At 46.9% G+C, this 56,483-nt stretch carries 60 protein-coding genes, 4 tRNA genes, 1 rRNA gene and 1 riboswitch (1 of these 66 running past the window's edge); of the genes, 47 read left to right on the forward strand and 18 right to left on the reverse strand.

Annotation, left to right across the window (positions count from 1 at the left end; genetic code table 11):
• Window positions 1–5: 5 nt before the first annotated feature.
• The 9 genes from rrf to KJS69_RS23220 all read left to right on the forward strand — a co-directional run bounded on the left by rrf (window position 6) and on the right by KJS69_RS23220 (window position 8,261).
• Window positions 6–122: ribosomal RNA gene (rrf, locus tag KJS69_RS23180) — 5S ribosomal RNA — on the forward strand.
• Between the two features lie 785 nt (window positions 123–907).
• Window positions 908–2,368, forward strand: a complete 1,461-nt coding sequence (gene guaB, locus KJS69_RS23185) for an IMP dehydrogenase (RefSeq protein WP_213586182.1) — start codon at window positions 908–910, stop codon at window positions 2,366–2,368.
• Between the two features lie 289 nt (window positions 2,369–2,657).
• Complete coding sequence (locus tag KJS69_RS23190) at window positions 2,658–3,953, forward strand: D-alanyl-D-alanine carboxypeptidase family protein (RefSeq protein ID WP_249730680.1); 1,296 nt, start codon at window positions 2,658–2,660, stop codon at window positions 3,951–3,953.
• Window positions 3,954–4,055: 102 nt separating this feature from the next.
• On the forward strand, window positions 4,056–5,336 hold the full coding sequence (gene serS, locus KJS69_RS23195; RefSeq protein ID WP_213586183.1) for a serine--tRNA ligase: 1,281 nt from the start codon (window positions 4,056–4,058) through the stop codon (window positions 5,334–5,336).
• 81 nt (window positions 5,337–5,417) lie between these two features.
• Window positions 5,418–5,507 (forward strand) — tRNA-Ser (locus tag KJS69_RS23200).
• Window positions 5,508–5,645: 138 nt separating this feature from the next.
• Window positions 5,646–5,993 carry a hypothetical protein gene (locus KJS69_RS23205; RefSeq protein ID WP_213586184.1) on the forward strand — a complete coding sequence of 116 codons (348 nt, stop codon included), beginning with the start codon at window positions 5,646–5,648 and terminating at the stop codon, window positions 5,991–5,993.
• Window positions 5,994–6,006: 13 nt separating this feature from the next.
• Complete coding sequence (locus tag KJS69_RS23210; protein WP_213586185.1) at window positions 6,007–6,156, forward strand: hypothetical protein; 150 nt, start codon at window positions 6,007–6,009, stop codon at window positions 6,154–6,156.
• 12 nt (window positions 6,157–6,168) lie between these two features.
• Window positions 6,169–6,318 carry a small acid-soluble spore protein P gene (locus tag KJS69_RS23215; RefSeq protein WP_213586186.1) on the forward strand — a complete coding sequence of 50 codons (150 nt, stop codon included), beginning with the start codon at window positions 6,169–6,171 and terminating at the stop codon, window positions 6,316–6,318.
• A 464-nt stretch (window positions 6,319–6,782) separates the two neighbouring features.
• Window positions 6,783–8,261: a stalk domain-containing protein gene (locus KJS69_RS23220; RefSeq protein ID WP_213586187.1), complete on the forward strand. Its 1,479-nt coding sequence runs from the start codon at window positions 6,783–6,785 to the stop codon at window positions 8,259–8,261.
• Window positions 8,262–8,268: 7 nt separating this feature from the next.
• Here the strand turns inward: KJS69_RS23220 and KJS69_RS23225 are convergent, their stop codons facing one another.
• The 6 genes from KJS69_RS23225 to KJS69_RS23250 all read right to left on the reverse strand — a co-directional run bounded on the left by KJS69_RS23225 (window position 8,269) and on the right by KJS69_RS23250 (window position 14,588).
• Window positions 8,269–9,126, reverse strand: a complete 858-nt coding sequence (locus tag KJS69_RS23225) for an ATP-binding cassette domain-containing protein (RefSeq protein ID WP_213586188.1) — start codon at window positions 9,124–9,126, stop codon at window positions 8,269–8,271.
• A complete protein-coding gene (locus tag KJS69_RS23230) occupies window positions 9,123–9,938 on the reverse strand; it encodes a hypothetical protein (RefSeq protein WP_213586189.1) in 816 nt (271 codons plus the stop codon). The genes KJS69_RS23225 and KJS69_RS23230 overlap by 4 nt, the downstream gene beginning before the upstream one ends.
• Window positions 9,931–10,512 (reverse strand): RNA polymerase sigma factor, encoded by a 582-nt coding sequence (locus KJS69_RS23235; protein WP_213586190.1) that lies wholly within the window; start codon window positions 10,510–10,512, stop codon window positions 9,931–9,933. The genes KJS69_RS23230 and KJS69_RS23235 overlap by 8 nt, the downstream gene beginning before the upstream one ends.
• Before the next feature lie 12 nt (window positions 10,513–10,524).
• Window positions 10,525–12,690 (reverse strand): ABC transporter permease, encoded by a 2,166-nt coding sequence (locus KJS69_RS23240; protein WP_213586191.1) that lies wholly within the window; start codon window positions 12,688–12,690, stop codon window positions 10,525–10,527.
• Entirely contained in the window at window positions 12,687–13,565 is an 879-nt protein-coding gene (locus KJS69_RS23245; protein ID WP_213586192.1) for an ABC transporter ATP-binding protein, read from the reverse strand. Before KJS69_RS23245 ends, KJS69_RS23240 begins: the two co-directional genes overlap by 4 nt.
• Window positions 13,566–13,784: 219 nt before the next feature.
• Window positions 13,785–14,588, reverse strand: a complete 804-nt coding sequence (locus KJS69_RS23250) for an alpha/beta fold hydrolase (protein ID WP_213586193.1) — start codon at window positions 14,586–14,588, stop codon at window positions 13,785–13,787.
• 315 nt (window positions 14,589–14,903) lie between these two features.
• On the opposite strand from KJS69_RS23250, the gene KJS69_RS23255 reads away from it, so the two are divergent.
• A complete protein-coding gene (locus KJS69_RS23255; protein WP_213586194.1) occupies window positions 14,904–17,396 on the forward strand; it encodes a tetratricopeptide repeat protein in 2,493 nt (830 codons plus the stop codon).
• Between the two features lie 1,122 nt (window positions 17,397–18,518).
• Window positions 18,519–18,595 (forward strand) — tRNA-Asp (locus tag KJS69_RS23260).
• A gap of 76 nt (window positions 18,596–18,671) precedes the next feature.
• Here KJS69_RS23260 and KJS69_RS23265 read toward each other — a convergent pair.
• From KJS69_RS23265 to KJS69_RS23290, 6 genes are all read right to left on the reverse strand, one after another.
• Complete coding sequence (locus KJS69_RS23265; protein ID WP_213586195.1) at window positions 18,672–19,580, reverse strand: EamA family transporter; 909 nt, start codon at window positions 19,578–19,580, stop codon at window positions 18,672–18,674.
• Between the two features lie 104 nt (window positions 19,581–19,684).
• Window positions 19,685–19,761, reverse strand: a tRNA-Pro gene (locus KJS69_RS23270).
• A 17-nt stretch (window positions 19,762–19,778) separates the two neighbouring features.
• Window positions 19,779–19,855 (reverse strand) — tRNA-Arg (locus tag KJS69_RS23275).
• Between the two features lie 235 nt (window positions 19,856–20,090).
• Window positions 20,091–20,561, reverse strand: a complete 471-nt coding sequence (gene tadA / locus KJS69_RS23280) for a tRNA adenosine(34) deaminase TadA (protein WP_213586196.1) — start codon at window positions 20,559–20,561, stop codon at window positions 20,091–20,093.
• Window positions 20,562–20,829: 268 nt separating this feature from the next.
• A complete protein-coding gene (locus KJS69_RS23285) occupies window positions 20,830–21,360 on the reverse strand; it encodes an ImmA/IrrE family metallo-endopeptidase (protein WP_213586197.1) in 531 nt (176 codons plus the stop codon).
• 177 nt (window positions 21,361–21,537) lie between these two features.
• Window positions 21,538–21,903, reverse strand: coding sequence for a helix-turn-helix domain-containing protein (locus KJS69_RS23290; protein WP_213586198.1), 366 nt, complete (start codon window positions 21,901–21,903; stop codon window positions 21,538–21,540).
• A gap of 233 nt (window positions 21,904–22,136) precedes the next feature.
• Between KJS69_RS23290 and KJS69_RS23295 the strand changes: the two genes are divergently transcribed.
• The 24 genes from KJS69_RS23295 (at window position 22,137) to KJS69_RS23405 (ending at window position 39,629) form a co-directional block, all read left to right on the forward strand.
• Entirely contained in the window at window positions 22,137–22,697 is a 561-nt protein-coding gene (locus tag KJS69_RS23295) for a sigma-70 family RNA polymerase sigma factor (RefSeq protein WP_249730682.1), read from the forward strand.
• Between the two features lie 184 nt (window positions 22,698–22,881).
• Window positions 22,882–23,313, forward strand: coding sequence for a phage tail terminator family protein (locus tag KJS69_RS23300; RefSeq protein ID WP_213586199.1), 432 nt, complete (start codon window positions 22,882–22,884; stop codon window positions 23,311–23,313).
• The gene (locus KJS69_RS23305) at window positions 23,306–23,479 is read left to right on the forward strand and encodes a hypothetical protein (RefSeq protein ID WP_213586200.1); all 174 of its coding nucleotides are present in this window, start codon (window positions 23,306–23,308) and stop codon (window positions 23,477–23,479) included. Before KJS69_RS23300 ends, KJS69_RS23305 begins: the two co-directional genes overlap by 8 nt.
• Window positions 23,480–24,796, forward strand: a complete 1,317-nt coding sequence (locus tag KJS69_RS23310; protein WP_213586201.1) for a phage tail sheath family protein — start codon at window positions 23,480–23,482, stop codon at window positions 24,794–24,796.
• Window position 24,797: 1 nt separating this feature from the next.
• The gene (locus KJS69_RS23315) at window positions 24,798–25,259 is read left to right on the forward strand and encodes a phage tail tube protein (RefSeq protein ID WP_213586202.1); all 462 of its coding nucleotides are present in this window, start codon (window positions 24,798–24,800) and stop codon (window positions 25,257–25,259) included.
• 12 nt (window positions 25,260–25,271) lie between these two features.
• The gene (locus tag KJS69_RS23320; RefSeq protein WP_213586203.1) at window positions 25,272–25,694 is read left to right on the forward strand and encodes a phage tail assembly chaperone; all 423 of its coding nucleotides are present in this window, start codon (window positions 25,272–25,274) and stop codon (window positions 25,692–25,694) included.
• Between the two features lie 217 nt (window positions 25,695–25,911).
• Complete coding sequence (locus KJS69_RS23325; protein WP_213586204.1) at window positions 25,912–28,092, forward strand: hypothetical protein; 2,181 nt, start codon at window positions 25,912–25,914, stop codon at window positions 28,090–28,092.
• Window positions 28,092–28,799, forward strand: coding sequence for a LysM peptidoglycan-binding domain-containing protein (locus tag KJS69_RS23330; RefSeq protein WP_249730683.1), 708 nt, complete (start codon window positions 28,092–28,094; stop codon window positions 28,797–28,799). The genes KJS69_RS23325 and KJS69_RS23330 overlap by 1 nt, the downstream gene beginning before the upstream one ends.
• A 12-nt stretch (window positions 28,800–28,811) precedes the next feature.
• Window positions 28,812–29,780: an XkdQ/YqbQ family protein gene (locus tag KJS69_RS23335; RefSeq protein ID WP_213586205.1), complete on the forward strand. Its 969-nt coding sequence runs from the start codon at window positions 28,812–28,814 to the stop codon at window positions 29,778–29,780.
• Window positions 29,780–30,079 (forward strand): DUF2577 domain-containing protein, encoded by a 300-nt coding sequence (locus KJS69_RS23340; protein ID WP_306434428.1) that lies wholly within the window; start codon window positions 29,780–29,782, stop codon window positions 30,077–30,079. The genes KJS69_RS23335 and KJS69_RS23340 overlap by 1 nt, the downstream gene beginning before the upstream one ends.
• Window positions 30,076–30,486 carry a DUF2634 domain-containing protein gene (locus KJS69_RS23345; protein ID WP_213586206.1) on the forward strand — a complete coding sequence of 137 codons (411 nt, stop codon included), beginning with the start codon at window positions 30,076–30,078 and terminating at the stop codon, window positions 30,484–30,486. Before KJS69_RS23340 ends, KJS69_RS23345 begins: the two co-directional genes overlap by 4 nt.
• A complete protein-coding gene (locus KJS69_RS23350) occupies window positions 30,479–31,558 on the forward strand; it encodes a baseplate J/gp47 family protein (RefSeq protein ID WP_213586207.1) in 1,080 nt (359 codons plus the stop codon). Before KJS69_RS23345 ends, KJS69_RS23350 begins: the two co-directional genes overlap by 8 nt.
• Window positions 31,551–32,138, forward strand: a complete 588-nt coding sequence (locus tag KJS69_RS23355) for a putative phage tail protein (protein WP_213586208.1) — start codon at window positions 31,551–31,553, stop codon at window positions 32,136–32,138. Before KJS69_RS23350 ends, KJS69_RS23355 begins: the two co-directional genes overlap by 8 nt.
• Window positions 32,135–32,416: a ketopantoate hydroxymethyltransferase gene (locus KJS69_RS23360; RefSeq protein WP_213586209.1), complete on the forward strand. Its 282-nt coding sequence runs from the start codon at window positions 32,135–32,137 to the stop codon at window positions 32,414–32,416. Before KJS69_RS23355 ends, KJS69_RS23360 begins: the two co-directional genes overlap by 4 nt.
• A gap of 53 nt (window positions 32,417–32,469) precedes the next feature.
• Entirely contained in the window at window positions 32,470–32,595 is a 126-nt protein-coding gene (locus KJS69_RS30050; protein ID WP_283777483.1) for a hypothetical protein, read from the forward strand.
• Between the two features lie 86 nt (window positions 32,596–32,681).
• Complete coding sequence (locus KJS69_RS23365) at window positions 32,682–34,073, forward strand: gp53-like domain-containing protein (protein ID WP_213586210.1); 1,392 nt, start codon at window positions 32,682–32,684, stop codon at window positions 34,071–34,073.
• A gap of 12 nt (window positions 34,074–34,085) precedes the next feature.
• Window positions 34,086–34,490: a hypothetical protein gene (locus tag KJS69_RS23370; RefSeq protein ID WP_213586211.1), complete on the forward strand. Its 405-nt coding sequence runs from the start codon at window positions 34,086–34,088 to the stop codon at window positions 34,488–34,490.
• A 1-nt stretch (window position 34,491) separates the two neighbouring features.
• Complete coding sequence (locus KJS69_RS23375; RefSeq protein WP_213586212.1) at window positions 34,492–34,629, forward strand: hypothetical protein; 138 nt, start codon at window positions 34,492–34,494, stop codon at window positions 34,627–34,629.
• A gap of 191 nt (window positions 34,630–34,820) precedes the next feature.
• Window positions 34,821–37,427: a hypothetical protein gene (locus tag KJS69_RS23380; RefSeq protein ID WP_213586213.1), complete on the forward strand. Its 2,607-nt coding sequence runs from the start codon at window positions 34,821–34,823 to the stop codon at window positions 37,425–37,427.
• Between the two features lie 15 nt (window positions 37,428–37,442).
• Window positions 37,443–37,964, forward strand: coding sequence for a hypothetical protein (locus KJS69_RS23385; RefSeq protein ID WP_213586214.1), 522 nt, complete (start codon window positions 37,443–37,445; stop codon window positions 37,962–37,964).
• A gap of 30 nt (window positions 37,965–37,994) precedes the next feature.
• Window positions 37,995–38,192 (forward strand): XkdX family protein, encoded by a 198-nt coding sequence (locus tag KJS69_RS23390; RefSeq protein WP_213586215.1) that lies wholly within the window; start codon window positions 37,995–37,997, stop codon window positions 38,190–38,192.
• A 98-nt stretch (window positions 38,193–38,290) separates the two neighbouring features.
• The gene (locus KJS69_RS23395; protein ID WP_213586216.1) at window positions 38,291–38,539 is read left to right on the forward strand and encodes a BhlA/UviB family holin-like peptide; all 249 of its coding nucleotides are present in this window, start codon (window positions 38,291–38,293) and stop codon (window positions 38,537–38,539) included.
• A complete protein-coding gene (locus KJS69_RS23400) occupies window positions 38,536–39,423 on the forward strand; it encodes an N-acetylmuramoyl-L-alanine amidase (protein WP_213586217.1) in 888 nt (295 codons plus the stop codon). Before KJS69_RS23395 ends, KJS69_RS23400 begins: the two co-directional genes overlap by 4 nt.
• A 2-nt stretch (window positions 39,424–39,425) precedes the next feature.
• Complete coding sequence (locus KJS69_RS23405; RefSeq protein WP_213586218.1) at window positions 39,426–39,629, forward strand: phage holin family protein; 204 nt, start codon at window positions 39,426–39,428, stop codon at window positions 39,627–39,629.
• A gap of 197 nt (window positions 39,630–39,826) precedes the next feature.
• Here KJS69_RS23405 and KJS69_RS30335 read toward each other — a convergent pair whose 3' ends face one another.
• Window positions 39,827–39,916: a putative holin-like toxin gene (locus tag KJS69_RS30335; RefSeq protein WP_374706710.1), complete on the reverse strand. Its 90-nt coding sequence runs from the start codon at window positions 39,914–39,916 to the stop codon at window positions 39,827–39,829.
• A 170-nt stretch (window positions 39,917–40,086) separates the two neighbouring features.
• Here KJS69_RS30335 and KJS69_RS23410 point away from each other — a divergent pair, with 170 nt between their 5' ends.
• Together KJS69_RS23410 and KJS69_RS23415 are read left to right on the forward strand one after the other, a co-directional pair.
• Window positions 40,087–41,613 (forward strand): sensor histidine kinase, encoded by a 1,527-nt coding sequence (locus KJS69_RS23410; RefSeq protein WP_213586219.1) that lies wholly within the window; start codon window positions 40,087–40,089, stop codon window positions 41,611–41,613.
• Window positions 41,610–42,320: a response regulator transcription factor gene (locus KJS69_RS23415; protein ID WP_213586220.1), complete on the forward strand. Its 711-nt coding sequence runs from the start codon at window positions 41,610–41,612 to the stop codon at window positions 42,318–42,320. Before KJS69_RS23410 ends, KJS69_RS23415 begins: the two co-directional genes overlap by 4 nt.
• 87 nt (window positions 42,321–42,407) lie before the next feature.
• On the opposite strand, the gene KJS69_RS23420 is transcribed toward KJS69_RS23415, so the two are convergent.
• The 4 genes from KJS69_RS23420 to KJS69_RS23435 form a co-directional block, all read right to left on the reverse strand.
• On the reverse strand, window positions 42,408–43,457 hold the full coding sequence (locus KJS69_RS23420) for an ABC transporter substrate-binding protein (protein ID WP_213586221.1): 1,050 nt from the start codon (window positions 43,455–43,457) through the stop codon (window positions 42,408–42,410).
• A 58-nt stretch (window positions 43,458–43,515) separates the two neighbouring features.
• Complete coding sequence (locus KJS69_RS23425) at window positions 43,516–44,340, reverse strand: ABC transporter ATP-binding protein (protein ID WP_213586222.1); 825 nt, start codon at window positions 44,338–44,340, stop codon at window positions 43,516–43,518.
• On the reverse strand, window positions 44,316–45,077 hold the full coding sequence (locus KJS69_RS23430; protein WP_213586223.1) for an ABC transporter permease: 762 nt from the start codon (window positions 45,075–45,077) through the stop codon (window positions 44,316–44,318). The genes KJS69_RS23425 and KJS69_RS23430 overlap by 25 nt, the downstream gene beginning before the upstream one ends.
• 72 nt (window positions 45,078–45,149) lie before the next feature.
• Window positions 45,150–46,610, reverse strand: coding sequence for a sulfatase family protein (locus KJS69_RS23435; protein ID WP_213586224.1), 1,461 nt, complete (start codon window positions 46,608–46,610; stop codon window positions 45,150–45,152).
• Window positions 46,611–46,965: 355 nt separating this feature from the next.
• On the opposite strand from KJS69_RS23435, the gene KJS69_RS23440 reads away from it, so the two are divergent.
• Complete coding sequence (locus tag KJS69_RS23440) at window positions 46,966–47,454, forward strand: hypothetical protein (protein ID WP_213586225.1); 489 nt, start codon at window positions 46,966–46,968, stop codon at window positions 47,452–47,454.
• A 200-nt stretch (window positions 47,455–47,654) separates the two neighbouring features.
• Here KJS69_RS23440 and KJS69_RS30340 read toward each other — a convergent pair whose 3' ends face one another.
• Entirely contained in the window at window positions 47,655–47,744 is a 90-nt protein-coding gene (locus tag KJS69_RS30340; RefSeq protein WP_374706711.1) for a putative holin-like toxin, read from the reverse strand.
• Between the two features lie 159 nt (window positions 47,745–47,903).
• Between KJS69_RS30340 and ychF the strand changes: the two genes are divergently transcribed.
• From ychF to KJS69_RS23485, 9 genes are all read left to right on the forward strand, one after another.
• On the forward strand, window positions 47,904–49,004 hold the full coding sequence (gene ychF / locus KJS69_RS23445; RefSeq protein WP_213586226.1) for a redox-regulated ATPase YchF: 1,101 nt from the start codon (window positions 47,904–47,906) through the stop codon (window positions 49,002–49,004).
• A 135-nt stretch (window positions 49,005–49,139) separates the two neighbouring features.
• Window positions 49,140–50,207: a peptide chain release factor 1 gene (prfA, locus tag KJS69_RS23450; protein ID WP_213586227.1), complete on the forward strand. Its 1,068-nt coding sequence runs from the start codon at window positions 49,140–49,142 to the stop codon at window positions 50,205–50,207.
• Between the two features lie 5 nt (window positions 50,208–50,212).
• On the forward strand, window positions 50,213–51,091 hold the full coding sequence (prmC, locus tag KJS69_RS23455; protein WP_213586228.1) for a peptide chain release factor N(5)-glutamine methyltransferase: 879 nt from the start codon (window positions 50,213–50,215) through the stop codon (window positions 51,089–51,091).
• A gap of 154 nt (window positions 51,092–51,245) precedes the next feature.
• Window positions 51,246–51,989 (forward strand): stage II sporulation protein R, encoded by a 744-nt coding sequence (gene spoIIR / locus KJS69_RS23460; protein ID WP_213586229.1) that lies wholly within the window; start codon window positions 51,246–51,248, stop codon window positions 51,987–51,989.
• Between the two features lie 532 nt (window positions 51,990–52,521).
• A complete protein-coding gene (locus tag KJS69_RS23465) occupies window positions 52,522–53,637 on the forward strand; it encodes an L-threonylcarbamoyladenylate synthase (RefSeq protein WP_213586230.1) in 1,116 nt (371 codons plus the stop codon).
• Window positions 53,638–53,989: 352 nt separating this feature from the next.
• Entirely contained in the window at window positions 53,990–54,550 is a 561-nt protein-coding gene (locus tag KJS69_RS23470) for a manganese efflux pump MntP (protein ID WP_213586231.1), read from the forward strand.
• Window positions 54,551–54,738: 188 nt separating this feature from the next.
• Complete coding sequence (locus KJS69_RS23475) at window positions 54,739–55,323, forward strand: low molecular weight protein arginine phosphatase (RefSeq protein WP_213586232.1); 585 nt, start codon at window positions 54,739–54,741, stop codon at window positions 55,321–55,323.
• A gap of 168 nt (window positions 55,324–55,491) precedes the next feature.
• A riboswitch (ZMP/ZTP riboswitch) is annotated at window positions 55,492–55,572 on the forward strand.
• A 103-nt stretch (window positions 55,573–55,675) separates the two neighbouring features.
• Complete coding sequence (rpiB, locus tag KJS69_RS23480; RefSeq protein WP_213586233.1) at window positions 55,676–56,134, forward strand: ribose 5-phosphate isomerase B; 459 nt, start codon at window positions 55,676–55,678, stop codon at window positions 56,132–56,134.
• Window positions 56,135–56,175: 41 nt separating this feature from the next.
• Window positions 56,176–56,483, forward strand: the start of a protein-coding gene (locus tag KJS69_RS23485; protein ID WP_249730684.1) for a TIGR01440 family protein. 349 nt of this gene lie beyond the right edge of the window; the window shows 308 of its 657 coding nt (coding positions 1–308); the start codon lies at window positions 56,176–56,178; its stop codon lies off the right edge, out of view.

A 56,483-nucleotide genomic window follows, 5' to 3' on the forward strand; every position in this document is an offset into this window, starting at 1 on the left:
CGAAGTTTGGTGACGATGGCGGAGGGGCACCACGCGTACCCATCCCGAACACGACCGTTAAGCCCTCCAGCGCCGATGGTACTTGGACCGCAGGGTCCTGGGAGAGTAGGACGTTGCCAAGCGGATACCAAAGAAGACGTCATCTCTCCGATCGGAGAGTATGCGGAATCTTTGATCGATGAAATGTCAAGAGCTAGCTCGACCCATGCAGTGGATTCCGATGCCGAACCTCGAAATGATTCGAGAAGTGGCTCAACCGGTGCGGAAGGACGTGGCCAAGCGAATAAGCCTTGCCGGCTAGGATGCCGGTGGGGCTTTTTTCTTTATGTAATTTTTCGGCTCCAGCTTGCCATCAGTGCTTGACGCTCAATCGCCTTCTAAGTAAATGGAGGAGGATTGAAGTGCAAAAATGCCTCTTAAATCCCAAATTTTCCCGAAAATGGAGATTAAAACGCAAAAGTACCCTCTAAATGGGTGGAACCATCGTTTTTTTTAAAATCGTGGAATATAGAGCGCATTATTACACCTTAATCTCAGAAATGGCTAAATTGGCAGATTGGGGTGTACAATTGCACTTTATTTGGTTGAGCCAATTTTTCACTTGCTTATTTCCTTAGCATCCTAATCTTTAGATTGCAGAATTTGATTTGTTTAATCTGGTAATTCTTTTCCAAAGACCTATAACTTACCAATTAGCGAACGTGTAATAGGGTGTCCAAAGACACAGTATAGATGGCAGAGACATTTGATTATGGTGGAAAAAAGTAAAGCTTAGTTCAGCTTTTGGAAACTATTTACTATGAAAACCCTATCATTCAAACGATCCTTGACATTAAAAATAAGCATCTGATAATATTTCAATAATATACGCATAGCGTTCTATAAGAAGGGTAAGGGGGACAAGGGTGTGTGGGAAACCAAATTTGCTAAAGAGGGATTGACATTCGATGACGTGCTGCTCGTTCCGCGGCGCTCAGAAGTGTTCGGACCTAAACAGGTCGATGTGTCGACGCATTTGGGAGGACAGGTTAAACTGAATATTCCTTTGCTAAGCTCAGCGATGGATACCGTCACGGAAGCGGTATTAGCTATCGCTATAGCCCGAGAGGGGGGCATCGGAGTCATTCATAAGAACATGAGCATTGCTCAGCAAGCGGAAGAAGTCGATCGTGTTAAACGGTCCGAGAGCGGGGTCATCACCAATCCGTTCTCGTTAACACCGGAGCATCGTGTTTATAACGCTGAGGAATTGATGAGCAAGTATCGGATCTCCGGAGTACCGATTGTCGATGACCATAACAAGCTGGTCGGTATTTTAACGAATCGGGATCTTCGCTTTGTCCACGATTACTCCATTCTGATTAAAGACGTTATGACTAAAGATAACTTGGTTACCGCGCCTGTCGGGACTACTCTGCAGCAAGCGGAGCATATTCTGCAAAAGCATAAAATAGAGAAGCTGCCTTTAGTCGATGAGACGAACGAGCTTAAAGGGCTTATTACGATTAAAGACATTGAGAAGGCCATACAGTTCCCTAACGCTGCTAAAGACAGCCAAGGCCGTCTATTGGTTGGGGCAGCTATTGGAGCCTCCAAGGACGCCCTGGAGCGCGCTACGGCCCTTGTAAACGCTGGAGTCGATATGATTGTTGTTGACTCGGCTCATGGCCACCATATTAATATAAGCAACACCGTTCGTGAATTGAGAAAACATTTTCATGATCTGATTATTGTCGCGGGTAACGTTGCTACCGGGGACGGTACGAGAGATCTGATCGAGGCGGGCGCTTCTGTCATAAAAGTAGGGATTGGCCCCGGATCGATCTGTACGACCCGGGTTATTGCCGGAATCGGTGTCCCGCAAATTACAGCCATCTATGATTGTGCTACAGCGGCCAAGCCGTACAACGTTCCGATTATTGCAGACGGCGGCATTAAATACTCCGGAGATGTGACCAAAGCATTGGCAGCCGGGGCGGACGCCGTGATGATCGGCAGCTTGTTTGCGGGGACAGAGGAAAGTCCCGGTGAATCGGAAATATATCAAGGAAGACGGTTTAAGGTCTACCGCGGCATGGGTTCGATCGGGGCGATGAAGGAAGGAAGTAAAGATCGTTATTTCCAAGAGGACGAATCCAAGCTGGTTCCGGAAGGGATTGAAGGACGAGTTCCTTATAAAGGACCTTTGAAGGATTCCATTCACCAGATGATTGGCGGCTTGATTCAAGGAATGGGTTATTGTGGAACCCAGAACTTGGAGCAGCTTAAGAACGATACTCAATTTGTTCGTATCAGCGGAGCAGGGCTTCGGGAGAGCCATCCTCACGATGTCCAGATTACTAAAGAGGCTCCCAACTATTCCTTATAAAAAACTATCGGGACTTCGAGGATGAGCGAGCGCTTTAAGAGGAAGCTTTTATCGCCCAAATAGAATTTGAGTGGGATTCACGAAGCAAAAACATTAAAATTCTATATGTGGTATAGTGGAGACACGTGTCCATTCAGGCTAACATGAGAATCTGATGTGCTTGTTGGAATCGGGTCACTATAAATATTAAAGCGATTGGAACAGGGTGGGGAAACTGCCCTGTTTTTCCTTTTGTTTGCGCAAAGCTCTATGTTAAAATAAGAGGACTATAACCATGGGAGTGTGAAAGGTGAAGTACGGCTTATTGTTAAAAAAGAGATTATGTATGTTACTCGCCGCACTGGTCTGCATAGCGACGATTCTTTCGGGTGTTCCGGAACAAGCTTATGCCGATGAAAATTTTTTAAATTTAGAAGTGAAGTCAGCGATTTTAATGGATGCAGCAACTGGACAAGTTATTTTTGAATTTAATGCGGACGAGCATCTCCCTCCCGCGAGCATGGCCAAGATGATGACAGAATACATAGTGATGGAGAAAATTTCCAATGGTGAGCTTAGCTGGGATGAAATAGTAACAACTACCGAGTATGCCTCTAAAGTAATCGGATCGGGACAACTCCTTGCTTATCAGGAGAAATTACCGGTTAAAGATATGTTTGCTTCCATGTCTATTTATTCCGGCAATGATGCTTCCGTGGCACTGGCTGAACATATTGCTGGAAATGAAGAAGCTTTTGCTAACATGATGAATGAGAAAGCCAGAGAATTAGGACTCTCGGAGAAGGCGCATTTCATTAATTCTACTGGATTGGGCCGCGATGATATAGGAACGTTCGCCCCTAAGAATATCCCCGGAGAAACAATGATGAGTGCCAGAGATGCCGCGTTGCTGGCCTATAATATTATTAAGGATCACAAAGAAATACTCGAATATTCCAAAACAACCCGCAGAAAGCTAAGAGAGCGGGATACAACCGAAATGACCAACTGGAATTGGATGCTGGAAGGATGGAGCAAAGATTCCGTCAGCTTGAGCAAATACGCTTATGAAGGATTGGACGGGTTAAAAACAGGACATACGAATGAAGCGGGCTATTGCTTTACAGGTACAGCGGAAAGAGATGGCATGAGATTGATCAGTGTCGTTATGGGAGCGGAATCCGAGCCCAAGCGTTTTGAGGAAACCCGCAAGCTGCTCGATTATGGATTTAATAATTTCGAGAAAAAAACAGTCTATGAGTCAGGCAGCGCAGTGGAGGAACTCCAAGATGTGAAAATGAAAAAGGGAGTCAAAACGAAGGTTCCTGTCGTTACTGGATCCGACCTGACTATTCTGGTGAAAAAAGGAACCAAAGATGAAGAAATCGTTAAAGAAGCGACTCCGTTATCGGAAAAAGATTTGGTCGCTCCGATCAAACAAGGCGACAAAATGGGAACTCTAAAAGTACAATACGACAATCAGGAATTTTCCGTTGATCTCGTTGCCGCTCAAGATAATGATAAAGGCAGCTGGCTGCGCCTGTTTTTTAGAGCTATCAAAGACTTTTTCGTCAATTTGGGAATAAGCATTAAAAACTTGTTCTAACCAACTTTGGCTGATACAGTTGTATATTTAAAACCCATCCTGTAAAATGTTTGTTTAGTGGAATTAAAGGATAAAAAATATCCCTTACGGGAGGAATTACTTTTGTTTGATGCAAAATTGCTTAGACATGATTTTGAACGGGCTCAACAAGCGATGATTAACAGAGGGAACCCTCTGGATGAAATCAATCAATTTACCGGATTGGACAAGACCCGGCGTGAGCTTCTGCAAGAAGTGGAGCAGCTAAAAAATAGAAGAAACACCGTCTCTCAGGAAGTAGCTGCCAAGAAACGGGCTAAAGAGGATGCGGAATCCCTTATCATAGAGATGAGGGAAGTGTCGGACCGGATCAAGCAGATGGACGAGCAGCTTAGGGGAATCGAAGAAGAATTAAATGCGATTCTGCTAGCTCTTCCCAACGTACCGGATGATACGGTGCCTGTCGGTTCCTCGGAAGAGGATAATGTAGAAGTTCGCCTTTGGGGAGAGCCGCAGACGGTATCTTTTGAAGTTAAACCTCACTGGGAAATCGCGCAGGATTTGGGCATTCTCGATTTTGAGGCGGCTTCTAAAGTGACAGGTTCGCGATTTGTCTTTTACAAAGGGCTGGGGGCCCGGCTGGAGCGCGCTCTGGCTAACTTTATGATGGATTTACACAGCAGTGAGCATGGCTATGAGGAGATGCTTCCTCCGTTAATTGTAAACAAGGAAAGCTTGACGGGAACCGGCCAGCTTCCTAAGTTTGCCGAAGACGTGTACGAGATCTCGGGAACGGAGTATTATTTGATTCCGACGGCGGAAGTGCCAGTCACGAATTACCATCGGGACGAAATTTTATCTCTCGAGGATCTGCCCAAATATTTTGCTGCCTATAGTGCATGCTTCCGTTCGGAAGCCGGAGCGGCGGGAAGAGATACAAGGGGATTAATTCGTCAGCATCAGTTTAACAAGGTGGAATTAGTTAAGCTGGTTTCTCCGGAATCGTCTTACGAGGAGTTGGAGAAATTAACGCAGAACGCAGAAAAGGTGCTGCAGCTGTTGAAGCTGCCCTACAGGGTGATGACCTTGTGTACGGGTGATCTCGGATTCTCCGCTGCCAAAACATATGATTTGGAAGTATGGCTGCCTAACAGCCAGGCGTATCGCGAAATCTCATCGTGCAGCAATTTTGAAGATTTCCAGGCTCGACGGTCTAATATCCGTTTTCGCAGAGATGCCAAGGCCAAGCCGGAGTTTGTTCATACCTTGAACGGCTCGGGACTGGCTTTAGGGAGAACGGTAGCGGCTATTCTGGAGAATTATCAGCAGGAAGATGGAAGTGTAGTGATACCGGAGGTTCTCCGGCCCTACATGAATAATATTGACGTGATTAGAAAAAAGTAACGTTGAAAAAAGTCTGCTACTTGTGATACAATGGGTTTTGTCCCGTTGTGGGATGGGGATTCCATAAGGAATCGTCCGCTCGGAGAGGTGGTCGAGTGGTTTAAGGCTCTGGTCTTGAAAACCAGCGAAGGGGTGACTCTTCCGTGGGTTCGAATCCCACCCTCTCCGCCATCATATTAACCATTAACAATGAATATAGAAGCTGCAAGCCGTTCTTTCGGTTTGCAGCTTTATTTTTTCTCATGATAAGTTACGCCATTTGCATAAAAGATGGTTTGCCACGGCATTTTATAGATGGAGGTGTTCATCATGAGCAAAGTGGAAGTTCCAGCGGTGAATCAGGAGGATTTAGTTAAAGCTTGGCAGGACACTCTGCCTACGCTTTTAAATGAAGGAGATCGCTCTACCGTTGTAGGAGATGCGATTAATGGACAAGCTCTTCGAATTGAGATTGCAACGGCGGGTCGTACCGGTTATGTTTTTGATTTCCAATGTACTTATGTCGATTCCAGGGAAGTCAAGGTTGATCTCATCGATGTAGAGATCGATAATCGGACGATAGATGAACGGAACGAAACGATTCAGCAGCTGGTCGATGACTACGTTAGGCACATTCACGAATGTGCACAGGCTTTGCATGAGATGACTAACAGGTAAGGAGGTCATTGTGATGACGAAAGCTAAAAAAACAGACAAAAACCTGCAAAATACGGTTAAAAAGCTGGAAACCGATGCGGTCAATAGCCACCAACGGCAGCAGATTCAGCAGCAGACGAATGATCGCCGACACCAAGATGCTTTAAATCATGATGAAGAATAAAGGAGAATAGAAATGGCTAAGGAAAAAGCAATTCCCGTCCCTTCACCGAACGAGAACCAAGGCAGGCAGAAGGATGATAAAACTTTTAACGAGCCTTTATCCGGGTCAAAGAAAGTAAAGAACCGGAATCATTCCCGGCATAATCATGGAGAAGGCAGTTAAACGGTACGGCGGTCATCTGTGATTAGATAAAAGCTCCCGTATCAATAATAAAGTATGAATAATTATGTCTATCGTGCACACACTATTCTTGACGGTGGCGAGAGAGGTGTGGTTCCGTTGAACTTGTCAGCGAAACAACCGAGTGAACGATTGTTTTAAAGCCCGTTATAGAGACTGGAGGGGATGTGCCAAAGACACGTTAGCCGTGTCTCCAACACATCGCAACATTGTCGGAGACATGTTATCCAGAGGTCACTAGACGAGAAAGCTTAGAATAATCCCAAACGTTAACGTCACCGTCCCAATCAGAGATCTCCCGGAGATCTCTGATTTTGTGTTTTTTAAAGAGACTGTTCAAAAAAAATCCCGTTATGAACTTTCACTTAAAGGAGAATTTCTCTGGTTTGGAGAATTAAGTAGTCATGATATTATCCTGCACTAAGTCAGCGAAATGAGGCTCAAGGATGAAGCGGTATAACAAGCATCGGTTTTTATGGAGAATGATGGGATGGATGGTGTTCGGTTGTCTTTTTCTAACGTGCTCGGTTCAGGCTGCAGCGGATCATTCCGTCGTATATTCGGAAAAGAACATTAGCTATGGAGGAAAGGTATTTACAATCCAGTACATAGAAGTCGATATTAAGGACCCTGCTCTTAAAATCAAACCGGTTATTGCCCAAGGCGGGATTGGGCAGGTAGAGGATTTTCAAGCTATGATCGAACGCAACGGAGCAGTAGCTGCCGTTAATGGTACTTTTTTTAATGCCTATGAGAAAGACCCGGGAATTCGGTATCCTAATGGACTGCTGATCGCGGACGGACAAGTCATCCATTCCGGGAAAAACCAGTCGTTAGCAATCGACTTGAATAAAGAAGCCGTAATCGAGCAGTGGGACATGACTCTAAGAGCTCATGTTGTTCAGGGCGGAATCCAGGAAGATAACCAAGATTATACTTTTACTGTGTGGGGAGTCAATAAATATTTCGGAATCGAAGCCATCGATCAAGTCATCGTGTATACCTCTGATTTTGGCCATAAAAGTATAGCTTTCCCCAATGGCAGCAAGGTCGTAGTCAAGAATGGAATCATAACAGAAATTACGGAGAAGGAAGTACAGATTCCCGAAGACGGATTCGTTATCTTCGTCGGACGGGCAGAAGGGAATATCCGTTATTTATTGCCGAACCTTCATGTAGGGGACAAGGTTAAGCTCCAATCGACAATTCTGAATGTGGATACGCAGAAGCGATCAAATGCTGCCGAATGGTTGTCAGCTATTGGCGTCGGTCCCAAGCTGCTGACTGCTGGTCAAGTGGATGTAGATGGAGAGCGCGACGGATTCACGGATCCTAAAATAACGAAATCAGCCGCAGCCAGAAGCTTTGTTGGAATAAACCAAGAGGGCAAGCTGGTTATGGGTACGACATCGGCGGCAACGATGCCCCAACTGGCTGGCGTTCTGTTGGAGCTCGGGGTAACCGATGCGATGAATATGGATGGAGGAGCGAGCGCTGCTCTGTATGCCGATGGTAAGGTGGTCCGGCCCGCGGGAAGACTGCTCAGCAACGCATGGATCGTTCAGAAGCTGGACAAGCCAGAGGTCCAAATTTTTGTTAACGGACAATATGTTCATGAATATCAGGGCTTTATTGACGGGGAAACTACTATGGCTCCCTTCCGTGGGATTTTTGAAAGAATGGACGCCGAATTTGAGTGGGATAACGAAACCCGCACATTATCTGCCCGCAAGGACGAGATAGCTCTGAAGCTTTATCCAGATCAGTTAACCGCCTATGTCAATGAGGAGCCGATCATCTTAGACAGAGCTCCTGTCATTCTGGAGGGACATATATACATCCCTCTAAGGTTTGTAGTTCAAACTTTGGGCGCGTCTGTAGAATGGGATCAGGAGCTTTATAGAGCTTCGATTACAGTTCCCTAACCTTTTCCTAATAGACCTCCCCTTTAGTTAAGCGCCGAATATAATAGGCGTCCTCCAGATTGGGTGTGGTCTCCTCAAACGATTCCGCGGGAGGTCTCGGCCCAATAATCCGGATAAAGGCTTGCTGCCCATCCATACGAAGCGACAACAGCCGGTGTGGATTTAGCGTATGAAGCTGATTAGGGTCTATCTTACCGCTCCATACGCTCCAGGGCAGGTTCATTTTCCAACGGGCTGGAGAGCCGTGGAAGCAGACAAATCCCTCGTCCATCCAGAGAATGTCATCGGCGACGAATTCCCATTCATTTAATTCATGGGTAGAGACAAGAATCGCTTTTCGTTCGGAGCTTTTCGCCAGCTCGTTGATGATTTTTTTTCTCTCATAAATATCTAAGTAATTTAAGGCTTCATCCAATAGCAAAAATAAGGGGTCTCCCAGGAAGGCTTGGGCAATACCGAGCCGCTGATGCTGTCCCTGAGACAGCTCATTAATCTTCTTGTTGCGAAGCGGTTGGAAGCCGAATCGGTCCAGCAAGGACTCGATCTCTTCCCGGGAGGAGATCCCTTTCAATTCCGCCATATATGACAACAATTTATAAGGCGTCATATCTTCATAAAGCTCCAGTCCGGTTGGCAGGAAACCGATGCAGCTGCGAATAAGCGGAAGCGCCTCGCGAGTCGTTTTGTTCAAATACCGAATTTCCCCCTCGTGGGGAGAAAGAGCGGTGGCCAATAGCTTCAGCAGAGTGGTTTTGCCCGCCCCATTCGGGCCTACCAGCAAAGTGATGCCGCGGGACAACCGCAGTTGGTCGATTCGCAGACGGAAGGAAGCATGACGATATTCGATATGGTCCAACTGAATCATGCCGTCTTGCTTCCCTGGGAAGACCAAGCTTTGAAGGAGTCCAGCCGATAGGTCAACAAGAAGCAGGCGATCCCCGCCATCAGGAACAGTCCATAGTAGCTCTTTAATTGATTGAGCGCCAGCAATTCCTTAGTAATCAGCCACTCCTGAAAGAGATGGAACAGAACGAACGCGGCCAAGGAGACAACAAAGCCGGTCATAATCCCTTTGCGATACGTCAGATAAGCCATTAAGCCACCGACGAAGAGAACGACCGATAACCAGGAAAGCATGAAGGTTAAAAAAGCAAACGATTGGACGGTCCATTGCAAATAGAGTGTTCCCAGCAGTCCGAGTACAATGTTAATAGCGACAACAATAAGCAATCGGCTAAGCATTAATAGAGCTGGGGGAAATGGGTTGATGTTCTCGATTGTCCTCATTTCCTTATTCCAGGAGCGATAAATGTAAGCCATACCGATAAGCAAGAACAGGGGGATGGCGGTTGAAAACAGATTTCTGGGCATGATGGGCTCATTGGAAACCATGCCGCTTGTCGACAAAGTAATCAATACAAACACAAATACACTGACCGCCCAAAACGATTTATGATAGGCATGGAGCTGGTTTTTGCATAATTTGTAAAAGGATGGCCTTGTTCGATGAATTGTCGGGAAGGAGTGCTCCTCCTTGATTTCATTGAATTCCTCCTGCAGGTTTGCTATTAAACAGCGGGTATCCTCCGGTTTGGGGGAACTAACCATATATCTGGACAACGGTTCGGTCAACTCTTTTTCCAATGCTTCTATTTCTTTCATTTCCGTTTCACGCATACGTATTTTTCCCCTCCTTCTTTTGGGTAGGACTGACACTTTCGTCGGATAAGCTGGAACGCAGTTTTTTTAATCCCTGATATAAGTTGGTTTTGACAGTGGATAGCGGCAGATCCATGACCTCGGATATTTCATGCAGTTTTAAATCCTGATAAAATCTAAGAATAATGATTTCCTTCTGAGTATCGCCCAATTGGTTCAGCGATAGTAATATTTCTTTTCTCGTCTCCTGCCTCTCGAAGATCTCCACAATCGAAGGTCCCTCATCCCGTCTTTCCGGAGGATCGTTAACCTGTTGAATTTCGCTCTGATAGGTGAGGCTCTTCCAATAATCGCGGCATAGATTGAGAGCGACTCGATAGAGCCATGGGCGGATTTGCTCCGGCACCCGGCCTTTTTTTAGCTGGCGAATCAGTCGCAAGAACGTCTCCTGGACGAAATCCTCGGCTTTTTCCCGCTTGTACAGGTGTCGTTCCAAGTATCCAAGCAGCGGTCCATGATAGCGATGGATAAGGGCTTCAAAAGCAGCCTGGTCGCCATCCGCCATTCTTTGGACCAATTGTTCATCGGTCATCGATTTCCCTCCTTACTCTTTAAGCTCGACTACACGTTTCCAATTGTCCAGCCAATCCTCCTCAGTAATCATCGGAATTCCTGAACCTGATGGGGCAAGGTCAATCGTTAATCCTTGGCTGTAATAATGGTTCAGCAATTTTTTGACCCGCTCGATTTGTCCATCGGCGATAGCTTGGTCGATCATTTGGTATACATCCGTTCCTGAATTTAGCGATAGTAGAGGATAAACTCCCAATGTACTTCCCTTGGCTATTTGTTCATGCGTCAACTGCATTTCCTCCCGGAGATAGAGGTAATAGAAAGCGTTGCGAATCAGGCCGACCATCGAGTAGGGCTTGTCTTCCTCGGACTCCATAGCAAAGCTCGTGTACAAATCACCGAATAAAAAAGCATGGACGGTCTTTCCAATTTGATAATTGTCCAAGTTGTGAGTTAAGGTTTCGGCTAACATAAGGCTGTTACCGGTTAATCTGGCGCTGCCTCCGTTATACCCTTGATTGATCAAAGAAAGGTACAGCACCTGCTCCAGATGGCGAGGCGGGTCTTCCAGCCAGGAACGGTAATAGTTCAAATGTTTGGACAGATAATATAAAAAGCGTTCCGCCTCTAATTTATTGCTAGGCGTGGTGACGATTTTTAATGCTTCCCCGGGAAGGGTCACCTCTATGAAGCCTCCGGAAAGAGCGGTTATCCCGTCTGCTTGTTCTGCCTCGAACAGCTGCATTCCCAAGCCACTATGGACCGAGGGAAGGGTGGCGTGAAGCTTTTGCTCAAAACCTAGAAACTCCACATGGAAGGAGGCTTTGCCAGGAAGGCCTGCATCTGTATTCAAATATAGTTTGCCATCCATCCCTTTATAATATCGGTATGGATTGCCCGGCAGCGGATACCACGCGGAATAAGCCGGAAGAAAAGCTTGCTGGCCATATAGAAAAACAGGGATGGATGGGCGGTTGGACAGCAGCAGCCATTCGTATAAAGGGCCGTTATAAGAGAGCTCCAATGTTTGAGCGGTCAGGCTGTAGTCCGGTTCTGCGGCTTCCAGGATCAGCTGGTCTCCGCTGCGCTTCCATTCGACAGGTTGTGAGTTCCAACGTGCCTCGGTTACCTCCATCTTCCGGTTCAACATTAAAGGAAGGGAACTTCCTGAGCTATTCTTAACAAAATTAGGGATCGTTAAAACAGCTTCGACGCTTATCTCGTTGTTAGGCCGTCGGGTTACCGATAGGCGGTAATCATTAATATGAAACTGCCATGGCTCCTCTCCTAGAAACTGCTCCTCGTACGTTAGTGCATCTTTTTTAATCACAGCGTATTCATCATATCGGTTCACCCATAACTGTCCATAAGGAATAAAACAGAGAATCGAGACTATCATGGCAGCTGTGCTCATTCCAAGCCAAACCTTCTTGCGTCCGGTTGGCCGAAGCATAGTAAGATACGTAACGACAAGGATTAACAGCAGCAGGGTGAAGGCTAGAACAAAACCTTTGGCCAGCCATAATTCGTTGTTTATTAATGTATGTCCCCATACTTCGCTTTCCAGAATGGAATCAGTAAGAAATTGACTCAAGTGGAAAGCGGTAAGAGGATAGAGGGCGTAACGATTAATGATGAACAGATCCAAAAAGAAGGTCCCGAACAACCAAACGCAGAACCCGATCAAATAGCTGATCCGATTGGATATAAAAGCTCCCAAGAACATGGATAGGGCCAGCGTAATCGCATAAGACCATTCATACTGGAGAGCGAACAGCCACATATACTCCCAAATGACGATGGGAGGAAGCTCCCGGCTGAATCCGAAATAGACAAATACAATGGCCATGGCCAAAGTAAATAAACTTAAGTAGACGAAGCCAACCGTGAATTTGGCAGTAATGCGCGTCCAGGCCGAAATCGGCATGCTGTTCATCCAGGAATAACCGGGACGGTGATAATCGATGCGAATCAATAGAATGCCAAGCATTATGGCTACCCCGAGGGACAAGACAAACTGTACCTTTTGAAATTGGTAAGCAAAAGTATACAGATTTTCCGACGCCGGAGGTGCGATAGCCGATAGATTGTAAGCAAACCATAATCCGTAGAGCAAGGGAAGTAAAAATAAAAGCGACAGAGGCAGGCTGGTTAGCTGCTTCGCCTCCAGCTTGATTTGGCGCAGCCATCGATTCAAGAAGCCTCACCGCCGATCACTGACAAATACCCATCCTCCAAGGAGGGAGGGATAGGCGCTGCCTGACGGAAAGGGGGTTCTTCATCGGTAATCCATTTGCACTCCATTCCTCCTGCTGTACGGCGGGAATGAACGAGTTGAATATTCTTCATTCTAAGCAGCTGCAAATATTCCTCCTCCGCGAGCTCTGCCTGCCAGACCTTATCTTGTGCACAGGCCTGAAGCTGCTGTTGGGTGCCTGAGAAAGCAAGCTCTCCTTGCTTCATAACGGCTAGTCGCTCGCAGCTGCTCTCAATATCGGCTACAAAATGAGTGGAAAGAAGAACGGTTCGATTAATGCTGAACTCAGCTAATAAATTGCGAAACCGGATCCGTTCTTCTGGATCAAGACCTACCGTCGGCTCATCGACAATTAATACTTCGGGGGAAGCAAGCAGCGCCTGCGCAATTCCTAAACGCTGCTTCATTCCTCCGGAGTATGTTTTAACCTTATGCTTCGCTTTATTTTGTAAATTAACGGTTTTCAATATTTCGACAATTTGTGATTTTCTCTGTTCTTTATCGCGAATACCTTTCATAACGGCTGCGTAATCCAGAAATTCATAGCCGGTTAGCTGAGGGTAGATCTCGAAAAATTGCGGCAAATAACCGATTATTTGCCGGACTTCCTCTGCATTGGATAAGGAGCGGCCGTTCATGGTGATAGTTCCGGTTGTAGGATGCAGCAGCGTGGCGAGAATGCGCATGAACGTTGTTTTACCGGCTCCATTAGGACCGAGCAGACCAAACATCCCTGTTGGAATAGTCAAGTCCAGTTTGCGGATAGCCCATTCGTCCTTCTTAAATTGTTTAGATAGATTATGGATTTCAATCAAAGCTCTCATCCTTTAACCCGAACACTAGTGTAGAATTATCTGCAATTCTATTCCTTCAACGATTACTTGAATTAAAAAGTTTGAAATGGGCGAACCGCTATTCAAATGTCAATTCCCTCGAGCTGCCCATGGAAATTCAAGCAACCTGTCGATAATAAATGCTAAACGGCAAAAGGACCAACCCCCCATTCGATTGGCCCCGTTACTATACATGCCTCATTAGGAATAGATTTCGTCAAGGAACGATTTCAATCGATCCGCCAGTTCGTCCGGAGCCTCGTACATGCCCATATGACCGGCTCCTTCGAGAACAAATTTGGAAATTCCTTCTCCTTCTGCAGCAAAGGTTTTATCAGGAGTCACAACCTGATCCTCCGAGCCTGCTATGAGCAAGACGGGCACCTGAGTCTTCTTCAAAACCATCGTTCGATCTGTCCGTTCTTTCATTCCTTGCAGGGATCGGACCGCCCCGTCCGGCTTCATGGTTTGGCAGATTTCCTTCACCCTTTCAACTTCTTGTCTCTTGGTGGTTAAATTCGATTGGGCAAACAGCTTAGGAATCAAATCGTCTGCGAAAGCGGCCATTCCATGATGCCGGATCGCTGTTATACTCTGATCTCTCTTCTGTTTTCCCTGCTCATCATCGGGCAGCGTGGTGGAATGAATCAAGGCGCATCCAGCGAGGATGTCCGGGTGCTTGCCGGCGAAGGCAGCGGCTACATACCCCCCCATGGAATGTCCGAACAGAACCGCTCGACCAATCGACAGCTCCTCCAGCAGTTCTGCGATGTCTTCGGCCATCGTTTCCATAAGGTAGGGGCCTTCGGGGATAGAGGATTGTCCATGTCCCCGAAGATCGGGAATGATCAGCCGGTAGCTGTTTGCCAATGCCGGAACGACAAGCTTCCAGTATTGGGAGCTGCCGCAAAAACCGTGCAGCAGGGCGACGGCAGGTCCGTGCCCTACATCCTCGTAGGCCAGCTCGACTTCCTGCCCTTGTGTGCGCAACTTAGCTTTACGCATGTGGATCCCAGCCTTTCCGATTAAAATGGTTATTGCGGAATTTTGAACAAAACGATCCATCTTTATTTCGTATAGTATAGCATGTTAGCAGGTGTTACATGCAGGTTTAGCGGAGTGGAATAAAATTACTCCTAGTGTCTAGTTTTGGCAATATAGCAACTTTTCCCAAGCTTATCCGTATCATTATATAGGAATTATTACAGCAACTAATGGGTTATGAAACGATTAGCTAACATTTACAGATCAAATAAATTTATTAAATAAATGCGAGTGGACATGTGATGCACTGCAGAGAGAGAAGGAGAAAGAGGACGAGTGGGGAAAAAATTTAGCAAACCTAGACGTCAACCTATGTTGAAAGAGACTTCAGAACCGAACGAAATGATTTATTGGTTAGGTATAGGGTTCATTCTACTGTTTTTATTTATTGCCCCTTTTCGGACCGGGTTGTTTAATGGCTACCCTCTTCAATACGAAGGCGATATTTATTCGGCTGTCGCCTGGACCGCCTTGTTTTACTGCTTGATTTCGCTCTATTGGATTTTCCGCTGGAAGGTAACTACGGTAAGAGATGTGCTGACTCTGTTAGCTTGGGGAATTCCTCTGTCCTATTTACTATCGGGTATTACTGCCGTATCTCCTTACAGTAATGGAAAGCTTCTTTTGCTGAATGCCATGTATGCGATGATGTTTGGCTTGGGAGCTTATTTCGCACGGAATAAATCCGGCAACCGGGTTATTCAGTTTGGAATTATGGCTTCCGGTTATATAATTGTCATTTATTGCTTCATGAATATGTTCGGTAACGCTTATTTCCCTCATGCAGTAATGGAGGATCAGGGATTAAGGCTTACCGCTGTCTTCCAGTATGCCAATGCTTATGCCGCCCTATTGATTGCCTTGCTTGTAGGCTGCCTGCATTTTATGATATCGTCGCGCAAAGGGTATGTTATTGCTCTCAATGCCCTAATGCTGGTTCCGCTCATCATTTCCTTTTTGCTGACTTTGTCCAGGGGTGGCATAGTCGTACTTCCTATTATTTTACTAGCTTTGCTGCCTTTTTTATCGGTAGTTCGGCAAATATGCTTTTTCTTATATTTAGCAATCGGATTTGCTGCTTCCTTCCTTATTACGGACCGGGTCAGAGGCATTTCTCTGGAAATGCTCCAGCGTCTTAGAACATCCCTGGAGCAAAAGGGGTTCGCAGATACGGTTAGTCTCCTTGATCCGCTTTCGATGAAAGGCTGGTTGACTCTGCTGCCGTTAACGATCGGGGTAAGCGCCATCATTGTTCTCTTTCAATTATATATTACACCTATTCTGGAACGAAAGCTGGCGCGGTTTAACGATTGGAAATGGTCTAATTGGATTCTTCCCGTCGGCATCCTGTCTCTGGGAGCGTTGGGCATCCTGCTCATTACCCAAGGTTCTTTTTTGGGCAATCTGCTCCCTCAGGCACTTCAGCAGCGTGTAGAAAGCATAAATTTTCAACAGCATAGTGTTCTTGAACGGTTGATGATGTTCAGCGATTCGCTCAAAATATTTGCGGACAGACTGCTGTTAGGCGGCGGGGGAGGGGCTTGGGAGGCGCTGTTTACTACTTATCAGGGCGCTCCATATCTTCCTCGGCAGGTCCATAGTTTTTTTCTGGAATATCTCGATGAGACCGGGTTGGTAGGCATTGTGTTTCTGGGCGGGCTGCTCCTGCTGCTGTTTATTTATTATGTTAAAAACGTATTTATCGATAAGACGACGAATCCGGATCAATCCATCCTGTATTATATGGTCGCTGTTTCGATTTTGATCCACAGCATCCTCGATTTTGAAATGAGCTATGGTTATATTGCGGCGCTCGTCTTCCTCTGTTTGGGGGGGATGGCTTCGGCTGTTACTTCAGGCCTGCGGTTGGACGGGAATAAGGTGTGGGGCTGGCTCGCAGATCGAACCTGGGGGAAGGCCGTGCCGGCTGTGCTGTCGATAGCTTCCCTCGTTGTTCTAATCGTGGCGATCTTTCATTTTCAAGCCAATCAATTGTTCTATACCTATGTGGACCAAGCGGGGGAGAGGCCATATCAGGAAGCACTAATTTCACTGGATAAGGCGTTGAAGATTAGACCTAATCACCCTGAGTTTGTGCTGGCCAAAGTAGAGGGGCTAAATGCATTGTATGGACAAACCAACGACCCCGCCTATCTGGAACAGGCGGACACGCTGCTGCAGCAATTAAAGAAAAAAGAGCCTTATAACCGCAGTCTGTTCGAGGAACAGTACTCCCATAACCTTCGTCAAAATCAACTGCCGGAGGCTCTTGACATAGCCTATAGCCGCTTAGAAAGCAATATTTGGGGGCTCAGCATGTTTGAGAATTCCCCGAACTGGTATGATCGAGCCGTCCAGTTGAATTTTGAGCTGGGCAACCGTGCCGGGCAAAATAATGATGTTCAGCTGCAAGAGAAATACTGGAACGATGCTGTTAAATTATATGAAACCGTGCTTGTCAAAATGAAGCAATTGGAGCAGCTGCCGGAAGGACAAATGCACGAGCCGTTCGGAGTGACCCCGGGACTGGCACTATATATCGGGCAGATCCATTACCTGCACAAGGACTACGAAGCTGCATCCGCTGTATTGCAGCCGTTGGCCGAAGGCGGGCGGTGGGAAGCGCCGCTCAACCGTGAATTGACCCGCTTGTATTTGGCAGCAAGGAACAAGCAAGGAGAGGGGCATGCGGAATTATACGACAAATTCGTTGGACAATTCCCGGAAGAACAAGAGCAAATCGAGGCTCTTGTCCAACAGGCCCCTTGATTCCAACGGGAATAAGAGCGGCTTGGAAACCTGACGCTACAGGGGCTCTGGGAGGGTCAGGTTTGATCTTCTTTCGTACTTTGATGACGATATTATCGATCAAATTCGAGCAGTTGCTGCAGGAAAATAGCCCAATCGAGTCATACTGAGTTTGTAGCCCATCGTGAACAATAGATAGATAGTACATGTTCGTCCTTGACTTCATCACATAGCCAAACAAAACAACCCGCCTCGTCCCCACTGAGGCATAGATGAGCATAGATGGGCTAAATGGTCGCATAATATGACAACGAAATGGATTTCATACAGCTAAATTGCCCCTTAAGGGGAAAAAGTGAAAAATAAGTGGAAAACCTCCATCTATTTTGTGCAAAAAGAAGGATATTAGGCAAAAATACGCCATTTTAAATGTAGTTTTTCCATCTAGTCTAGTCGATTTGGCCCACTTACTTCAATTTACCTACACAAACTACAGTTAGACGCTACCTTAAATTGTAACTATTGTTATAGTTGAATCAATGAAATTAATCATATACGTAGGATATGGTAACATGTAGTAAACCCAAATGTAATAGACTTATAACTTAAATAAGCGTTACGTATGAATAATGGGAATGAATCTTGGTGATGAACCTGTGAAGAAAACATTGTTGGCGTTGTTGGAAATGCTGCGCATTATTGCATTTGTAGTTATTGGCGCTGTTATTGTGGAACATCGAAACATTTGACATGGTATAGATGGTTTGGCTTGGGATTAGAAGATCTGGATTCTTGGCTCCAGGTTATCGGATTAGGTAATCTCCTTTTATTGTTTTTGCTATATAGAAATAAATTGCAATTTTCGGGATGGTATAAATCTGAAAGTAATTTCAAACTTCCCAAAAAATATAGTTATCCTCTTGGAGCCTTCGCATTGATACTAATTAACTTACCCGTCATTTTTAACTTTACACAGTAATGATTTAGGAGGTTCTCACTATATAAGCGGCGCTAAAGAAAGCGATCATTCCGTTCCGAAGGAAAGTGTCTTCGAAGCTTCAAAATAAACTACAAAATAAACGCTTGCATCTATCAGCTAGGGATGGTATTATATTGCTTGTGCCTTTCTTTAATAGATAATGTGGAGCTGTGGTGTAGAGGCCTAACATGCCTGCCTGTCACGCAGGAGACCGCGGGTTCGAATCCCGTCAGCTCCGCCATACTAACTTGATCACGAACGAGCAGAGATATAACTCTGCTCTTTTTTATGTGTCAAAAAAAACGTCCCTCGGACGTTTAATTGGCTTTGAGCTCGCGTTTTTTATTGGAATGAGCGATCCATTCCGGTAATGCGATTCCCGCTAATATTATGATAACCCCCACCCATTGGATCCAGGATACCTGTTCATGTAGAACGACACTGGAAGCGAGCACAGCGGTGGGCAGTTCTACCGCGCTAAGAATAGTAGCGAGAGACCCTCCAATATGGGGAATTCCGGTCGCGAATAAGAACGGCGGAATGACCGCGCCAAGTAAAGCCAGAAGGACTGCGAAGAGCAGGAGTCCTTCCCCAAGAGAACCATCGATCAAGAAGGTTGGGGGAAAAATAATATTAATCAAAATAAAGGAACCGGTTAGCATAATTGCGCTTCTTTGCGCCGGATGAATATGAGGAACAGCACGCCCGCTGAACAAGATGAACAAGGTATAGGATAGAGCGGCAAGCAATCCAAGAGCTACCCCTGCCCAAGTAAAGGTACCGATTCCCTGTTCTAAAATTCCACTCGCCAAGAGCGTTCCGGATAAAAGAATGAACAGGGCAATCCATTTTTCTTTTCCCGGCCACTTCCGATTGAGCAACGATTCGATTAATAATCCCATCCATGTGAACTGAAAAAGCAGAATGATGGCGAAAGAGGCAGGAATGTATTGTAAAGCTCCGTAATAGAATACACCGGTTAACCCCGTTGTTGTCCCGACAGTCATAAGGACTAGTATTTGCTTGATGGTCATTCGGGAGGCCATTTTTCCTTTAGCTCTGCTTTTAACAAAAGCAAATATTCCCCACAGCGTCAGCATTCCAAGAAGCAGCTGGCTGCCGACCACTTGATTAACGGTGAATCCGGATTTATAGGCAAGCTTAACGATAGTGGATAGAACTCCAAAGCTGATCGCTCCCATAAGCACCAAAACAATATACCGCATTTCATTTCGCATCCCTTGTAACAATTCTCATTGTAAAATGGCAAATAGCCAGTTAATAACACACAAGAAAGGGACCCCTAAAGGGTCCCCTGCTGCTTATGTAATGGTCGAGACGACAGGATTTGAACCTGCGACCTCTTGGTCCCGAACCAAGCGCTCTACCAAGCTGAGCCACGTCTCGATATCTTGTTATCTCACTGGCGCACCCGAGAGGATTCGAACCTCCGACCTGCAGTTTAGGAAACTGTTGCTCTATCCTGCTGAGCTACGGGCGCATAAGCAAAATTGATTATAACATAAAAAATCAGACATGGGAAGAGGATCGGCGTAGCAATATATGGGCTCCCGGTTATCCCGGTTTTGATGCAGAAGGAACGACTGGCTGTTCAGCTTCCAGAAAGGATTACAGAGTATAGCATCATAAAAGAACCGTCCGATTCATGTTCGGACGGCGGCTATTGAGATGACTGTTTATGTCACAATAACTAATCGCGGTTGATCTTCGCCAAATTACTCGGATAGCCGTTTTTTCTCATGGCGCAAGCCGCGAAAAAAATTAGTTAGTAATGAAGAGCATTCTTCTTCAAGCACCCCGCTTATCACTTCCACTTGATGGTTGAATCTCTCCTCCTGCAGCAAATTCATTAACGTCCCGGCACAGCCGGCTTTAGGATCAGCGGTTCCGTAGATGACCTGCGGTATTCTGGATTGGACAATTGCTCCTGCGCACATCGGGCATGGCTCTAGCGTGACATAGAGAGAACATTCAAGCAGACGCCAGGCTTCCAGCCGCTCACTTGCCTCGCGGATTGCCATCATTTCTGCATGGGAGGTCGGATCCAGTGATGTTTCCCGCAGATTATGGCCTCTTCCTATAACTTCCCCGTTATGAACAATAACCGCTCCTATGGGAACTTCTTTTTTAAGCTGCGCTTTCTCAGCCTCTATAATCGCTTCTCGCATCCATCGGTTATGGTCCATCTTTATGCCTCCATACGAATTCTGTGGGTAAAATTATCGAACATTTATTCCTTTGTTAACATGTTGTGGATAACAATGTGGATAAGTCGTTATTAACCTTGATTCTTATTGTATTCTTCCTTCTCTAGAAGAGCAAATCGATGAATAAAAAGTTCGAAAAAGTCAGAATATTACTAGACTTATGCTGGTTTAACGTTGGCGTAGCGGGCGTGTTCATTCGGTACATAAGCAGACTGTGAATAACTAGTGAATAAGTGCAGGAACGGCATTACCCATGATCCATAACAGCGACTTGCTTTCGCCATTCTTCATCGAGAATCCCTTGCAAAATCCGCCGCTGAATTTGTTCTACTCTTTTCTTGGCCAATTTTCGAGTTACTTTAAACGTTGCGGTAAGCAAATCAATCAAATCATTCTGATGAGGGGGAAGCTCCATACGTTTAAGCATAAAGAACGGGATGGCGGCATAAGGAACGAAGCTGTTGGCATCCTGCTCCTGCCACTCGAGGAACGATTCGGGCATCAGGAACTGATTGCCGGAATGTCTCAGGACATGGCAGAGCTCATGGAGAAAATCTTCCCATTGCTGCTCGGAAGAAAGGCGGGAATCGATATTGATGCTGTACATTCCCAATCCACGGTCGATATGGCTGCTTTGAAAAGGTTGGTAATACACCCAGATGTTCATTCTTGATGACACGTATTCTATGGTGAGGTGTTCTGGCCGAGTAATTCGATAGCTGCAACATATTTGCTCGATCCATTGCTCGAAAGGAGTGCATTTATAAAGAGATAACATAGTTATCACCTCTCGGTCATCATCATACTTGCTTAGAACATATGTTCTGTATTGGGTTAAAAAGAAAGGCCCGTTAAGGGCGCAAGACTGCCTGTCCTTCAACTTTATAGATTTTACCTCGCATTGCACCCATTATGCGCCAATGTATTGGCCGCACAGTCTACAAACAAGTTTCTGTCATCTTCCTTGCCTGTCCCCAGGCTTCCGGTCTTTCTCCTTTTCCATTAAAAATTCAAGAAATTTACGGGTCTCCTCACGAATTTCAGGAGACGCATTCTTCAAGTCCCGAAATAAAATGTTCAACTCGGGATCGTCGATCTCCGGCAGTTCCTGATGAGTCCGTGAATCTCGACCCAATAAATAATCGACCGAAACATCGAAAAAATCCGCAATCTGCCTGATCGTGTCAGGATCGGGTTTCCGGTCGCCCGTTTCGTATCTGGACAACTGGACGTTGGAGATGCCTAGCGATTCAGCAAGTCTTTTTTGAGATAGCCCGGCTTGATCCCGAAGAGATTTGATTCGATTACCCAAAATGCTCATTGGAAGGTCCCCACTTCACAATTCAGTTAGTAATCAAATATTACCATTTACCATAACGGTAAATAAATAGATTTGCCAAAAAGGAAAATAGAAGATTGACATTACCAAAATGGCAATGATATTCTAAATATAAGTTTACCGAAATGGTAACAAGCTTGGCTGTTTTTTAGTTATAGAAAAAATTTTTAAAATAAACTTTGCCATATCGGCAAATTGTGAGGAGAGTGGGTGAAATGGAAAGGGGAATAGCAGAGGAATCATTAATGTGGATGAGCATGGAGGAATTGAAGAAATCTTATCAAGGAACTTATCGAATCATCCAGCAAGCCCATCAGAACTCTCAGCATGCAGGAGAGAAGAAGCTTCTTTCTGAAATGCTGTCGGACTGTTTATTTGTCATAGAGTGGATTGGCAGCGGAAGGCCGCCGGGAAATCGCCGCGGGATTGAAAGGAGAGCGGCCTATCAGAGGGAAAAGCTTGTCGATCCGATTTCCATGCAGGCCTATGTGCACAAGAGCACTGCGGGCAGTCCGGCCAATCTGACCGATGGACAGAGGGCTAAGCTGAAGACGGCCTTGTCCAAGCTGAGTGACAGGGAGAGAGACTGCTATGTGATGGCCCATGGAGAATGCTTCTCCTACAGCGAAATTGCCGCCATGCTGCAGATTACTAAAGGCAGTGTCGCCCAATACATTTCTCGGGCGCAGAAGAAAATTTCGCAGCAGATAATGATGAAAGAGGACAACGGACCCGTTGGAGCCACTACCTGTCATACGATTGCCACCTATAGATGAGGGAGGCTGGAAGGCTCCCCGTCCTTTCACAATTCAGGGGAAAGGAGTGAAAGGCTATGAAATGAACTATAGCGGCTTTTTCTAAGGAAAAGCAAGAAAGGGGGAAGACCGGTGAACTACGTTAGATCTGTCAGAGGATTTCGGGAATCCGCGGCCGCCCTCCGAGGGAGGCAGGTGCTGCACCATGGACATCACGTGGGCTGATTTCGTAGAGGGAGCTGTAGCCGCGATACACGAACGCTTTCCGGACATCCCTATTCATCTGGAGGAAGAAGGCGGCGGAGAACCTGCAAGACCCTGCTTTATTGTAAGGCTCGCAGCGGCGCGCCAGGTTAAAGAGATCGATCGTCGGTATTTGCGGACTCATTCGTTGGTCGTAGAGTATCTGCCCGATAACGTTCTTACGAATTTTCATGAAATAGCTGAAGCTCTTTACGATCAGCTCGAAGCCATCCAAGTGGCGGGCAGCCTCTGCAGGGGGAGTCAATGGAGTCATGAAATCAAGAACGGAACCCTTTACTTTGCCGCGGATTATTCGATGTATTTGTTACGGTCCGAGGCGCCGTCGCCGAAGATGCAATCATTCAAACAGGAGGGATCTATCAAGAATGGCTAAGAAAAATCAAGCAAAAGGGTATACGAAGCAGCAGTTTTTGCAATCTGACCGTTATTCGCCTGTCCACAAAAATGTGCTGGATGCCCTGTTAACCGAAGACGAAACTTATACGACGGATCAGGTCGCTAAAAAAGTAGAACAGTTTATGAAAAAGGAGGCCAAATAAATGGCGGGAGGAACATGGACGACTCAAAATAAAGTGCGCCCGGGCGTTTATATTAATTTTGCAGGAGAAGCAAAGCCGCTTGGTGCCATGGGTGATCGCGGGACGGTGACGATGCCGCTTAAATTAAGCTGGGGGAAAGCCAAATCGGTGATGACCATCCATGCGGGAGATAATCTGAAAGAAGCTTTGGGGTATGATCTATCGGCTCCCCAATTGCGGTTGGTGCGCGAGGCACTGAAAAGAGCCAGAACACTGCTGGTTTATCGGGTGAACGCCGGGGTTAAAGCCACGGCAACCTTGACCTCACTAAACGCTACGGCGAAGCATGGTGGTGTCCGCGGGAACGACATTATGATTACGGTTCAGCCGAACCTTGACCAGGATGATCATTTCGATGTTCGGACTTTAGTTGCGGGCGAAGAAGTGGATCTTCAAACGATAGGTGACCTTTCGGAGCTTCAGGCTAACGAATGGGTCGAATTTGAAGGGGAAGGAGTGCCGGAGGCTACCGCTGGATTTCCGTTAACCGGAGGGGAAGACGGAACAGCCACCAACGAGGACTATACCGATTATTTGAATGCCATTGAAGTCCATGACTTTCAAACGATGGCCTTGCCGTCTGGAGAGGCAACCTTGAAATCCCTCTACACTTCTTTCATTAAAAGACTGCGGGAAACGGAAGGCAGGAAGGTTCAAGCCGTATTGGCCAATTATCCGGAAGCGGACTATGAAGGAATTATCAGCGTCAAGAATGGGGTCATCCTGTCCGACGGGACGGAGCTGGATGCCGTTCAAGCTACCGTATGGGTCGCGGCGGCGACGGCTTCCGCCGAGGTTAACGAATCGTTAACGTACCAGGCGTATGACGATGCAGTAGATGTGGATGTTCGCTATACGAATAGCGAAATTGAAGCGGCTTTGCGTGGCGGCGAATTCGTCTTCGTACACAACCATGGCCGTGCGGTCATAGAGCAGGACATTAATACGTTCCGTTCTTATGCTCCGAATAAAGGCAGGCTGTTCTCCAAAAACCGGGCTATCCGTGTACTGGACGGTTTGGCCAACGATTTTAAACGGAAATTCGAAATGTACTATATCGGTAAAGTGAACAATAATGCAGACGGAAGAAGTCTGTTCCGCTCCGAATGCGTCAACGATATGGAACGCTACCAGAACTTGAACGCGATCCAAAATTTCAATTCCCAGACCGATATTACCGTTTCTGAGGGAGACGATCTCGATAGTATTTTTGTAGAAACTCAGGTACAGCCGGTAGATGCTATTGAAAAAATCTATATGAAAGTGAAGGTGAAGTAAATTGGCATGGTTAAGAGCAAGAGATACTATTTCCGGACAGGAAGGCCGGGCTTACGCCAAGATTGGCAATGATAACATTGAGATGTTTTATATTAAAACACTGGAAGCAACGGTGGAGAAGGAGAAAGCGGAAGTTAAAACCCTTGGCCGCCGCGGAACCCAGCATAAGGCAACAGGCTGGACCGGAACGGGTAGCATGACGATTTATTATGTCACTACCCGGTTTAGAGAATTGATGTATGACTACATGAAGACCGGTGTGGATACTTACTTCGAAATTGAAGTCATTAACGAAGATCCGGCTTCCAGCATCGGATCGCAGACCGTCCGGTTGAAGGGAGTTAACCTAAACAGCGTCGTTATGGCGTCTTTGGACACGGAATCCGAGGCTCTCGAGGAAGAGCTGGAATTTACCTTTGAAGATGTAGATATTATTGGCAGTTTCAGAAAGCCGACCGAATAAGGAGGATGAACGATGAGTGACTTGAGTATGTTTTTTGCGCAGAACGCGCTAGCCGATCTGACCGAAGAGGTCATCGTATCGCCTCGGTTTCGGGATGCGAATGGCAAAGCCATTGCATGGAAGCTGCAAAGCATGACAGAAGAAGAGAACGAGAGCTGCCGAAAAGCGGCTACGAAACGGGTAAAAGGCAAGAATGGCGTGTACACTCCGGAGATCAACTCCGACGAATACGTGGCCAAGCTGGCGGTGGCGAGCGTCGTCTACCCTAACTTGAAGGATGACAAGCTGCAAAAATCGTACGGCGTCCTCGGAGCGGAGTCGCTCTTGCGAAAGATGCTGCTGCCGGGCGAATACGCCACTCTCGTGCAGAAGGTGCAGGAGATCAATGGCTTCGATAAAGATTTGAACGAACTGGTGGATGAAGTAAAAAACTAATCAAGGGAGGCGATGGGGAAAGCAATTACGCTTACTACGCCCTCCATGAACTTCATATATTGCCCCATGAACTGGCGAGAATGTCGCGGCCTGAAAAGGCTGCGATTTTCGCCATGATCGATATTCGCATCGAAAAAGAAAAGCGAGCCTCCAAGAAGAGAAAGAAATAACGATCTGTACACTCCCAACCGAAGGGAAGCAAAAAGGAGGTGGGAAGATGGCTTCTATAAATAGTATTTTACAGATATTCGGTAATATAGGTAAGTTGTTTAATAGAACAGGTCAAGCTGCCAATTCTGCGGCCAAGGCAATGGCTCCATTGCCAGTCGTAGCTACTAAAATGACCAGTGACTTCATGATAATGACACAAACTTTTTCCAAATTTACAGCTATTCGTAGTATAAAACAAAGTTCAGACTCGACGGCACAATCCATGGTCAAGTTTCAGAGGATGGTATATACATGTACCACTGCAACGGTGCAATTTCGAAGCAGTGTCAGCAATGCTGCAGATTCAGCAAAGCAATTAGGCGAGGCTACCAAAAACTCCGACAAAGGCATTAAAAAAGTAGGCAAGTTTCTGGGTGATTTAGGAGACAAGCTGCATAGAGCAGCACAGAGAATAGACAATTTTGCAAAAGAGGCCGGCTTTACTTCGGGTTCCAAAAGGAGTTCTTCCGACGCTTCAAAAAAGAGCTCTTCCGACTGTTCCGATAGTGGCGAAAAGTCACCCAATAAATTTATGGGCGGAGCGAAAAAGTGGATTCCCAAAGGATTGAGTATGGTCAAACAGCATGGCGGGGCCGTTCTCAGTGCTGCTATGGAGCAAGAACAATTAAAGGATGCGTTCATTGCCAGAACAGGCAACGAAGAGGTTGGAACCGCCATGTTTGAAAAATTCCGGCAGGATGCGCTGAGAACCGGAGCAGATGTCAAGGAATATTTAACCGGAACCTTGCAGAACTTCTCTTTGACTAAAAATACGGATCAAATAAGCGAATTAAACTTGTTAGCTGATAAACTGAGGGTATTTGACAAGTCTGGCAAAGGAATGGAAGGTGCCTTTGAATCCGTACGCAGGGCATTAGCGGGCGATTTGGGGAGCTTGGCTGCTCAGCTAAATCTACCGTTGCAGGTTCTAGAATCCTTTAATTTAGGGGAATTGGCTAGCCAAGGAGATTTCGACGGATTCATATCGGCCTTTAACCAATTGTTGGAGAGCCAGGGGATGGGTCAAGAGGCCTTCGAAACGATGATGGATAGTCCAGTTAACAAGTGGCAGACCTTATTGGGCAATTTTAATACCATGCTGGCGACTATTGGAACTCAAGCACTGCAGGCTTTGGCCCCTCTTATGGATACTTTAAACGCCGCTTTTGAGAGCGGACAATTCGACCCCTTTATTAATGCCCTTGCTGTGGGACTTGAGTATTTAGCCCTTGGATTCGAATGGCTTGTCCTTAATATTCCACCTGCATGGGAGGTTATAAAGCAAGTAATAGCGGGGGTTGCCACTGCCATCCGGTCATTGGCAATTATATTGATTGCACTCTCCCCTGTCATAATAGGGATCGCGGTTGCTTGGCAAACTTATTCTCTAGTAACAAGCTTGGGAGCGACAGTAACAAGATTGGCAGGGATAGTGATAGGATTCACTTCTAACGCCTTGAGAGTGCTGGGGACAACATTAAAAACATTAGGTCACATCATGAGAACCCATCCAATTCTATTTTTTGTCTCCATTATAATCGGAATCATCTCTGCCATATTAGCTTTTCAATCGGTAACCGATGGCCTGCGCAAAGTATTTAGCAAGGCATTTGGTTTTATTGTAGATGTGGCGGAGGGGGCTGTTAATTTCATTATCGGCTTGGTAAATGGGTTAATAAGCGGAATTAACTCCATAGCCGGTTTTTTTGGCCGACTGCTAGGAATAGAAGAGGATCTGATCCCGGAGATTGAATTTAAGGCCGATTTCTCGGAATTCAAAAAAGCGGGCCAAGAATTTATTGAAGATTTTACTCTGGACGATATTAAAGCCAAGTTCGGTCTCGACGAACCTATAAATAATAATAATCCTGATGAACTGCTGGGTGGCTGGAATTCCGGTATAAACGACAGTCCTTTCATGGGACAGGCCTCCAGTATGGATTCTATCGGCAAAGTGGGGGAAGTAGGAAAGATCAATAACACGGTCGATGTGGCCAGCGAGGATTTGGAAATTATGCGGGAGCTTGCGGAAATCGAGAGCATTCAGAACTTTGTCACTCTGACTCCTACCGTACAGATGCATACCGGCGACATTAATAACGGCTATGATGCCGAAACGATTATAAGTCGTATCGAGCAGAAGCTGGAGGAGGAGTTCGTGGCGGCGGCAGAGGGGGTTTACGGGTAATGGCAATGGAGATTATAGAAGGAGTTTGGCTTAGCTACAACAATCAGGAAGAAGGGTTTCGGCTTCCTGTCAACCCGCCTTCGATTGAAGTTAAAGAAGCGGGCAGCGGCAAGAAGTATACGATACTAGGTCAAGGTGAAGTGAATGTCATTCAGGCTCCGGAGCTGCGAGAGGTAAGCTTTGAAAGCTTTTTTCCATTGAATAAAGATAAAGATCCCTATGTAGTCAGTGATAAGCTGGAGAAACCGATGTGGTATGTAGAATACATTCAAAAATGGATGGCGACCAAACGGCCTATCCGTTTCGTTTATGCCGGATCTAACGTATATGTCGACTCTGAAGGAGTCAAAATTGCGGAATTGAACATACCGGCCAGCATAGAGAGCTTTACCTGGCGAGAAGTGGCTGGTTCTCCCGGCGATTTGGAATTTAAGATGTCGCTCAAGGAGTACGTGTTCTATTCCGCTGTCCGAACTACTATTATCGATGATCAGGGGGAGGCGGTTCTGGAAGCTCAGCAGCCGCAACGCCCCGATGAAAGAGAACCTCTCAAAACCTATACACTGGTTGCCGGAGACGGCTTATGGAAAGTCGCTCAAAAATGCTTGGGAGACGGGTCCCGTTATCGGGAAATTCAGCAGCTTAATGGCATTAGTGACGCTCAACTGGATCGTTTACCTATTGGCATGACGCTCCAGTTACCCTAGGAGGGAGTCCCCATGGTGGAAATTTTACTGGATAATAAGAACGGGAATGTGTGGGATATCACCCATCTTGTATCCAATCTAACTTGGACGACAAGCCGCATCGGGAAACCGGCCAGTCTGGACCTTACTTTTATCCGGGGAGGGCTATATGAGGAGCGCAGCTTTGAGGTTAACAACGGAGATATTGTCCGTTTTCGCAAAGAGGATGAGAACGTCTTCTACGGTTATGTGTTTTCCATTGATCGCGGGATCGATGAGTCGGTCCGGTTGAAGGCCTACGACCAAGTGCGTTACCTGCTCTCTAACGATTACTACCGGTTTACCGATGTAACGGCAACTCAAATCATTCAAACGATCGCCGAGGATAACCAATTAAAGGTTGGAACATTGGATGATACCGGATTCCGCATCCCGACCCTGCTGGAGGAAGATAAAAAGCTTCTCGACATTATATGCAAGGCGATTGATTTAACTCTTATTTCCACTAAGCGCATCTATGTCTTTTTTGATGATTATGGGGAGCTTTCTCTCCGCAGCGTGGAAAACATGAGAGTCGATTTTGCTCTCGGCGAAAAAAGTCTCCTCTACGACTATCAATATTCACGTTCGATCGATAAAGAAACCTACAATCGAGTGAAGCTTTCCCAAGAAAATAAGGAAGAGAATACGAAAAAAATCTATATTGCCCAGGACAGCGCCAATATAGCTAAATGGGGTCAGCTTCAGCTTTATAAAACGGTCGATGAACAGTTGAACTATGCGCAAATAAGTGAAATGCTCGATCAACTGATCCAGTTGAAAAACCGGGAGCAAAAAACGCTGCAGGTCGACGCTCTGGGAGATATCCGGCTGAGGGCCGGGTGCATTGTGCCTATCCTTATAGACGAATTGGATATTAATCAAACGTTCCTAGTGGATCAATGCAGTCATAAAATCGAAGGGGCAAATCATACCATGACGCTGGAATTGAGGGTGATTTAATGGCAATGCTGGATATTATCAAAAAAGCAGGTATGGGAGCTGTGCAGGCCGGCAATCCGGTTGCTGTCACCTACGCGACGGTTTCCCAAGTCCATCCTCTGGAGCTTTATGTAGATCAGAAGTCTACGCTCACGGAGGATTTTTTAATTGTTCCCGAACATATGAAAGAGTACAAAGTGACGGTTGGTGATCAGGAGGTTGTGATTCGCAAAGGATTGGAGCGCGGCGATAAATTGATTCTGATTCGGGCTCAGGGGGGCCAAAGCTTTGTCATCGTAGGGCGGGTGACGGGATCATGATACCTCAAGGCGGATCGATCCGCGAGATTCGAGAAGTGAAGCAGAGGCGGCAGCCCAGCTTAACCTACAGATTGGATTTAAAAAATAAGCGCATATCAGGCAGGATCGATGGGCTGGAGGCTGTTAAGCAAGCGGTATATAAAATTTTGCGAACGGAACGGTACGAGCATCTTATTTATACTCCGAATTACGGGAGTGAGCTCATTAGCTTGCTAGGCAAAGATTCCGGGTTGTTCCATTCAGAGTTAAAGCGCCGTATTCAGGAGGCGTTGATGCAAGATGACCGCGTTCAGGAAGTAACCGATTTTGATGTGACGTATCTAGGGGATTCGGCTTCGGTTGAATTTACCGTCCATTCGGATTTCGGCAGCTTTCGGATAACGGAGGAGGTGAAGTCGAATGTATGAGCAGCAAACCTTTGAAGCGATATTAAAGCGCATGCTGAACCGCATTCCTGCTGATTTAGACAAACGGGAAGGCAGCATTATTTATGATGCATTGGCTCCGGCGGCGGCAGAATTAGCCCAGTTTTACATGGAGATAGATAAAAATATCCGCCTATCCTATGCAGACACCTCCAGCGGTGAATTTCTGGGCCGCCGAACGGCAGAATTCGGACTGGCCAGAAAACCGGCCATCTCAGCGAGACGTAAAGGATTGTTTTATAATTCCAAAGGCGATCCCGTAGATGTTCCTATAGGCAGCCGTTTTTCTATCGATCAGATCAAGTATGTGGTCGTGGAAAAAAGAGCAGCAGGCGAGTTCGAGATGCTGTGCGAGACGCCGGGCGAGGCCGGCAATCGTCAATTCGGCGCTATGCTGCCCATCGACTACATTAAAGACCTAACCCGGGCGGAACTGTCCGAAGTGCTGGTTCATGGGGAAGACGAGGAAAGTGATGAAGCTCTGCGCCAGCGCTATTTGGAAGCGATCAATGAACAGCCTTTTGGCGGGAATGTTTCCGATTATCGGCAAAAAATCAAGTCGATTCCGGGAGTGGGCGGGGTTAAGGTGTTTCCGGTTTGGCAGGGCGGCGGAACCGTCAAGTGTACGATTATCGCCAGCGACTTTTCCCCTCCGGCAGAAGAACTGATTGAAGAGGTGCAGACCCGAATCGATCCTAGTCAGAATAAAGGAAAAGGAGAAGGGTTGGCGCCGATCGGACATGAGGTCGCTATTCATGGGGTGCAAGGAGTCCCCATTGATGTAGAAACGACCGTGACGCTGGATTCGGAAACGACCTTGGGGCAAGTACAGGAAGAAATAGAAGCGATCATCGAAGACTATCTGCTTTCCTTGCGCAAGGTCTGGAATCAGGAGGACCGGCTAACGGTTCGGGTCAGTCAACTGGAAGCGCGAATTCTCTCGGTCAAAGGAATCGCCGATATTACCCAAACGAAATTAAATGGGGATAGCGGCAATCTGGAGTTGGGCGGAGAAGAAGTGCCGATCCAAGGAGGGATAAGCATCCATGCGTGATCGACTCATGTCACATTTGCCGGAGATTTACGACGAGATTGCCGAATTTATGGAAATTACGGATCGCTCGGATGAAGAGCTCGAGCAGCTTTATGCGGCCGTGGTTCGTTGGTTGAACGATCAATTTGTCCTGACTTCTTCCGAGCGAGCCGTCAAACGGCGGGAGCAGCAATTACGGATCCAGGCCGATCCGACTGCGGAAACGCTGGACTTTCGTAAAAAACGGATCATCAACCGGTATTCGACCAAGCCACCTTTTACGATCCGATATCTGCAAGAACGAATAGATTATTTGCTGGGCAAAAACAGGGCCTTTGTCCGTGTCGATCCCCAGAACTTTATTCTTAATATTACGGCCAGCATCCAGGATGCGGGTGTTTTTAAAGAGATGGAACACACCGTCATGAGCATCAAGCCGGCTAACCTGATCTATCATCAGCAGACGGCGGTCAAGGATAAGCTCCAACTGGTCGAGCATATCGCCAAGCATGATATGACGTGGAATTACAAGCTGGATGGAACGTGGAGGCTGGGAGAACAGCCCTTTGCATCCTTAGGTCCGGAGGTGGTTATTAAATGATTACAACCCATTTTTTGAATAAGGTGGCCCGGTTCGCCGATAGCCGAGTAGCCAAAATCGTACTGAATGAAACCTATGAAATTACGAAATTTACATTAAAACGGGTAGAGAACAACGAGTTGATCCTGAATTATATGGTTCCGTTTGGCTCGGTAGAAACCATTACGCTTATCGAGCTAAAAGAAGCGGATGATCGTACCTTAAGTTCAAATGAGGTCTACGTCCCGGTTACAACGGATACGATCATGATTCAGACCATCGAGGTCAAGGAGGGATAACATGGCTAAGACCGATTGGACATACGAGGACGTAGTCAAACCGGAGGATTTGAATGAGATTGGGCAGGGGATTAATGTTAATAGGACGGCTGCCCAAACAGCACAGCAATCGGCGGACGCAGCCCAAACTGCAGCCGAAGCTGCCCAATCAACGGCTGACAGCGCTAATACAGCGATAGCCAGTCACACCAATGCGACATCCGCTCACGGAGCTACGTCAGCGGCCACGCCTAATCGGATGGCTATGCGGGATTCTGCCGGGCGCATGAAAGCGGCGGCTCCCGCTGCATCGGACGATGTAGCTAGGAAGGCGGAAGTGGATGCGCATGCCAGTAACAAAAGCAACCCGCATGGTGTTACAGCGGCACAAGTCGGGGCGCTACCATTAACTGGCGGAACGATCACGTCTACGTACTCAACGCCGCTTGCTATTAAGACTTCGGGGGTCGGGTATGGGTACATTCCTTTTTATACGGACAAAACAGACTTAAACAAAAGGACAGCTTATTTTGGTTTTCCAGGCGGGAACGATAACGAAGCCAATATGGCTATCAAAAACGAAGTAAACGGAGGGAATCTTAGCCTATATACATCTGGGGGTGGTGAGGTATTTATTGGACCACCTGTGAACGCTAGTGGAAATATTACTATAAATAATAGTAGACCTTTAATAAATTTTAAGCCATCCAACGATACGGGGACTTCCCATATAGGAGATCTATACCAGGACTCTAAAGGGAATTTCAAATGGGCTGTTGGATACGTTCCGGGATCTGGGAACTTTATAGTGTATGACTATGGCAGGAACGTATCAGCAATGACAATAAATCCACAAGGAGAGGTGTATTTTAGCGGAAATAAAGCAGTCACGAACGGAGATTACTCTAACAAATCAGTAATTCTCATTAATGTGTCAGATTCCGCATGGACAAGGGCAATGTCCTTTGTAAGCCCAAATAAAGACAACATCACCTGGGAGCGAACAACAAGCTCCAGCGAAGCATTTAAAGTCTTTAACGATACTGCGAAGCAGATGTTATTTCGGGTACTGGACAGCGGTGCTGTACAAGTGAAGGGAAATCACGAGGTCTGGCATGCTGGAAACTTCAACCCCAATTCCAAAGCCAACTACTCCGGGAATAAAGTATATGCATCTGGTGCATGGGCAGGTCTTCGGGCTAATGCAAGTGCTGGCTCAAATGCGGAAGTCGATTTAGAAGTAAACGGAGTTAGACGCGGACTTATATCTGTAGGTGACGATATCGACATACGAAAATATGCAGCTAACGGATCAACTATAGAAAGTAGGCTCACTTTAACATCAGACGGCGTGAAGGCGAATAATAGCGATATTTGGACCAACGCCAACAACGCCGCATCTAAAGCTATGCATGGGTATCAACGTCTTGCGAGTGGCGTTATACTGCAATGGGTTGTCTCTACTCCACCGACTCCGGGACGTAACAAAGTAAATTTTCCGATTGCATTTCCGAACAGTGTGAGATCGGTAGTAGTTACCCCCAGACTATTCAACGCAGAAATGGGATCGGCAGTTATAACCGATCTAACTAATACTCAGGCCGAAGTTCACCTAGACTATGCTGGAGGAGCAACTGGGGGCGGTCGGGGTTACACGTTGTTCGCGATTGGTTATTAGGAGGGATGAACGATGGATGAAATAATCAACGAAACAGAATCGAAACCGCCGCAATATTACGCCGATTTTGACGATTTTGGAAATATCGTGGCATTTTACGTTGATGAGATTCACGGCGATAGTATCCCAGATACTGCGATACCGATCACTTACGGCGAGTGGCAAATGTACTTAACGGATACTTCACGCTATAAACTTGATGGCGATACGATCCGTGAGAAAACACAAGAGGAAATAGACGAAGAAATAGCAAACCGTCCACCGTCTCCACCAAGGAAGCCTACAGAAACGGAAATCCTAGGGGAGCAGCTTTTTGACACACAGACCGAACTAATCCAAACCAAGAAGGAAAATGAGACACTAGGAAGGCAATTATTTGATTTGCAGACCGATTTAATGCTGAAAGGGGTGCTGTAGAATGAAAAGTAAGGATTATGACTGGTGCCTATTAGCCTGGAAGCGTAAATGGACAGATGAGCAGAAGTTGCAGATATGGGTAGATGCTGAAAGGATCAATCAAGCTGAGTATGAAGAAATCATTTTAACGCCGAGATAGGCGTATTTTTTATACCCTCACTATCCTAAGTTATTTATATTTGAAATCCATAAATCATCAATCGAGAAAAAAATTATTTTTATGATGTCCTAAAAGAAAAGCAAGAAAATACAGATGCCCAATTCTATGCCATTTCGTTAACTCGAAATTTTTAATTATCTAACAGCGAACCAGTAATGGAGGTGCAAACCATGACCTACCAGTCAAAGACTGATTGGAAATATGATGATATAGTAACTGAGCAGGATTTGAACCGGATAGAAAGTGGGATTCAGGAGGCACATACAGAATTAAACAAGTATCCAAGTGTTCCTATAACATTAAACTCTGGCCTGCAAATAATTACCGCTAATCGGGATACTCCTCTTAAGGTTACAAACATACAAGGCCGAACATTGATTAACTTGTTGGGGCGAGATGGTAATTTTTATAACACAGCTAACTGGTCAAGCTATGCTGGTTCGATAGAGGCCAACAATAACACTGCTACAATTACGGGTAATGGAACGGCTGTGAATCCACAAATCTGGATTAACCACGTTGGTCCCGCTCCAGCCTTGGGAGATAGGTATCTTTTGCGTGCAACAATGAGATCCCGCAGCCCTTTATGTACTAACTTAAGATTATATTTATGGTCCTCAACAACTGAAAAGTTGGGAGAAGGCTATCAAGCCAACCCCGTTCTCGATAAAGAATATGATATTGGTAGTCTTTTAACAGTAACCCAAGATGTAATTGATAACTGGAATTCCTTGAGTTTTAGGTTGGTTGCACATTTTGCTACTGCTGAAGATTCTATTAATGAAGCAGTTGACTTTTCTAAAGCTATGTTGATTAAGATTCCATATGCAGATGGCGATTTACCTGTAAGTGAATTACTTGAAAAGTATCCTTTTGTAGATTGCCTTCAGAACATCAATGCGGTGTATATAGAAGACAAAGGTGGAAACTTACTCCCCCCTTTTATTGAGTGGGAAGTCTACGGGGCGAAAAGTGAAATTATAGAACCATATTCTGTACGATTAACAACAACAGGTAATGATCAGAAAATACAATATTTCGTTAAAGCAATTCCAAAGGAAAAGTATACATTCAGTAGTTCAACCGGTTTTTATGATATAGAAGAATATAGCATTAATCGTAAATGGATAAGAAAAAGACATATAGCAGATACGGGTGATTCTGAACTTACTTTTATAGTAAGTGAAGATGCTTACTATATTCGCATATCCTCAACTATCCTTTCGGGCAGCAGCACTAAAACCTATAGTAACCCAATGCTTACAATTAATTCTGAGCCCCAAACATTCCAGTCGCAGAGAAAATCTTACCTATACCTGCCAACCTGCCAACTGGCAGCCAATTTGGACGGTTCCGTGGTAGATAGGATGTATTTAGACAACGAAGGTAAGCCAAGGGTAGTGAGGCAGTTTCGGAGGATGGAGTTAACAGGGGGGATGAAATGGTGGATAAATAAGGCAAGCGGGAATCTTGTCGATTATAAGGAGGTAGCTCTTGGTATACCTTCTCCGAAACAAGAAAATGTAGGAGTAATAGTAAAATTTAACGGAAAGATTCTTAATAAGAAACCTGATAATGTTCTACCTGAAGGTCCAGATGTTTGTACAATTTCAACAATATACAATAATGTTTATATAACAATAGCTAACTCCGACAGTGGGTGGGGACCAGACTACGAGCCGACCCAGGACGAGATTAAAGCTTATTTTTATGGCTGGAAGATGGCTATAGCTGGCGATGTCAGGACAAGCATTTATAACGGTGAAGGACAGAGATCGTGGATTAAATCAACCATGATTAACAATCCTGCACCACTTGCGAGTGGAGACTATACAGGCGTGCTTCCTACAAGTCCAGCTGGGACAGATTCCCAAGGGAACTCATATGCCCCTTACCTTCTCCAATATCAACTTGCCGACCCAATAGACGAACCATTGGAGCATGAAGGCAATCTGGTGCTCTATGAGGGGGTGAATAAGGTTGAGGTAGGTGCGGGGATTGTGGTTCGGGAGAAGGCGAATGCCGGGGAGGGACTTACAACTTGGGCTATAAATAATAAAAATGTTGCTGGTACATTGTTGAAATATAGAACAGATGTTATTAAGAATGTGTATAAGAACGAGATTTACGACAAAACGTGGGTATTGAATTATGATCCTATTAACTCTTATGGCAATCAGCTCGCTTACGTTAAAAAGAATTTAGGACTTTACGATCTCTCCGGCGTCTACCAAGTCACTTACCTAGCACTAGACACATACAAGATCGGTATAACTCCAACGGAGATCAGCGCCGAATATGCGTATAATTTGAGGGGCACGGTTGATTCGTTGGTAGAGGGGAACAAGAATGCTCTGGCCCGGATCACAGTCCTTGAAAATGAAACGGCTATGAAGGAGCAGCCACAATGGATAGCACCTACTTTGCTGAATCGGTGGGTAAACCATTATAATACTGCTGATAACAATGCAGGTTACAGAATTAACAGCATTGGCAAAGTAGAAATAGTGGGACTTATATCAGGCGGATTAACGTCTACTGGTACAAGAATTTTTAAGCTTCCAGAGGGTTTTCGACCAAAATATAATAAAAACTTTACGGTTTGGTCAAGAGAAACGGAAAACCACCCACCGAAAATAACGAGAATTGTAGTTTCTGGTACGGAAGCCGGAAGAGGTGCTGGAGATGTTGCGTTTATTTTTGGAGGATCACCAGAATTGACGCCTGCAAACGGTTGGGTTTCTCTGGATGGAATAGAATTCCCTGTGAATGACTAGAAAGGAGGCTTAGCCTTGAAAGAAGCAATCATAACCGATATAGACGGATATATGAAGGACGTAACGCTTGTTGCTGATCAGGTAACAGGCGTTTTTCCTATCTTCGGACCTATCGAGCCGGAGGAATATGATCCTGAGCCACAAGTCGCACCTAAAGCTTTCAACGAGGAGCGGGACGAAGGGACGGCTCCCGATAATAATGTACTGATTGGATATACCGTTGCCGTGCCCGTTCCTCCAGGACTGTATCAACCGCGCTTTGATCTGGAGGCTTGGCGGGCAGCTCAACTAACTGAACAATCCCCATCGTCTTCCGTTAATCTCACTCAGTTTTGGGTGGAAGGTCTGGCGCAGGAGGAAATCGATGAGCTTCAGAGTCAGCCTCAATCGCTTGAAACTGTAGATAGACTAGCGCAATTGGAAGCTGCTTTCGCCAGCTTGCTTCAAAATTTCGCGGCTAAGGATGCGGAAATAGACGAGTTGAAAAGCCATAACGCCAAGATGCTGCTCGGTCTAGCCAGAAAAGGGATCTTATAGAACCAATCTTCAGGAAAGGAGAGTATGCTCATGAACTGGTACCCTACTATAAAAGATTATTATGAGGAAGGCCGGTACTCTGCGAATGATCTTAAGGTTTTTCTGCAAGCCAAGTGGATGACGCCGGAGCAATATACGCAGATTACCGGGCAGGAACCTCCAACGGCATTTAATAAATCTATATCCTTCTTAAAGCGCGCCTTTTTCCAAAATAAGAATATGTCCTAGAACGCAGTACATCAAAGATCGGAAACTACAGAGAATGGACAAGAGAACAAACAAACCGCTCTACGATTTTCCACTCTTAATAGAAAGCAGGTGAGGTGATGGAATCCGAAGTCATTAATGCTGCGGCTACTCAGGGGATTTTTGCGATCCTGTTTGTAGCTTTATTTTTTTATGTCATCCGAACTCAGGATAAGCGGGAGCAAAAAAGTGAGGCCCGGGAAAAGCGGCTTATCGTAGCTTTAGAAAAGGCGCAGACGAATAATCAACAGCTGGCCATTGCCGTTCAGAAGTTGGCTGACGAAGTGGAAGAGATTAAGGAATATATGCCACGGAGGGAATCGGCTTGAGACAAATCACCTGGAAAGGCAACAACCATACCAACAGCAGCAGCCGAGGGACGCAGGTCCCTTTTGTTATTGTTAATCATATTTCAGCTGGATCCATGGGCAGCATGGATTCATGGTTTACGAGTCCCAATAACAGAACGTCCTCCGCTCACTTCGGAGTGGCCAAGGATGGCCGCATTCATCAATATGTTGACATTCGCCGGATGGCCTGGGCCAATGGGATCGGGGCCGCGGATATTGCCAGATCTAACACACCCGTCATTCGGGATAACCCCGGAATCAACCCGAACCTGTATTCCGTATCCATTGAACACGAAGGGATGGACGGGGATTTAACCGAGGAACAGTTCCAAGCATCGGTCTGGCTGCACCGATATATTCAGCAGCAGGTTCAAGAGATCTGGGGCCGTAACTTTGAGCTGAATCCATACCATGTTATAGGACACTTTCAAGTAAATCCGAAGGGAAAACCGCACTGTCCCGGGCTGAAATTTCCATGGAATCGGTTGTACAAGGCATTGCAGGAGGGAATCACAGGAGAGAAGGGAAAGGAAGGACAAGACAGACAAGATGGACATGATGGAAACGCTGGACATGATGGACGTCAATCTCAAGAATCTGAAGGGCCGAATGGACGCGAAGGACTACAGGGGGAGGAGAGAGATACTTTGAAGCTCGAACATTCCTGGCAGTGGAAAATGCTTGGGGACGCATTGGACGGGCTATACCGGAAGAGCGTCAATGGAGAAACCAACACTCCGCTTCTTACCGACTACACTTGGGCGCAAAAGGCCTATACCGGCAAGCTTACGCAGTCCGAGCTGGCTTGGTTAAACCTCATCCTTATCGCTCGGCAGCATGAAATCAAAGTAGGGGAGGTATAACGATGCTGGGAAAGAAAAGATGGAGAAATTACGGCTTATGGGCCGCGCTGATCGCTTTAGTTACCGATATTCTGATCTACGCCGGTTTGATTAGCTTTACACAGGAAGAAGTCGAGTTTGTAACCCAGAGAATATTGGAAATTCTTGTTTTGCTCGGGATTTTAAATAACCCTACCAGCCCGGCCGGTAAAGGTTTTAATTTGTAGCTTTTTGTATATAGCTTATTTTTTCATTTTTCAGAAAAAAGACCATTTGAAAGTATCCTTTTCTCATGTTATGCTTATAAATAAATAAGGGAGCCGGCGGCAACCGGCCCCTGCACAATAGCCGCTTTTTAAGGGCGGGAGGCTTGGTCAAAGCTTACCCGGCAGAAATAGACCGAATACCTTTGTGAGAGGGCGGTCTATTTCCTTTTATGGAACGACAGTACGGCTATGATCAACAAGCCGAACGTAAGCATCAATGACATCGCCTCGAATACTGTCATAGGCATCACCTCCCTTCCGGGAGATTAGCCGACCGCTCTATTGTACATACCATATTATACCACAGGGGGCTTGCCGGAAGGCAGGCTCTTTTCGTATGGATAAGAACTATTTGGAAAGGCTTCCATTGCTGTTTCTGTGATAAAATAGAATTAAATCCAACTTCGCGGGTGATGAGATGACCATTCTGCTTTTCTTGTTAATGCTTGCGGCGATCACCCTTTTCATAACGAAAGCGCGAAACCCTTCCGCCTACTGGATGGGGTTCGTTCTTGTCGGCTGGTTTCTTAGCATGGCCGGTCTTATTTTATTCATCGCTAAATACGGTGGATTTTATTATAAAGTGAACATCGTCCTGTTCTTTCATGACAGCGTTCGCAATTTCTTGCTTCATCTGCCTATTTCTATAGAGGGAATCAGTCGGATGATTACGGTCGGCCGCTCCGTTTTTATTTTCAGTCTGATCGGGCTGTCGGTCTCACTACTCTACTATCGGCCTTTTATAAAGCTATGGAAAATTTACGCGCTCAACGCTATTTTTCCTTTGGCTAACATTGTATTCTACGATCCCATCATCTATAAATGGGCACTCGGGGCTATGGACCGGGAAGTGACTTATTTCGCCGGCTGGCTGACTCGAGGCTGGCTTGTCGTATCCGCTCTGATCTCCCTGTATCTCATGGTTAAGAAATATCGTAAAGTAACGATTCCCTGGGTCAAAAAACAGAGCAAGTACATTTTGCTCGGTGTGTTTTCACTGGTTCTGTTTTATTTTTATCTGGGCTTCCTCGGACCCCTTCAAGTATTCGATGTTCGAACATACTATGTGCTTTATTCGGACTTTTCCAACTTCAATCCTCCGCTTACATTGTTCGGCTGGTACAGCAGTATAGGTCTTACCGGCATATTGTCGCTGGTTAGTATTCTATCCATTTGGCGTTATACCGAGGTCGAGAAGACGATGGGCAAAAGTGACCTGCAGCTCGAACGCAAGCTTAATACAGCCAATATGGGAGCGCGGGTCTTCACGCATGCGATCAAAAACCAGCTGCTGATGATTCAACTCCTTGTGCAACAAGCGAAACGTCAGGCTGCAGCGGAATCAAAGTCAGGGACGCTGGAAGCGGAGAATACCTTGGCTAAAGCGGAAGGTATTGTAAGCCATACTCTTGATCGTCTGGACCAATTGTACAATTCCTTTAAAACAAGCCATCTGCAGCTTCGCCCGGTATCTGTGCAAGCATTAATGCAGATGACATTGGAACGGTTGTCGCTGGTGCCGGAGCATCTGTGGCTCGAATGCGAGCTTCCCGACCGAAAGACTATGGTTCTCGTCGATGCCAATCATATGTCGGAGGCCCTGTACAATGTTATTATTAACGCAGTGGAAGCGGTGAAAGAGCAGAAGGATGGATGGGTCAAGATTTCGGCCTATGTGGAGGAGAAGTGGGTGCTGTTTCAGATTATAGATAACGGTCCAGGCATTCCAGAGGAGCTTCAGGAAACGATTTTTGATCCTTTTTACACGAATAAAAATACGACCAAAAACTGGGGAGTCGGTTTGTCCTATGCCAAACATGTGGCGATGGGCCACTATGGCCGTATCCATGTGGACAGCAAGCCGGGCGAGGGGAGCGCATTTCAAATTATTATTCCTTTGTACGAGCTGAAAGCGGAGGGAAAGGAGGAGGGACGTAAGCTGTGAAGGAGACCATCCGAGTTATTGTAGCCGAGGATTTGGACGTTTTGCGCGAGCACTTTTGTGATTTGATCCGCCAAGAGGAGGACATGGAGGTGATCGGGGAAGCTTCGAGCGGCAAGCAGCTTTTACAGCTTCTGACCGGCTTGTCCGCCTCTTCTGTTCCGATGCCGGATATTATCTTAATGGACATTGAGATGGATATGAAGCATGACGGGATCGTTACGGCGCAGCAAGTGCTCGCTCGGGATCCGGAGATCAAAATTATTTTTCTAACCGTGCATGAAGATGATGAAACGGTCTTCAACGCTTTCGAAACCGGGGCAGTCGATTATGTGCTTAAGACAAGCTCGGGAGAAGAAATTATTAACAGCATCCGTACCGCTTATGCCGGGATTGCTCAGATTCGGCCGGAGGTTGCTAACAAAATCAAGAACGAATTTTCCCGCATCCGTCGGAACGAAGAAAGCTTGCTGCAGGCGACCTTGATCTTGGCGCAATTGACGCCGACCGAGCTGGAAATTGTCGAGCTTCTTTTGAAGGATATGAAAACTTCAGAAATTGCCCGGCACCGGCAGGTGGAGCTGTCGACGATCAAATCGCAAATTAATGTGATCCTTAAAAAATTCAATAAAAAGAGGTCGAAGGAAGTAACAGCCTTACTAAGAGATCTAAATATACAGCCGCTCATACGAAAAGTAAGGGGAGGCTAAGGTTGGATTTCTCCCGACAAAAGCTCCCTGGTTTCTACGGAATCCAGGGAGCTTGCTCATTGGCATATCGATTTATTAGACTCTATTTTACTTGGAGGTTGCTTTAATAAATGGCTCCGTCATAAGGAATTTATCGGCCGGGACGACTTCCGGCATATTGCCGTTTTGCACAAAAAGTTTCTCCAGGTTTTCGTACCATTTTTTGGCCGTTCCATCCTGGAACGCATCGGCTACCTTTTGATTATCCAGCCAATCCAAGGAGTCTAATTGCAGACGCAGAGACTCTTCTGGAACTTGAGTGAAGTCGGCGGTCATTTTAATGACTTCATCTTTGTTTGCTATTTTGTAATCGGTTGTTTTGGCGATAGCTTGCATAAATTTCTCTACCAGCTCCGGATTTTTTTCCAAAAATTTAGGATTCACTACCCAACTGGCTGGGAATACATATTCCGGGAAGAAATCACTGTTGTCCCCAAGCTTCACCATGTTTTCCTTGCCAACCTGCTTTTCAATTTCCAGAGTATAAGGCGACCAGATAGCTACGGCATCGACCTTGTTAGCTACATAAGCGGAGACAGCTCCCGCCACATCCATATTGATAATGTTAACATCCTCTGGCTTCAGCCCTGCTTTTTCCAAGCCGAGGTTAAGCACCATTTCACCGGAGGTTCCTTTGGGAACACCGACAGTCTTACCTTTCAGATCCTTCCATTCCTGAATACCGGATTTTTTGGTGGCGAAGACCATGTCGCTTTTGCCCAAGCTGACAATATTGATGATATGTCCTTTTCCTTGGGCGGCCAGGAAGGTAGCGCCAGGACCGATATACGCAATGTCAATGTCACCGGATGCCATAGCCTGGAATTCGGGCGGACCGCTGAGGAATTTTACTGCATTCACATTAATCCCGGCTTCCTTGAAAAATCCCTTCTCCTCACCGACAACAATCGGGGTTGCCCCATTCATATCGGGCATGTAGGCCACGTTAATGGTCGGCATTTTACCGCCGGTTGCGGGCTCTTGGGGGGTCGGAGCAGTTGTATTGCCGTCTCCTCCGGAAGAACAGGCCGCCAAGGCGAGACTAAAAATAGCAGCCAACGCTGGGAGTTTATACAGAGACTTCCACTTTCGATTCATAGTGACTCCTCCTTTTTATGGGCAAATTATCAAGGTTTAATCGAATAGTCTGGATAAATTATCTGGCGACTTCCAAATACTCCCGGTAAACTTTGGACCAGATATCATTCTTGATTTGTACAAAACGATCATCGAGCTTGGTCGATTGGTCTCTCGGATAGGGAATATCCACCTCGACAATTTCTTTAATCCGTCCGGGACGAGCGCTCATAATAATGACCCGTTGAGCGAGGATGACCGCCTCTTCCACATCGTGAGTGATGAAGAAGCATGTTTTTTTCTCGGTCTGCCAGGTTTTAAGCAAATCTTCTTGCAGCTGGGCCCGAGTCTGAGCATCCAAAGCTCCAAAGGGTTCGTCCATCAGAAGGACTTCCGGTTGAACGGCGTAAGCTCTCGCTATCGCTACACGCTGCTTCATTCCGCCGGACAATTCTTTGGGGTAGGCATGTGCGAAATCCTTCAGCCCGACAATTTCCAAATATCTTTCAGCTGTCTCGCGGCGTTCTTTTTTATCCAGACCGCGCAATTTCAAGCCGAATTCTACATTTTTCAGAACGGTCTTCCAAGGAAACAAAGCGTATTGCTGAAAAACGACGCCCCGTTCTTTCCCCGGGCCCATCACCTCAGTCCCGTCCACTTTTACCGAGCCGGAGGTAGCCTCCTCTAGTCCGGCGATGATGTTGAGCAAAGTAGTTTTACCGCAGCCACTGGGACCTACTACACAGACAAATTCATTCTGTTGAATAGTCAAATCGGTGTTTTGCAGAGCCGTAACGTCCCCATTGCGCCCTTTGAAAATTTTGGACAGACCGCTAATCTCAATTTTCGGCCGGCCGGCTGCCTGAGCCGAGCCTTGGTTTAGCTGCTGCGCACTTCCTGCCATCCCGTCAACCTCCTCTCCAGAAATAGCACGAATTTATCCATGGCCAGTCCGATAATCCCGATCACAATAATTCCAAGAATGACGACTTCCATTCGGAAGTACAGACTGGCTTCCATGATCATGTTGCCCAGTCCTTTGTTAGCCCCCGTTAATTCGGCAGCGACGAGCGTCGTCCATGCCGCAGCCAGTCCCAATCTTACTCCGACCAGAATATAGGGGAAGGACGCGGGAACAACGACTTCAAAGAAAATATCCCGGTCTCTCGCACCCAGTACTCTTGAAGCGCGAATCAGGGTAGGATCGACATTGCGGACACCCTGAAAGATGGAGATGACCATAACCAGGAAGGTAGCTACGAAGATAACGGTTATTTTAGCCGATTCTCCAACTCCTTGCGCCACGATGACGAGAGGAATCAAGGCAATCGGAGGAATCGTTCGGAAGAACTGAATCCAAGGCTCGACAACCGAGCGGACGACCGAATACCAGCCCATTAAGAAGGCAACCGGAATCGCAACGATCAAGCCTAGGGAAAAGCCTCCGAGAACCCGCATCAGGCTTGCCGAAACATTAGTTCCCATCCGACCGCTCTCTACTTCGGTAATAAAGGTTTGGACGACTACCGTCGGATTGGTCAGGATAGCTCCTATGGCCGGTATGGCGGCGAGCAAATACCAAACCGCAATTCCTATAATGATCGATAGGGTTGTGAGCAGCCAACCCGGCATTTTTTTCATAGGTCCCACCTCTTTCTAAAGCTTCAGTAAATTTCTGTGAAGGGAAAAATATCAATAACTAGCCAGGTTAGTTTATCCGTCGTAAGCCGGTTTTACTGCTTCGCGGCTATACGTTTTGCTTAAATGCTCGGCCGCTTCGCTCCATCCCAACTGAGATAGGCGGTTGACCCAGTCCTCCACTGTGATGTACTTCCATGGTCCGGTTTCAATGACTTTCTGCAGCGGATCGACCTTGTATCCTGGCTTGCGGGCCTGCTCATGCTGCCATTGGGACAGCCGATGATCCATTTCTTTGACCACTTCCGGGTATTGATCTGCTACGTTTAGCGTCTGATTAGGATCGTTCTTCATATCGTACAGGGTAACTTCGTCAAAATGCAGATACAGACCCGGATGGTAGGTTCGAATGAAGTACCATCGATCATCACGCACAGCACGCTGGCAAACGTACAGCGCATGGTCCATCACCAGGTAATCGCGCCCTTGCCAGTGCCCGCCCTCAAGAGCGGGAAGGAACGATTTCCCGTCCCAGCCGGATGGGGTATCTAGACCGACTAAATTTGCAATAGTCGAAATGACATCGACGTTATAGACAAAGCCGTCTATCTGTTGGCCAGGAGTTGTGATTCCCGGAGCCCGGATAATCAATGGAATGTGGTGTACCGCTTCGGTAGCGCTTGCATGTTCGATGTAGATTCCTTGCTCGCCCATCGATTCGCCATGGTCGGCGCTAATGATGAAGCAGACCTCCTCTTCAATCCCCAGCTCGCGCAGGGTGTCCAGCAATTCGCCGACATGCTTATCCATGTAGGAAATTCCGCCATCGTATCCATCAACCGCATGTTTGAAATCACTGCGATTGGAGATTCGTCCAGGCATCGTTGCCGGGTACTTATCTCCCCAATGAAGGAAAGGCGCGGAACGAGGGAAGCTATCCTGCTGCTGTGCTGCAATCGTCGCTTCATCCGGGAAAGCTTTAGCCGGAGAATCCTTCCATTGCTCCATATATTCAATGGGAAAAGTATAGAACGTATGAGGATCCCAGTATTGAATATGCAGAAAATAATTGTCTTCCTTCCCGTGCTGCTTAAGCCAAGGAATGACGGAAGCGTTTACTTCATCGGCGTTTTCATTGCCTTCCTTCAACGAATGAGTATGAACCTCGTTCCAGCCGGCAAAATACCACCACGCATGATGCCGATCACCAAACGAGGAGAAAGTAACCGTCTTATACCCCGCTTTGCGCAAATAACGGGTAAAGAAAGGAACTTCTTCGCTGTGTCCGTCTCCTTCCGGATACTGAAATTCGCAGCCCGGCCCCCAATGAGTTAGAGCTCCATGATGAATGCCGAAACGACCGGACATGAAGCTGGCTCTGGATGGCACGCATGGAGAAGAAGCGGCATAGCAACGGTTAAAGCGGGCGCCTTGGGCCGCAATTCGATCAATATTAGGCGTTGTTTGGCGGTGGTAACCATAACAGCTCATATGATCAGGACGAAGAGAATCGATGTCCAGATAAATAATCCGCATGATGTGACCTCCTATAAGTCTTGTTGTGAGATTGCTTACATTATACTTCTGTCCCATAAGCCTCAAAAGGTTGAACTATTTTCAAACCTTTTCTCCCCATCTCCCTATAAAAGGCATAACAAAACCGGAATCCTTCTCGAGGTTTCCGGTTGTCGCGGATGTTTGATCCACTGGCATTTAGGACCAGGGGAGCAAGGCTATAGTCTTTTTGGGGAAAGGCTGGTAAAATATGCTTATCTTTGTCAAGAGGTGGTTTTTTTGTAAATAAGGGGGCGAAAACTAAGGGTAAGGGGGAATTAACATTATTCTGATAGTTGTACGATAATGTAATAGATTGCGGAAGGAGATATTTTGAATGGATACTTACCTTATTTTAATAATCGTTATCGGTGGTTTGTTATTAGTGGGCAGTATAATTTTCGTAATCATTGATCGTGTGAAGAGGACCGCGAAGGAGATAGAGTATGGAGCTGTCGAAAATCACATTTTAATGCATGTTTACGGTATTCCTTTCTGTGACAACACTGATTCAGTAAGCCTTTATATTCATCCCGAACAAATAATACTTGAATGTAAGAAAAAGACTTATATTCTTAAGATCGACCAAATTCTAAATGTGAGTATGGAAGATGATAAGACTATTCAAGCTCAGATTGGAACAAAGGTTAAAAGTGTAGTAGGGATAGGGCAAAATCTGGTTCTTCATTACCGCACGGCTGAACACGATGAAACGAAAATGATCATATTACAATTGGCACAAAACTTCAAAGCTTTAGGATTAGTTAAAACTATTAAGAAAATGGTGGCCGAGGAGCATAAGAAACAGGGTGTCATAGAGCTATAAGGGCAATCATAAGTAAGGCCAAGTGGAATCAGATTATTCGTTGAACCAAAGAGAAATGGAATGCATCCCTTTACCACGTCATGCTCATTTATAATAAAGGGAGCCTGGTTGAGCCGACTCCAGTATAATAGCCGCTTATGAGGGCGGCAGGCTTGTTGAAAGGCTTGGGGAATAGACCGTTAATCTTTACAAGGGACGGTCTATTTCTTCTTATGTAAAGAGAGTATCAACACGAATAACGTTCCGAAAGAAACCATGAGCGTTAATGCTTCGTATACATCCACAGGCATCACCTCCCTTTCGGGAGATTAGCCAACCGCCCCAATATAAACTAAATGCGGATATTGATATGGATACTAGCATCTGGAGCTTTTACGGATAATGCGGTATAATATCTTGATGACTTAATGAATTTAATGATGCAAATATATAAGGGAGTTGTCCTAGATATGGCTTTGAAAGCAGGGATAGTCGGCCTTCCCAACGTTGGAAAATCGACTTTGTTTAATGCAATTACTCAAGCGGGAGCGGAATCCGCGAATTACCCGTTTTGTACGATTGATCCGAACGTAGGAGTCGTTGAAGTTCCTGATGAGCGTCTGCAGAAGCTGGCGGAGATCGTCGTACCTAACCGGATCGTTCCGACGGCCTTTGAATTTGTCGATATTGCCGGCCTCGTTAAAGGAGCTAGCAAAGGAGAAGGGTTGGGCAACAAATTTTTGGCTCATATCCGGGAAGTGGATGCCATCGTTCATGTGGTTCGCTGCTTTCAGGATGATAATATTACGCACGTGTCGGGTAAAGTAAACCCGATTGACGATATAGAGATTATTAATCTCGAGCTGATTCTGGCCGATTTGGACTCGGTCGAAAAAAGAATAGACCGTTCGCGCAAAAATATGAAAAGCGGAGACAAAAAATACGCTGCCGAAGTAGAGTGCCTGGAGCGGATCAAAGAAGTTCTTCTCGCTGACAAGCCGGCCCGCAGTCTCGAATTGAGCGATGAGGAAAAGCTGCTTATCCGCGATCTTCATTTGCTGACGATCAAGCCCGTATTATATGCGGCTAATGTTAGTGAAGCCGAGGCGGGCAACGCCGATGATAACCCTTATGTTCAGCAAGTGAAGGATTACGCTGCTCAAGAAGGGGCAGAAGTAGTTCCAATTAGCGCCAAGGTTGAATCGGAAATTGCGGAGCTCGAAGGAGAAGATCGCGACCTGTTCCTGGAGGAGCTCGGGCTGAAGGAATCCGGGTTGGACCGGCTTATCCGCGCCGCTTACAAGCTTCTCGGCCTGTACACCTACTTTACGGCAGGGGTTCAGGAGGTTCGGGCCTGGACGATTCGTCAGGGGACCAAAGCTCCTCAGGCAGCAGCAGTGATTCATACCGATTTTGAGCGAGGATTTATTCGGGCGGAAGTGGTGTCTTATGATGATTTGGTTGCGGCCGGATCGATGAATGCCACCAAGGAAAAAGGACAGCTTCGCTTGGAGGGCAAAGAGTATGTAGTACAGGATGGAGATGTTATGCATTTCCGTTTTAACGTTTAGTTATTCAATGCTATAAAAACAGTGCTTTTGCACGCTAGAGTCACAGTCAGTGTAGGAAACTATGTTTTCCTTTGTGGCCAATAGCAATGAACCGCTACAACATGTTGACGATCCATACAAAAGAGGTGAGCGCGTTTGATAGACCGACTTCAATCGTTGGCCGATCGGTATGAGAAGCTGAGCGAACTGCTCTGTGATCCTGATGTGACCAGCGATACCAAAAAATTAAGAGAATATTCCAAGGAACAATCTGATCTCCAGGAAGCTTATGAAGCCTATACGGAGTACAAAACAGTTGTCGACCAACTGGCGGGCGCCAAAGCGATGCAGAACGAGAAACTGGATGACGAGATGCGGGACTTGGTCAAGATGGAAATTGAAGAGCTGGAGGAACGCAAGGAACAGCTGGAAGAACAGATTAAAATTTTGATGCTTCCCAAAGATCCAAATGACGAGAAAAACGTTATTGTAGAAATCCGCGGTGCCGCTGGCGGGGATGAAGCAGCTCTGTTTGCAGCCGATTTATACCGGATGTACACGCGCTATGCGGACGTGCAGGGCTGGAAAACCGAAATCTTGGAAGCGAGCCTGAATGATCTCGGCGGATTCAAAGAGGTGATCTTCATGGTCGTCGGCAAGGGCGCCTACAGTAAGCTGAAGTATGAGAGTGGCGCTCACCGGGTACAGCGGATACCGGTTACCGAGTCCGGCGGCCGAATTCATACCTCTACCTCTACCGTTGTCGTCATTCCGGAAGCCGAGGATGTGGAAGTGGAGATCAAGGAAAGTGACATCCGGGTAGATACGTTCTGTTCCAGCGGAGCCGGCGGGCAATCGGTCAACACGACCAAATCGGCCGTTCGTGTGACTCATCTGCCCACCGGCATTGTAGCGACTTGTCAGGATGGGAAGTCGCAGAACTCGAACAAGGAAAAGGCACTGCAAGTGCTGCGAGCCCGGATCTACGATATGTATCTGCAAGAAGAGCAGCAGAAATATGACTCTGAACGGAAAACGAAGATTGGCACCGGCGACCGGAGTGAACGGATCCGCACGTACAACTACCCGCAGAGCCGCGTCACAGACCATCGTATTGGCCTGACGGTCCACCGGCTGGAATCCGTCATGGACGGGGAACTGGAAGAATTTATCTCGGCGTTGACCGTCGCGACTCAAGCGGAGCAGTTAGAAAAAGGGGAGTAAGCCGAATGAATATTGACCGGCCTTCTTCAATTCGTGAAGCCTATATGCGGGCTTCTTCTTTTTTAAAGGAGCAAGGAGTTTCCGAGGCCGCGGCTTGTACAGAGCTGCTGCTTCAGCACGTCCTCGGGTGGGACCGAACGAAGCTGCTGCTTAGCTGGCCCGAGTCATTCCCCGTTGAACGCCTCGCTGAATGGCGAGAAATGATTACGCGTAAAGCAGCAGGCGAACCGGTGCAATATATAATAGGGGAGCAGGATTTTTACGGGCTCTCCTATGCGGTTACCCCGGCGGTCCTTATTCCGCGTCCGGAGACGGAGCTGTTGGTCGAAGCGATCGTCCGTCTCGGCAGCCTAAGGTGGCCGGGCCAATCGCCGCTTGTGGCGGATATAGGCACCGGAAGCGGAGCGATCGCTATCACGATAGCCGTCCAATGCCCACAATGGCGGGTATGGGCGACTGATCTGTCGCAAGCCGCTCTAGAGGTCGCCATTAAGAATGGACGGCGTCACGTTGGGGAACGGATCGAGTTCTTGTCTGGCGATTTACTCGCGCCCATCGTCGAGCGGCAGGCAGAGGTAGACATTCTCGTCTCGAATCCTCCTTATATTCCATCGGCAGATATGCCTAGGCTTCAGAAGGAAGTGGGGCAGTACGAGCCGCATACCGCTTTGCATGGCGGGGAAGATGGGATGAACTATTATCGGCGCCTGCTTTCCGAGATGGATCAACTGCCTTCACGTCCCGCCATAGCGGGCTTCGAGGTAGGGCAGGGCCAGGCCGAGGCTGTGGAAGAAATGCTCAAGCGTCAGGGCAAGTGGGCTTATACCGAGATCATTTATGACTTGGCGGGAATAGGGCGTCATGTTCTGGCCTGGCGGAGTTAATCGGGTCCGGGTTACAGGTTGGAGGATTCCCTTGATCCCCTTACACTATGCCCCCGTCTCTTTTTAGAAATCTACTAATCTATTAAAATGAAGTATAACTCCTCTCTTGAACGGCCATACTACTAGTAGGCCATCGAGAGAGGAGAAAGAGATCATGGTAAAAAAGCGTTCTTTTCATAAATATACTTATCTTGTTTTTGCACTTATCGTTCTAATCATTAGTTGGGAATCGAATAAAACGAATGCGGCTATCCTGCCAAACGCGATTCCGGAAGAGGCCATCCGGTTAAGAATATTGGCCAATTCGGATTCTGTACAGGATCAGGCGTTAAAGCGATTGATTCGCGATGCAATCGTCGATGAAATGAATAGATGGGTTACTGAATCCGCTACTATTGAGCAAGCAAGATTGCAGGTAGAGGACCACATTCCGGTATTTCGCGGACTGATTGCGGATCTTTTGCAGCAACGCGGGTTTGATTATGAGTTTGACGTTGAGTTGGGCCCCGCCGACTTTCCAACCAAGCTGTATGGAAGCCGGGTCTACCCCGCAGGTGAATATGAGGCTTTAAAGATTACATTGGGAAGCGGAGAAGGACAGAATTGGTGGTGTGTTTTGTTTCCTCCCTTATGCTTCGTGGACGTTGCTTCCGGTCAGGCCGTGGCCAAAGAAGCAGAATCCTCATCCCACAATTCGGACAATCCTCCGCAGGATGTACAAGAAAAGGATAAACAAACCGGCGGGAACAAAGAACATAATGGAAAAAACGAGGGAAAGCCGGACAATGGATCGGTCCGTCAAGTGTCGCTTCAATCGGAAGCGGATCGGGAAGTCAGATTTTTCTTGTGGGACCTTTTGCAAAGCCTATTCGCCTTCATTAAAGGCTGGTTCTCTTAGTTGATTCGTTGGGATCCGTACAACGGTTCAATTACGACCCGCAAAACTCTTCATCTTCAATACATGATCCGCAAAACGGTTCAATCATAAATCGACAGCCTCTCTCTAGTTTCGTATACATCTAGTGTTCTTCATTTTAGCCTGATAAAGACGTTCCTGCAGGCTGTCGATTCATTGTGGAAAAGGCTAAGGATAGGATGATTATCTTCGTGAAAAAGCCCAACGGCTGTACAACACACCATGAAACGGTAACGGTCATGAACGACCATTATCCGCCAAACGAGACGGCTTCTTTATTCTAACGGACATGGATGAGCGTTATTCGAGAAAAACTCCTCTTTTCGCATCATTTTTTCCGCCTATGGTCCTTTGTGTCCATTACGTTATCGAAAAGCCCCTTTTGGGGCGGGTAAGGGTCACGGATGTCCGTAATCATTCAACTTGTAGTTTTTTCGAACGATCCTAGTTATACAACTTATCTGGCGATTGCATGTACTGCAAAAGTTAAGAAAAAAAGGAATGAACAGAACAAATGACTAAGGTATGGACCGTAAATCCGCAGCAGGTTGAAGCGGCGGATTCCGAATTGCAGGAAGCCGCCCGGCTCATCCGGGAAGGCAAGCGGGTGGCCTTTCCGACCGAGACCGTCTATGGGCTCGGGGCCGATGCCCGCAACGCCGAGGCGATTGCCGGCATCTTCACGGCTAAGGGCCGGCCGGCGGACAACCCGCTAATCGTCCATCTGGCCCACAGGTCTCAAATCAGCGATCTGACCGATCGCCTGGATGAGACCTCTTGCCGTTTGATGGACGCTTTCTGGCCGGGCCCGCTGACGCTCGTGCTGCCGGCCAAGCCCGGCGCCGTCGCCGCCAGCGTGACGGCCGGCCTGCCGACGGTCGCGGTGCGCGTGCCGGACCACCCGGTCGCCCTGCGCCTCATAGAGGCGGCAGGCTGCCCGGTGGCGGCACCGAGCGCGAACCGCTCCGGCCGGCCGAGCCCGACGCGGGCGGCGCACGTGCTCGCCGACCTGGACGGCCGCATCGACGGGATCGTCGATGGAGGGCCGACCGGGGTCGGCGTAGAGTCGACCGTCGTCGAAGTGGTCGACGGGGTCGTGCACGTGCTGCGCCCGGGCGGCGTCTCCGCCGAGCAGCTGCGCCGGGTGGCATCTCGCGTTCTCGTTCGCGGCGAGCTCTCGGCAGCGCGATCAGGCTCCGGCGACAGCGCGCAGCAGTCCGCTTCCGAGTGGCAGGCCGAGGAGGAAGCGCCCCCGAAATCGCCCGGTATGAAGTATACGCATTATGCGCCGCAGGGGCGGCTTACGGTCGTCAGCGGAGAGGCTGCGGACCGGATTTCGGCCTGGATAAGCGGCGAATTGCGCCGGGCCAAAGAAAAGGGCGAAAGAACGGGTGTGCTGACATTCGATGAGCACCGGACATTATACAGCTCTAAAGCGGATGTCATCGTATCGGTCGGCAGCATCCATAGCCCGGAAAGTATGGCCAGACATTTATACGATTCCTTGAGATCGTTCGACGAGGAGAAGGTGACCGTTATTTTCGCAGAGGCGATAGAGGAACAAGGAATTGGTCTGGCGGTGATGAACCGGCTCCTAAAAGCGGCAGGAAACCGAGTTATGTTTGTGTAAACTCAGGCAACGCGGTTTAAGCAATAATCGTACTAAATAGATACTATTAATGTTGGCCATAAAGAATATAATAATCCATGGCGTAGAGAAAGAAAGGTGTCTCCGAGGCGTGTTTTGGCTTTGCCTTCCCTGCCTCCCGAAGGCCTATCCAATGCTATCCGTTTTGACCGGGCGCCCCGAAAAGTAAATGGATATCGCTGCGAAGTCTAACTTCACTTTTGGGGTGATAGCTTAGATCATTCCCGCCTGTATCTCTATTGAGAGATTTTAGTAGAGTACAACCTTTATAGTCTGTTTCCCCCTTTGTCCGCATATGTTAGACAGAAGAAGAGTGGACAGGGGGAATAGACGAATGATTCTGGATTCGCTCGATTGGGGACACCTAGCTACGCTCCTGCTAATGGCGTTCGCTTTGGGGATGGACGCATTTTCTTTGGGAATCGGAATCGGATTTCGGGGAATCCGTTTAATAAGTATTCTTAAAGTAAGTTTTATAATAGGCTTGTTTCATCTGTTGATGCCACTCATGGGAATGCTAGCCGGTCACTATATTGGAGAACTCCTTGGCGAAGTGGCCACTTTAGCCGGAGGGGGCCTTTTAGTCCTGCTAGGCGTACATATGATTTACAGCTCTTTTCGCGGTGAAACGGTCCAAGCCCTTGATTTTCACAATTTATGGGGCTTGCTCCTGTTTGCAATGATGGTCAGTGTAGATTCTTTTTCCGTGGGAGTTTCGATGGGGATGTTTGACTCCGACTTTTTGATTACCGTGCTGTTGTTCGGATTTTTTGGAGGATTAATGTCCATTGCAGGACTTTGGATTGGAAGAAGACTGGGGCTGTGGATCGGTCATTATGGAGAAGCGATCGGGGGAGCCATATTGCTCATATTTGGCTTTCAATTTATTCTGTGACTATTTGCTTCTTAACGGATGGGGTACAATATGTATAATGAAACATAGGAATGGATTCAAATTCGCGGAGCTTGCGTGCTGTAACTTATCTCCCTGATCGTATCGAAGAAACCTGGAACACCTGGAACAGGCTATTGCGGGATAATAAGGAACGGAAGCGGGCAATCCTATGAAGGAGGTGTGAACGAATGGCTAAACAAATTTTGTTCGTTTGTACGGGGAACACGTGCCGCAGTCCGTTGGCGGAAGGAATGCTGCGGATGATGGCGGAAGAAGCCGGACTCAAGATCGACATTCGTTCCGCGGGAACGGCGGCCTCGGAGGGCTGTCCGATTTCTCCTCATTCCCATCGTATCTTGCAGGACAAAGGAATGCAAGGAACCCTTCTATCTTCCCCTGTTTCTCATGAACACGTAGATTGGGCCGAGCTTATTCTGACGATGACCATGAATCACAAAAGATCCTTGATTCAGCAATATCCTTTTGCAGCGGACAAAACATTCACTTTAAAAGAATATGTACGCAATGATTCCGAAGCCGCGCTTCAGAGTGAGCAGGAAAAGACGATGGCTGAATTGGAGATTAAAAAAGCTCTGTCTCAAAGCTTATCAGAAGATGAGGTCCAGCAATGGGTCGCTCTCGCTTCCTTGGCGAATGACTACGATATCGTCGATCCCTTTGGCGGATCGTATGAGACCTATAAGCAATGTGCTGATGAAATTGAACATTGCCTGCATAAGTTGCTGAACAAATTAGCTCCAGACATGAATTAAGAATACTCGTCAGGATAAACGGAAACCGATCGTACCTCTTCTGACGGGTTGAATGGCTTGGGGAATTTTGGGGATGACCCATTAAACCTTTCATCTCCGGATGGTTAAAAAGGATGCTTTACAACTCATCGCGCCATAGGGTATGATGGGTGTAACGTTTTTTATTTATGAACCCGGTGTAACTGGCGACAAGTGGGTACAACCACAATGGAGCATCGGGGGATACGGCCGGTCGCCTGGGCAAAGAGCAAACGTCGTGCTTGCACGCGTCCTGCTCTTTTTCTATTTCTACAGCTTGGGTATACTGTAAATATCATGGGAACCTGATAGGTGACTACAAGGAGGTAAGGGCATGAAAATTGCGATAGGATCAGACCATGCCGGGCTGCATTTAAAGGAAGAAATCAAGCGCCATATTGTTTCTCTTGGAATGGAAGTAGAAGATTTGGGCTGCGACTGTACGGATTCGGTCGATTATCCCGATTATGCCTTGAAGGTTTGCGATCAAGTGGTTTCCGGGAAAGCGGATAAAGGAATTCTGATCTGTGGAACGGGAATTGGCATGTCGATCGCTGCCAATAAGGTTCCCGGCATTCGTTGCGCACTGGTTCATGATTTATTCTCAGCGAAAGCGACCCGGGAGCATAATGACACGAATGTGTTGGCGATGGGAGAAAGAGTAGTCGGACCTGGAGTGGCACAGGAAATTGTGCAAATTTGGCTGGAAACCGAATTTTCACACGGTCCTCGGCATGAAGGGCGAATTAATAAATTAAAGTCTATTGAAGACAAGTATTCGATCCATCCGTAAGTTGATAGTATCTCATCCAATCCGTTCAATGAAGCAGTAAGATGATTGAGCACATTATGGAGGGAGTGCTGGCTGTGGCGGCCGATTCCAAGTCCAATGCTTCTCAAGAAGCAAGCGTCCATCTTGAGCGAATTACTGAGGAAGTGAGCACCGTTGTACGCGAGTTAATCGAGGCTGGCCGGATCGAAGACGGTCAGTGGATCGTTATTGGTACGAGTACAAGCGAAGTGATGGGACAGCAGATTGGTTCAGCAGGCGCGATTGAGGTGGCAGAACGTATATTTGAGGGCATCCGCAGAGCCCGGGAAACGGTCCGGTTCTATCCGGCCTTCCAATGCTGTGAGCATTT

It is taken from the genome of Paenibacillus sp. J2TS4, from assembly GCF_018403245.1.
In the GTDB taxonomy this organism is placed as follows: Bacteria; Bacillota; Bacilli; order Paenibacillales; family NBRC-103111; genus Paenibacillus_L.

What these genes read in the sequence shown, in the direction of transcription:
- KJS69_RS23310 (WP_213586201.1), top strand. Translation starts at nt 23,480, where the DNA reads ATGGCGGGAGGAACATGGACGACTCAAAATAAAGTGCGCCCGGGCGTT.
- KJS69_RS23265 (WP_213586195.1), bottom strand. Translation starts at nt 19,580, where the DNA reads ATGCGGTATATTGTTTTGGTGCTTATGGGAGCGATCAGCTTTGGAGTT.
- KJS69_RS23220 (WP_213586187.1), top strand. Translation starts at nt 6,783, where the DNA reads ATGAAGCGGTATAACAAGCATCGGTTTTTATGGAGAATGATGGGATGG.
- KJS69_RS30340 (WP_374706711.1), bottom strand. Translation starts at nt 47,744, where the DNA reads ATGCCTGTGGATGTATACGAAGCATTAACGCTCATGGTTTCTTTCGGA.
- KJS69_RS23470 (WP_213586231.1), top strand. Translation starts at nt 53,990, where the DNA reads ATGATTCTGGATTCGCTCGATTGGGGACACCTAGCTACGCTCCTGCTA.
- ychF (WP_213586226.1), top strand. Translation starts at nt 47,904, where the DNA reads ATGGCTTTGAAAGCAGGGATAGTCGGCCTTCCCAACGTTGGAAAATCG.
- KJS69_RS23435 (WP_213586224.1), bottom strand. Translation starts at nt 46,610, where the DNA reads ATGCGGATTATTTATCTGGACATCGATTCTCTTCGTCCTGATCATATG.
- KJS69_RS23395 (WP_213586216.1), top strand. Translation starts at nt 38,291, where the DNA reads ATGGAATCCGAAGTCATTAATGCTGCGGCTACTCAGGGGATTTTTGCG.
- KJS69_RS23405 (WP_213586218.1), top strand. Translation starts at nt 39,426, where the DNA reads ATGCTGGGAAAGAAAAGATGGAGAAATTACGGCTTATGGGCCGCGCTG.
- KJS69_RS23335 (WP_213586205.1), top strand. Translation starts at nt 28,812, where the DNA reads ATGGTGGAAATTTTACTGGATAATAAGAACGGGAATGTGTGGGATATC.
- KJS69_RS23215 (WP_213586186.1), top strand. Translation starts at nt 6,169, where the DNA reads ATGGCTAAGGAAAAAGCAATTCCCGTCCCTTCACCGAACGAGAACCAA.
- KJS69_RS23465 (WP_213586230.1), top strand. Translation starts at nt 52,522, where the DNA reads ATGACTAAGGTATGGACCGTAAATCCGCAGCAGGTTGAAGCGGCGGAT.
- KJS69_RS23375 (WP_213586212.1), top strand. Translation starts at nt 34,492, where the DNA reads ATGAAAAGTAAGGATTATGACTGGTGCCTATTAGCCTGGAAGCGTAAA.
- KJS69_RS23380 (WP_213586213.1), top strand. Translation starts at nt 34,821, where the DNA reads ATGACCTACCAGTCAAAGACTGATTGGAAATATGATGATATAGTAACT.
- rpiB (WP_213586233.1), top strand. Translation starts at nt 55,676, where the DNA reads ATGAAAATTGCGATAGGATCAGACCATGCCGGGCTGCATTTAAAGGAA.
- KJS69_RS23390 (WP_213586215.1), top strand. Translation starts at nt 37,995, where the DNA reads ATGAACTGGTACCCTACTATAAAAGATTATTATGAGGAAGGCCGGTAC.
- KJS69_RS23350 (WP_213586207.1), top strand. Translation starts at nt 30,479, where the DNA reads ATGTATGAGCAGCAAACCTTTGAAGCGATATTAAAGCGCATGCTGAAC.
- KJS69_RS23355 (WP_213586208.1), top strand. Translation starts at nt 31,551, where the DNA reads ATGCGTGATCGACTCATGTCACATTTGCCGGAGATTTACGACGAGATT.
- KJS69_RS23210 (WP_213586185.1), top strand. Translation starts at nt 6,007, where the DNA reads ATGACGAAAGCTAAAAAAACAGACAAAAACCTGCAAAATACGGTTAAA.
- KJS69_RS23440 (WP_213586225.1), top strand. Translation starts at nt 46,966, where the DNA reads ATGGATACTTACCTTATTTTAATAATCGTTATCGGTGGTTTGTTATTA.
- KJS69_RS23330 (WP_249730683.1), top strand. Translation starts at nt 28,092, where the DNA reads ATGGCAATGGAGATTATAGAAGGAGTTTGGCTTAGCTACAACAATCAG.
- KJS69_RS23250 (WP_213586193.1), bottom strand. Translation starts at nt 14,588, where the DNA reads ATGCGTAAAGCTAAGTTGCGCACACAAGGGCAGGAAGTCGAGCTGGCC.
- KJS69_RS23325 (WP_213586204.1), top strand. Translation starts at nt 25,912, where the DNA reads ATGGCTTCTATAAATAGTATTTTACAGATATTCGGTAATATAGGTAAG.
- KJS69_RS23345 (WP_213586206.1), top strand. Translation starts at nt 30,076, where the DNA reads ATGATACCTCAAGGCGGATCGATCCGCGAGATTCGAGAAGTGAAGCAG.
- KJS69_RS23360 (WP_213586209.1), top strand. Translation starts at nt 32,135, where the DNA reads ATGATTACAACCCATTTTTTGAATAAGGTGGCCCGGTTCGCCGATAGC.
- KJS69_RS23285 (WP_213586197.1), bottom strand. Translation starts at nt 21,360, where the DNA reads ATGTTATCTCTTTATAAATGCACTCCTTTCGAGCAATGGATCGAGCAA.
- KJS69_RS23225 (WP_213586188.1), bottom strand. Translation starts at nt 9,126, where the DNA reads ATGATTCAGTTGGACCATATCGAATATCGTCATGCTTCCTTCCGTCTG.
- prmC (WP_213586228.1), top strand. Translation starts at nt 50,213, where the DNA reads ATGAATATTGACCGGCCTTCTTCAATTCGTGAAGCCTATATGCGGGCT.
- KJS69_RS23205 (WP_213586184.1), top strand. Translation starts at nt 5,646, where the DNA reads ATGAGCAAAGTGGAAGTTCCAGCGGTGAATCAGGAGGATTTAGTTAAA.
- KJS69_RS23295 (WP_249730682.1), top strand. Translation starts at nt 22,137, where the DNA reads ATGGAAAGGGGAATAGCAGAGGAATCATTAATGTGGATGAGCATGGAG.
- tadA (WP_213586196.1), bottom strand. Translation starts at nt 20,561, where the DNA reads ATGGACCATAACCGATGGATGCGAGAAGCGATTATAGAGGCTGAGAAA.
- KJS69_RS23300 (WP_213586199.1), top strand. Translation starts at nt 22,882, where the DNA reads ATGGACATCACGTGGGCTGATTTCGTAGAGGGAGCTGTAGCCGCGATA.
- KJS69_RS23420 (WP_213586221.1), bottom strand. Translation starts at nt 43,457, where the DNA reads ATGAATCGAAAGTGGAAGTCTCTGTATAAACTCCCAGCGTTGGCTGCT.
- KJS69_RS30335 (WP_374706710.1), bottom strand. Translation starts at nt 39,916, where the DNA reads ATGCCTATGACAGTATTCGAGGCGATGTCATTGATGCTTACGTTCGGC.
- KJS69_RS23290 (WP_213586198.1), bottom strand. Translation starts at nt 21,903, where the DNA reads ATGAGCATTTTGGGTAATCGAATCAAATCTCTTCGGGATCAAGCCGGG.
- KJS69_RS23370 (WP_213586211.1), top strand. Translation starts at nt 34,086, where the DNA reads ATGGATGAAATAATCAACGAAACAGAATCGAAACCGCCGCAATATTAC.
- spoIIR (WP_213586229.1), top strand. Translation starts at nt 51,246, where the DNA reads ATGGTAAAAAAGCGTTCTTTTCATAAATATACTTATCTTGTTTTTGCA.
- KJS69_RS23305 (WP_213586200.1), top strand. Translation starts at nt 23,306, where the DNA reads ATGGCTAAGAAAAATCAAGCAAAAGGGTATACGAAGCAGCAGTTTTTG.
- KJS69_RS23430 (WP_213586223.1), bottom strand. Translation starts at nt 45,077, where the DNA reads ATGAAAAAAATGCCGGGTTGGCTGCTCACAACCCTATCGATCATTATA.
- KJS69_RS23320 (WP_213586203.1), top strand. Translation starts at nt 25,272, where the DNA reads ATGAGTGACTTGAGTATGTTTTTTGCGCAGAACGCGCTAGCCGATCTG.
- KJS69_RS23235 (WP_213586190.1), bottom strand. Translation starts at nt 10,512, where the DNA reads ATGACCGATGAACAATTGGTCCAAAGAATGGCGGATGGCGACCAGGCT.
- KJS69_RS30050 (WP_283777483.1), top strand. Translation starts at nt 32,470, where the DNA reads ATGAGATTGGGCAGGGGATTAATGTTAATAGGACGGCTGCCCAAACAG.
- KJS69_RS23425 (WP_213586222.1), bottom strand. Translation starts at nt 44,340, where the DNA reads ATGGCAGGAAGTGCGCAGCAGCTAAACCAAGGCTCGGCTCAGGCAGCC.
- KJS69_RS23230 (WP_213586189.1), bottom strand. Translation starts at nt 9,938, where the DNA reads ATGCGTGAAACGGAAATGAAAGAAATAGAAGCATTGGAAAAAGAGTTG.
- KJS69_RS23410 (WP_213586219.1), top strand. Translation starts at nt 40,087, where the DNA reads ATGACCATTCTGCTTTTCTTGTTAATGCTTGCGGCGATCACCCTTTTC.
- KJS69_RS23475 (WP_213586232.1), top strand. Translation starts at nt 54,739, where the DNA reads ATGGCTAAACAAATTTTGTTCGTTTGTACGGGGAACACGTGCCGCAGT.
- KJS69_RS23340 (WP_306434428.1), top strand. Translation starts at nt 29,780, where the DNA reads ATGGCAATGCTGGATATTATCAAAAAAGCAGGTATGGGAGCTGTGCAG.
- KJS69_RS23365 (WP_213586210.1), top strand. Translation starts at nt 32,682, where the DNA reads ATGAAAGCGGCGGCTCCCGCTGCATCGGACGATGTAGCTAGGAAGGCG.